The sequence below is a fragment of the Streptomyces sp. NPDC021115 genome, from assembly GCF_044333065.1.
Classification (GTDB): Bacteria; Actinomycetota; Actinomycetes; order Streptomycetales; family Streptomycetaceae; genus Streptomyces.
In genome coordinates this window covers 670,380-725,236 of record NZ_JBIRQF010000001.1, presented here as the reverse complement: position 1 = coordinate 725,236, position 54,857 = coordinate 670,380, and the positions used below count along the sequence as shown (strand labels likewise).

Sequence of the window (54,857 nt, the reverse complement as noted above, 5' to 3'; positions counted from 1 at the left end):
CGCCATGATCTTCCAGGACGCGCTGTCCGCGCTGAACCCGGTGCTCTCCGTCGGCTACCAGCTCGGCGAGATGTTCCGGGTCCACCAGGGGCTGTCCAAGAAGGACGCCAAGGCCAAGGCCATCGAGCTGATGGAGCGGGTCCGCATCCCGGCCGCCAAGGAGCGGGTGGGCGACTACCCGCACCAGTTCTCCGGCGGTATGCGCCAGCGCATCATGATCGCCATGGCGCTGGCCCTGGAGCCGGACCTGATCATCGCGGACGAGCCGACCACCGCGCTCGACGTGACCGTCCAGGCCCAGGTGATGGACCTGCTCGCGGAGTTGCAGCGCGAGTACAACATGGGCCTGATCCTGATCACCCATGACCTGGGCGTGGTCGCGGACGTCGCCGACAAGATCGCGGTGATGTACGCGGGCCGGATCGTGGAGACCGCCCCCGTGCACGAGCTGTACAAGCGTCCCGCCCACCCGTACACCAAGGGACTGCTCGACTCCATTCCGCGGCTGGACCACAAGGGCCAGGAGCTGTACGCGATCAAGGGGCTGCCGCCCAACCTGCTCAAGATCCCCACCGGTTGTGCCTTCAACCCGCGCTGCCCGAAGGCCCAGGACATCTGCACCACCGAGGTCCCGCCGCTGGCCGAGGTCACCGAGCAGGACGGCACCGCGCTGCCGGGCCGCGGCAGTGCGTGCCACTTCTGGAAGGAGACGATCCATGGCTGATATGGAGAAGAACGACAAGGCCACGGACGCCTCCGAAGCCGCCGACGTCACTCCCAACGTCTCCGAGGTGACGACGGTCGACGCCGCGAACGAGGACGAGGCCGTGGCCGCCCTCGACGCACATGTCGACCGCGGGGAGCCGATCCTCCAGGTGCGCAACCTGGTCAAGCACTTCCCGCTGACCCAGGGCATCCTGTTCAAGAAGCAGGTCGGCGCGGTCAAGGCGGTCGACGGCGTCTCCTTCGACCTCTACCAGGGCGAGACGCTCGGCATCGTCGGCGAGTCCGGCTGCGGCAAGTCCACCGTCGCCAAGCTGCTGATGACCCTGGAGACCGCCACCGCGGGCGAGGTGTTCTACAAGGGCCAGGACATCACCAAGCTGTCGGGCCGCGCCCTGCGGGCCGTCCGCCGCAACATCCAGATGGTGTTCCAGGACCCGTACACCTCGCTCAACCCCCGCATGACGGTGGGCGACATCATCGGCGAGCCGTACGAGATCCACCCCGAGGCCGCGCCCAAGGGCGACCGGCGGCGCAAGGTCCAGGAGCTGCTGGACGTCGTCGGCCTCAACCCCGAGTACATCAACCGCTATCCGCACCAGTTCTCCGGCGGCCAGCGCCAGCGCATCGGCATCGCCCGCGGCCTCGCGCTCAACCCGGAGATCATCATCTGCGACGAGCCGGTCTCGGCGCTGGACGTGTCGGTGCAGGCGCAGGTCATCAACCTGATGGAGAAGCTCCAGGACGAGTTCAACCTGTCCTACATCTTCATCGCCCACGACCTGTCCATCGTCCGCCACATCTCCGACCGGGTCGGCGTGATGTACCTGGGGAAGATGGCCGAGATCGGCACCGACGCCGAGATCTACGACCACCCGACGCATCCGTACACCCAGGCCCTGCTGTCCGCCGTGCCGGTGCCCGACCCGGAGTCGCGGGAGGGCCGGGAGCGGATCATCCTCACCGGCGATGTCCCCTCCCCGGCCAACCCGCCCTCCGGCTGCCGCTTCCGCACCCGCTGCTGGAAGGCCGAGGACAAGTGCGCCAAGGAGGTGCCGCTGCTCGCCATCCCGGAGCGCTTCGCCGGGACGGACTCGCTCGCGGCGCACGAGTCGGCGTGCCACTTCGCCGAGGAGAAGGACGTGGTGCACGCGTAACGGGCACTGCTCGCCGAAGGGCGCCCGGCCACTGGCCGGGCGCCCTTCGGCGTTTCCCGTTCGGCCCGCCGACCCGATGTTTTGAATCGATTAAAGATTCCGAACAGACGCTTGAAACGCGGGGAACGATAGGCCACAGTGGCATAGAAAGCGCTTGCCGAGCGCGGGACGTACCGCTCGGCTCGCGCTTTACCAACGGCGTTTTCCTGGTGCGTTTCCGCGTGCCACCGGGCCGCTGCCACGGACAGCGGTCACCGGCGTGCGCGCCGCCGGGACCCGGTGTGTGATGAGGGCCTAAGGCGGATCTTGGACCGGGTCCTCGGGAGGCGCCATGCGCGGAGCCCAGTGCGTCATGCGGATGCGGTGCGTGCTGTGCGCCCTCTGCGTGGCCGCCGTCCCGGCCGTCGCGGGCTGCGGCGGTGGCTCCGACTCGGCCGACGGCATCGTCCGTTCCTCCTGGGGCGATCCGCCGAACCCGCTGGAGCCCGCCAACACCAATGACGTCCAGGGCGGCAAGGTCCTGGACATGATCTTCCGGGGGCTCAAGCGGTACGACCCGGCGACCGGTGAGGCCAAGGACGCGCTCGCCGACCGGATCACCACCGACGACCAGCGCACGTACACCGTCACCATCAAGAAGGGGCGGCGGTTCGGCAATGGCGAGAAGGTCACCGCGAAGTCCTTCACCGACGCCTGGAACTACGGCGCCCTGCTCGACAACAAGCAGCGCAACGCCTACTTCTTCGAGTACATCGAGGGATACGACAAGGTCCACCCCGCCACCGGCCGCCCCACCGCGCGCACCCTCTCCGGGCTGCGCGTGACGGGGGAGCGGACCTTCACCGTCCGGCTCACCCAGAAGTTCTCCTCCTGGCCCAAGACGCTCGGCTACAACGCCTACGCGCCGCTGCCCCGGGCGTTCTTCACCGACCACGAGGCGTGGCTGAGGAAGCCCGTCGGCAACGGCCCGTACCAGGTGCGGTCGTACGACAAGGGCTCGGTCATGAAGCTGCGTGCCTGGGACGGCTATCAGGGCCCCGACAAGGCCCGTAACAAAGGCGTCGACCTCCGCGTCTACACCGACAGCAACACCGCCTACACCGATCTCCAGGCGGGCAATCTCGATCTGGTGGACGACGTCCCGGCCCAGCAGCTGAAGTTCGTCCGCTCCGACCTCGGCAACCGCTACATCAACCAGCCCGCCGGGATCATCCAGACCCTCACCTTCCCCATGTACGACCGGGCGTGGAGCGGGCCCGCGAAGGCGAAGCTGCGCCGCGGCATCTCCATGGCGATCAACCGCGCGCAGATCACCGACCGGATCTTCCGCGGCACCCGCACCCCCGCCACCGACTGGACCTCCCCGGTGCTGCGCCGCCAGGGCGGCTATCAGCCGGGGCTGTGCGGGGACGCCTGCGCCTACGATCCGGAGCGGGCGCGGAAGCTGATCCGGGAGGGCGGAGGGCTGCCCGGCGGCCGGATGACCATCACGTACAACGCGGACACCGGCTCCCACAAGGACTGGGTCGACGCCGTCTGCAACAGCGTCAACAACGTGCTGCGCAGCGACCGGGCGTGCGTCGGCAAGCCGGTCGGCACCTTCGCCGACTACCGCAACAAGATGGCCGGGAAGCGGATGACCGGCCCGTTCCGGGCGGGCTGGCAGATGGACTATCCGCTGATCCAGAACTTCCTCCAGCCGCTGTACTACACGGACGCCTCCTCCAACGACGGCCACTGGAGCGACACCGGCTTCGACCGGCTGGTGAACCAGGCCAACGCGGCGCCCGCCGACACGAAGACCATCACCGCCTTCCAGGACGCCGAGAAGATCCTCGCCCGGCAGATGCCCGCCATCCCGCTGTGGTACCAGAACGGCAGCGCGGGCTATGCCTCCCGGCTCAGCGATGTGGCGCTGAACCAGTTCAGCGTGCCCGTCTACCACCAGATCAGGGTCGGCTGAGCCATGGGCCGCTATGTGCTGCGGCGGCTGGCGCAGATGGTCCCGGTCTTCTTCGGCGCCACCTTCCTGATCTTCTTCATGGTCTACGCGCTCGGCGACCCGGTCGCCGCCCTGTTCGGCGACAAGGCCCCCGACCCCGCGACCGCGGCCCGCATCCGCAAGGACCTGTACCTCGACGAACCGCTGTGGAGCCAGTACGTCCACTACATGGGGCAGGTGTTCGGCGGCCACTTCGGCACCGCGTTCAACGGCCAGCCGGTCACCGAGCTGATGGCCGGGGCCTTCCCCGTCACCCTGCGGCTGACGATCGTCGCCGTCGTCTTCGAGATGGCGCTCGGCATCACCCTCGGCGTGCTCAGCGGACTGCGCCGCGGCCGGGGTCTGGACACCTCGGTGCTGCTGCTCACCCTGGTCGTGGTGTCCATCCCGACGTTCGTCAGCGGCACCGTGCTCCAGTACGTGTTCGGCGTGCGGTGGGGCTGGGCCCGGCCGTCCGTCGCCCCCGAGGCGCCGTTCACCGAACTGCTGCTGCCCGGCGTGGTGCTGGGGCTGGTGTCCCTCGCGTACACCACCCGGCTCACCCGCACCTCGCTCGTCGAGAACGCCCGCGCCGACTACGTGCGCACCGCCGTCGCCAAGGGGCTGCCGCGCCGCCGGATCGTCGTCCGGCATCTGCTGCGCACCTCGCTGATCCCGGTGGTGACCTTCATCGGCACCGATATCGGCGCGCTCATGGGCGGGGCCATCGTCACCGAGCGGATCTTCAACATCCATGGCGTGGGCTACCAGCTCTACCAGGGCATCCTGCGCCAGAACTCGCCGACCGTGGTCGGCTTCGTCACCATCCTGGTGATCGTCTTCCTGCTCGCCAATCTGCTCGTCGACCTCCTCTACGCCGTGCTCGACCCGAGGATCCGGTATGCCTGAGCCCTTCGAACCCCTTGAGTCTTGTGAAGCGGGATCCGACCAGCCTGTGGACCTCGCCGCCACCGGCACCGCGACCCTGGAGGGCGAGGGCGGGCCGCGGAGCCGACCCTGGCACCGCCGCCCCCTCCCGCGCCTGCGCTTCGGCCGCGCGGCGCGCCCTGCCGCCGAAGGCCCCGCGCCCGTCTCGCGCGGGCTGTGGTCCGACGCCTGGCACGATCTGCGCCGCAACCCCGTCTTCGTCGTCTCCGCGCTGGTCATCCTCTTCCTCGTCCTCATCGCGGTCTGGCCGCAGCTGATCGCGGACGGCAATCCGTACCAGGGCAACCTGGCCAAGGCGCAGGACGGCCCGGCCCCCGGCCACCCCTTCGGCTTCGACCTCCAGGGTCGGGACGTCTACACCCGCACCGTCTACGGCGCCCGCGCCTCCATCACCGTCGGCATCTGCGCCACCGCGGGCGCCGCCCTGCTCGGCAGCGTGCTGGGCGGGCTCGCCGGTTTCTTCGGCGGCTGGTGGGATTCCCTGCTCTCGCGGATCGCCGACGTCTTCTTCGGCATCCCGATCCTGCTCGGCGGGCTGGTCTTCCTGTCGGTGGTCACCAGCGGTTCGGTGTGGCCGGTGGTCGGCTTCATCGTGCTGCTGGGCTGGCCGCAGATCTCCCGTATCGCCCGCGGCTCGGTCGTCACCGTCAAACAGCAGGACTACGTGCTCGCGGCGCGCACCCTCGGGGCGGGCAACGGCCGGATGCTGCTGCGGCACATCGCGCCCAACGCCGTCGCCCCCGTGATCGTCGTCGCGACCATCGCGCTCGGCACGTACATCGCGCTGGAGGCGACCCTGTCGTTCCTCGGCGTGGGGCTGAAACCGCCCACCGTCTCCTGGGGCATCGACATCTCGTCCGCGTCCACCCAGATCCGCAACGCCCCGCACATGCTGCTGTGGCCGGCGGCGGCGCTCAGCATCACGGTGCTCGCGTTCATCATGCTCGGCGACGCGGTGCGCGACGCCCTCGACCCGAAGCTGCGTTAGCCGTGGCCCGGCTGCTGGACGTACGGGACCTGCGCGTCGCCTTCCGCACCCGCGACGGCGTCGCCGAGGCCGTCGGCGGGGTGAGCTACGCCGTCGACGCCGGGCGGACGCTGGCCGTGCTGGGCGAGTCGGGGTCGGGGAAGTCCGTGACCGCCCAGGCCATCATGGGCATCCTCGACACCCCACCCGCCTTCGTCACCGGCGGCAAGGTCTTCTTCCAGGGGCGCGATCTGCTCACCCTGAGCGGCGAGGAGCGCCGCCGCGTCCGCGGCGCCAAGATGTCGATGATCTTCCAGGACGCGCTGTCCGCCCTCAACCCGGTGATCCCCGTTGGCGCCCAGCTCGCCGAGATGTACCAGGTGCACCGCGGCATGTCGCGCAGGGACGCCCGGGCGCGGGCCGTCGAGCTGATGGACCGGGTCCGCATCCCGGCCGCGGCCGCGCGCGCCGGGGACTATCCGCACCAGTTCTCGGGCGGGATGCGCCAGCGCATCATGATCGCCATGGCGATCGCGCTCGAACCGGAGCTGATCATCGCCGACGAGCCGACCACCGCGCTCGACGTCACCGTCCAGGCCCAGGTCATGGATCTGCTGGCGGAGCTGCGCCGCGAGTACGCCATGGGGCTCATCCTCATCACCCACGACCTGGGCGTGGTCGCCGACGTCGCCGACAGCATCGCCGTGATGTACGCGGGCCGGATCGTGGAGACCGCGCCGGTGCGCGACCTGTACCGGCGCCCCGCCCACCCGTACACCCGCGGACTCCTCGACTCCATCCCGCGCGTGGACCACCGGGGCGGCGAGCTGTACGCGATCAAGGGGCTGCCGCCCAGCCCGCTCGCGGTCCCGGCGGGCTGCCCGTTCAACCCCCGCTGCCCGCGCGCCCGCGACATCTGCCGCACCGACCGGCCGCCGCTGTACGAGGTGACCGGCGCCGGGGCGGTCGGCGCCGGGGCCGACGGGCGGGCCAGCGCCTGCCACTTCTGGAAGGAGGAGCTGCATGGCCTCGACCCCCTCGACCCCCTCGGCACCGCCGGTACCGTCGGCCCCCTCGGCTGACCTCGCCCCGCCCGTCCTCGAAGTCCGCGGCCTCGCCAAGCTCTACCCGCTGACCCGGGGCGTCCTGCTCAAGCGGCAGACCGGGGCGGTCCGGGCGGTCGACACGGTCTCCTTCGACCTGCGGCGCGGCGAAACCCTCGGCGTCGTCGGCGAGTCCGGCTGCGGCAAGTCCACCCTGGCCCGGCTGCTGGTCGGCCTGGAGCGGCCCACCGCCGGTTCGATCCACTACCGCGGCGAGGACATCGCCCGCCTCTCCGGGCGCGCCCTGCGGGCCGTCCACCGCAACATCCAGATGGTCTTCCAGGACCCGTACACCTCGCTCAACCCCCGCATGACGGTCGGGGACATCGTGGGGGAGCCGTACGAGATCCACCCCGAGGCCGCCCCCAAGGGCGACCGCCGCCGCGCGGTCCAGGACCTGCTCGATGTCGTCGGCCTCGACCCCGAACACATCAACCGCTATCCGCACCAGTTCTCCGGCGGCCAGCGCCAGCGCATCGGCATCGCCCGCGGCCTCGCCCTGCGTCCCGAGGTCATCGTCGCGGACGAACCGGTCTCGGCCCTCGACGTCTCGGTGCAGGCCCAGGTGGTCAACCTGCTGGAACGCCTCCAGGACGAATTCGGCCTCGCGTACGTCTTCATCGCCCACGACCTGTCCGTCGTCCGGCACATCAGCGATCGCGTCGCCGTCATGTACCTGGGCCGCTTCGCCGAGACCGGCACCGGCCCCGAGATCTACGACCACCCGACCCACCCGTACACCCAGGCCCTGCTGTCCGCAGTCCCGGTCCCCGACCCCGAGGCCCGCGCCCACCGCGACCAGCGCATCCTCCTGACCGGCGACGTCCCCTCCCCGGCCGATCCCCCCACCGGCTGCCGCTTCCGCACCCGCTGCTGGAAGGCGAGCGAACGCTGCGCGACGGAGCCACCGGCGCTGGCGGTGCCACCGGGGCTGACGGGCGCGGCGGCGCACCCGTCGGCGTGCCACTTCGCGGAGGAGCGCGCCGTGGCCTGACGTCAGAAGAGGTCGAGGAGGTTCGACGCCTCGTCGACCGCCTCTCCCGGTCCACCACCCTTCCGTTCGTCGAACCGGTACACCGGGTGGGCAACCAGGCGCACATCGGGGGCGAACGCCTGCACGGCGGCGGCGAGCCGGGTGTGGTCGACCTTCCAGAAGCCGATGAACCAGCTGTTCCTGACGACCTCGTGCTCGACGTGCGGCGCGACGCTCGCGGCGAGAGCTGGCGAGATCTTCGCGTTGGGGCCGGGAAGGTGCGGCGCGTCCGGCCGGAGCTTCAGGCCGACGCGCCGGATCGGCCTCTCCATGAACTTCTTCGTGGCCCACAGGACGAGCGCCTCGATGTCCCGCCACGGCACGGTGGCGGTGAACTTGCGATACCGGGTCACGGGGCCGTGCAGGGTGACGCCATGCTCATCGGCCCGAAAGGCCACCAGCCGCTTCCAGCCGACGCCCGAGAAGAGCTGAAAGGGTGTGCGGGTGTAGTACTCCTGATAGACCGGAGGCGGAGGAAAAGCCATGGCACGACCCTATGATCTTCAGCGCGCCGTCGACTTCCGGCTTCTCTTCGCCCGCCGTCAGTCCGCCGAGGTCAGGCCGGTGCCGGGTGGGTTTCTGGTGCGGCACGACGGTTACGCGCGCTCGCACGAGCACAACCAGATCCACATCGACGGGCCCCTCGACCCGACGGAGCTTCCGGTCGCCGCCGAGACGGCCATGGCGGGGCTGCCGCATCGCCGGGTCACCGTCTACGACGACCGGCTCGGGCTCGCGTGCGCGCCCTCGATGACCCTCGCCGGGTACGAGCACGCGGTCGAGCTGGTGATGACGCACACCGGGCCCGTGCCGGAGGCGAAACGCGAGGTCGTGGAGCTGGACCTGGGGCCCGATCCGTACGGGCCGCTGTGGCGGGCGCTGGCGGACCAGCAGCGGCTGTGGATGCCGGACGCCGACGAGGAGACGGTACGTCAGCTGGTGGGGCGGCGGGCCGCCCGGCGGAACGGGGCCGAGGACGTGCGGTTCCTGGCCGTACACGACGAGGACGGCGAGGTCGCCTCCTGGGCCGACCTCTACATGGAGCCCGCCGACGGCATCGCCCAGATCGAGGAGGTGGCCACCGCCGAGCACGCACGGCGCCGCGGATACGCCGGCGCAGTGCTGTCCGGCGCCCTCCAGCACGCGTCGGCCGCCGGGTGCGCCCTGCGGTTCCTGGTGGCCGACGGCGAGGACTGGCCGCGCCAGTGGTACGCCCGCCGCGGCTTCACCATCGTGGGCCGCGCCCACGTGTTCTCGCGTTTCCGCTGACGGTGACGCCGCCGGTCAGCGGGTGGCGGCGAGGAGTCCGAGGGTGTCGATCACGCGGTTCGAGAAGCCCCACTCGTTGTCGTACCAGGCGACCACCTTGATGTGACGGCCGTCGACGCGGGTGAGGGCCGAGTCGAAGATGGCCGAGGCGGGGTTGCCCGTGATGTCGGACGACACGAGCGGGTCGTCCGAGTACTCCAGGACTCCGGCGAGCGGCCCCTCCGCCGCGGCGCGGTACGCCGCCAGCACGTCGTCGCGCGTCACGTCGCGGGCGACGGTCGTGTTGAGCTCGACGATCGAGCCCACCGGAACCGGCACGCGGATCGAGTCGCCCGACAGCTTGCCGTCGAGGTTCGGCAGCACGAGGCCGATCGCCTTGGCGGCGCCCGTCGTGGTCGGCACGATGTTGACACCGGCGGCGCGGGCGCGGCGGGCGTCGCGGTGCGGACCGTCCTGAAGGTTCTGCTCCTGCGTATAGGCGTGCACCGTCGTCATGAAGCCGTGCTCGATACCGGCGAGTTCGTCGAGGACCGCGGCGAGCGGGGCGAGCGCGTTGGTGGTGCAGGAGGCGTTCGAGACGACCGTGTGCAGCTCCGGGTCGTACGCGCCGGTGTTCACCCCGTAGGCGAGGGTGACATCGGCACCGTCCGACGGCGCGCTGACGAGGACCTTCTTCGCGCCCGCGTCGAGGTGGGCGCGGGCGGCCTTGGCCGAGGTGAAGCGGCCGGTGGACTCCAGCGCGACATCGACGCCGAGTTCGGCCCAGGGCAGCTGCGCCGGGTCGCGCTCGGCGAGCACCTTGATGCGACGGCCGTCCACGACGAGGGTGTCGCCGTCGACGGTCACCGGGCGGCCGAGCCGGCCGGCCGTGGAGTCGTAGGCGAGGAGCCGGGCGAGGGTGGCGGGCTCGGTGAGGTCGTTGACGGCGACGATCTCGAGGTCGGTGTCGCGTTCGAGCAGGGCGCGCAGCACGTTGCGTCCGATGCGGCCGAATCCGTTGATGGCGATACGAGTCATGCCACCAGGATTGGCTCGCGGCATCCGCCGTGACAGCGGCGAGATCGCCACCCTTCACAAGGATCGCGCCACGGGGCTATTCGCCCAGCGTGAAGGTGCGGCGGTACTCGCGCGGTGTGGTGCCGAGGATGCGCTGGAAGTGGAGCCGCAGATTGGCACCGGTGCCGAGGCCGACGTCGGTGGCGATCTGCTCGACGCTCCGCTCCGAACGTTCCAGCAGCTCACGGGCCACGTCGACACGGGCGCGCATGACCCACTGCATCGGCGTGTACCCGGTGTCCTCGGCGAAGCGCCGCGAGAACGTGCGCGGCGACACCGCCGCGTGCCGGGCGAGCGCCTCCAGAGTGAGGGGCTCGCCCAGCCGGTGCAGCGCCCACTCGCGGGTCGCCGCGAACCGCTCGCCCAGCGGCTCGGGCACGCTGCGCGGCACGTACTGCGCCTGACCGCCGCTGCGGTAGGGGGCCGCGACCAGTCGCCGGGCCGCGTGGTTCGACGCGGCCACCCCGAGGTCGCCGCGCAGGATGTGCAGGCACAGGTCGATTCCCGAGGCAGCGCCCGCCGACGTCAGCACGCTGCCCTCGTCGACGAACAGCACGTTCTCGTCGACCCGGACGAGGGGATGCTTCGCCGCGAGCGCCCGCGTGTAGTGCCAGTGGGTCGTGGCGCGTTTGCCGTCGAGCAGGCCCGTGGCGGCGAGCGCGAAGGCCCCCGTCGAGATGGCGGCGAGCCGCGCGCCCCGATCGTGGGCGCCGATCAGCGCGTCGACGACGGCTCCCGGCGGGTCGTCACGGTCCGGGAACCGGTAGCCGGGGATGAAGACGATGTCGGCCCACGCGAGCGCGTCGAGCCCCTGGGCGACGTGGTACGACAGGCCGTCGCCCCCGGTCACGAGCCCCGGCACCGCACCGCACACGTGCACCTCGTACGGCATGCTCGCCCGGGTCGTGAACACCTGCGCGGGAATGCCGACGTCGAGCGGCTTGGCGCCGTCGAGCACGAGGACGGCGACGCGACGCAGGCGGGATGCTGGCACGGGAACAGGCTACGTGGGGTCCGCTGCGAGACCGGCGGAGCGCACCCGCGGCGCATTAGTGGTCTGTTAGCAGAACGCCAACATGATCTTCGAAGCTGGTTGTCGTCCGGAAACGGGCGAGAGTACACAGCAACGGGAGAACACCAATGAGCACCGCCTCCATCACCAACCGCTTCCGCGGCCGCGCCGGCCGCCGTCTCGCCGCCGCGATCGCCGTCGCCGCGGCGTTGGGCCTGGGGAGCACGGCCTGCGGGCCCGACTCCGAGGCGGACGCCGGGTCGAAGAGCGACACCTCGGCCTCGGCCCAGTCCACGAGCGGCTCCTCCTCGGACGGCTCCGGCACGTCGAAGTCCGGGACCGACGGCGGCGGCAGCGAGGCCCCGTCCGAGGGCGGCGGCGTCGCCAACGCGGGCAACCACAAGCTGATCGTCGGCAAGCTGAAGTACCTGGCGCCCGGCAAGCTGACCGTCACGCCCGAGGACGGCGGTATGGAGCAGGCGTTCCTGGTCGCCAACGCCACGAAGATCCTCGGCGCGGCCGCGATCTGCACCGATGACCCCAACGGTGGCGCGAGCATCGGTGACGACGGCTACGGCACCGCGGACTGCACCGTGGACGAGCTGGAGAAGGCGGCCAAGACCAGCAGCGTGACCGTCCGCGTCTCCATGGACCGCAAGTCCGGCGGCGCCGAGACGGTCGAGGAGAAGTACCACCCGTAAGCCCCGCATCACCCCGCGCCCGGCGGCCTCCTCACCGGCCCGCCGGGCGCGCGGGCGCGCCACGCTTCGCCGTCCCACCTGTAGACGGGCAGGCCGTCGGCCGGGGTGGTGCGGAAGGGGCGTCGCTCGTCCGTGATCGTCGTGGTACCGGAGACGGTGCCGTCCGACCAGTCGAGCCGACCGGTCCAGGCGCACGTGCAGTGCCGTGTCGATACGTCGATGTCGAGCTCGACGGGAGAGGTGCCCGTCACCTTGTACGGGAACCTCAGGGGCTTCGTCCCTCCGTACCGGAGGCCGCAGCTTTGGCTGACCGGCCGGGGGTCGAGCACCGTACCCTTCATGGGCTTGGCGCGCTTGACGACGTTCACGGTGAAGCCCTTGAGGACGATGGTGCGGCCGCCCCGCGCGCTTACGCTGAGGCCGAGCCGGAGGGTGTTCGGTGCCGCGCCCCCGAAGGCGTACGGGTCCCGGTCCCAGCTCGTCCCGTCCCGGCTGGGGCGCCTCCCGGGTACGTAATCGTCCAGCCGGGCCGCCGGTACGGGGAAGACCCACCCGCCGTCGGTACCGCAACCGCTGTCGACGTGGGGCGTGACGTGCACCGCGACCAGCGGCCCCTCGCCGCTCGGGCTCGTCTCGGCCATGGGCCGCGAATCGTGCGGCTCCGTGCGGTCCGGAAACAACTTGTCGACCAAGGGAGCCGCCGCGTACCGGAACGCGGCCCCGACCAGGTCGTCTGTCCATGCGAACATGCCGCCGACCAGCCCCAGGGGCAGCAGCCACGCCAGCCACCCGGCCCAGTGCCGCCACCCTCTGCCAGGCATCATGGCGCCCCCGCCCGTATGTGACTGACCGTCAGGCAGATGCCCGCGGCGGTTCATCGTCAAACGGGGCGAGGCCGCCGTGCGTGGCTATGTTGTGAGGCGGTCGAACTCCCCGGCCTTGGCGGCGCGTATGAAGGTGGCCAGCCGGTGGGGGGTGGTGGTGAGCAGTTCGCCGGGGTCATCGCTTTCGCGGAGGTGTATCCCGGCCGGGGAGGTCGCGAGTTCGACGCAGGCGTTCTCCTCTCCGCCCCCCGAGAACGATGACTTTTGCCAGGTGAGTGATGCGGGCACTGGTTCACCTTTCAGATCTCGCACACGAGGCGGTGGATGAAGTCCCGGGACTCCTCGGCCGCAAGCGATGTGTCTCTCATGCGGTCGAGCAGCTTCCGATACCGCTTGAGCTGTGCTTGGGCATCCACGAGGATACTGCGGTGCTCTGAATCGAGCTGTACGGTGTCGAGTTCCCGTACCGCCCCTTCCAGGTAAGTGATCGACGTTCCCGCACCCGCGAAGCCGTTGGCCTCGAACGGGACCACCCGGACAGTGACGTTCCAGCGGTCCGACAGCTCAAGGATGTGCCGCAGTTGGGCCCGGGCCACCTTCCGTCCCCCGAATCGCATACGCAGCGCCGCCTCATGGACGATGGCCTCGTACTCCCGGGCGGGCTCTTCGGTGAGGATCGCACTCCGTCGCCGCCTGTGTTCCACTCGCACTTCGAGTGTGTCCGGCGGCAGGGGAGGCGTGGAGTAGGCGAAGATCGCACGCATGTGATCCTCGGTTTGGAACAGGCCGGGGATATGCGAGACGTGGTACGCGCGCAGGGCGGCGGCGTGGTGTTCCAGATCGGCCAAGTCAAGGAGCCCGGGTGCCAGTGCTCCGCGGTACTCCTCCCACCAGCCCTTCTTGCCGCGTACGGTGACCGCCATGGCGCACATGGCGTCGACGAGCGCTGCGTCGTCGCAGGAGTAGTGCGTCGCGAGCGTGCGCAGGCGTTCTTCGCTGACCCCGTAGCGGCCCGCTTCGAGGTTGCTGATCTGTGGGTGCCCGCCTCCCAGGAAGTCGCCGACCTCGCTTGCGGACATGCCCGCGGCCTCGCGCAGTCTGCGTAGCTCGGTGCCCAGGCGAACTTGACGTGCTGTGGGCCTACTTCTCGGCGGCATGGGGGCCTTCCCTCGTGGGCGTGGTGAGTCTTGTGTCCCACCGTTTCACGGTCCACATGGCGCATTACCTCTTTTCTGCAAACAGTTGCACCGGAGCACGCGTTGACTCTACCGTCTGTAGTGGCGCACGCAGCACAGCGTGACACTGCACATGGAGGTTCGGCATGTCCTTCTCCTGCGACCAGGAACTCCACGCGATGGTCAACGACTTCGCACCCCGGCTGTTCGCCGTGGTCCAGGAGTACGACACGGAAGACGGCGAGCGCGACGGGGAGATCGCGGCGTGGGGGCTGGCCCACCCCGACGGGCATACGGACGTCACCAGCGTCGAGGGCACACGCCGCCTCAGCCTCAAGTCGCCCGAGCGGGCGACCTGGTGGTTCAGCCGGGAGGCGGATGTCTCGGCCCGGCTGATCTGGTGCGACTCGGTCGTGGGCGGGCGGTAGTTAGGCCTTCCGTACCGGCTCGTTCGCGGAGAGCGCCGGGTCGAGGACGATGTCCTGGTCGCGGGCCTCGGTGGTGGGGGCCTCGGGGAAGTGGCAGGCGGACAGGTGGCCCTCGCGGTTGCCCTCGATGCGCAGCAGCGGGGGCTCCTGCTGGGCGCACAGGTCCTGGGCCTTCCAGCAGCGGGTGCGGAAGCGGCAGCCGGAGGGCGGGGCGATGGGGGAGGGGACGTCTCCGGCGAGGCGGATGCGTTCGCGGTGCTGGGTGCCGGGGGAGTCCTCGGCCATCATCACGGCCGCGTCCGGGACGGCGGACAGCAGGGCGTGGGTGTACGGGTGGCGGGGGCGGTGGTAGATGGAGTCGCGGTCGCCGACCTCGACGATCTTCCCCAGGTACATGACCGCGACGCGCTGTGAGAAGTGCCGTACGACGGCGAGGTCGTGGGCGATGAAGACGAACGCGATGCCCAGCTCGCGCTGTAGCCGCTGGAGCAGATTGACGACCTGGGCCTGGATCGAGACGTCGAGCGCCGAGACCGGCTCGTCGGCCACGATCAGCCGGGGTTCGAGGGCGAGGGCGCGGGCGACGCCGATGCGCTGGCGCTGGCCGCCGGAGAACTCGTGCGGGAAGCGGTTGTAGTGCTCGGGGTTGAGGCCGACGGTCTCCAGCAGTTCGCGCACCCGGGCCTCGTGGCCGCCGGGCGGGCGGATGCCGTTGATCTCCATCGGGCCGGAGATGATCGTGCCGACGGTCTGCCGGGGGTTCAGCGAGGAGTACGGGTCCTGGAAGATCATCTGGATCTCGGAGCGGACCGGGGCGAGTTGGGTGCGCGAGGCGTGAGTGATGTCCTGGCCGCGGTAGGCGATCCGCCCGGCGGTGGGTTCCAGCAGCCGGGTCAGCAGCCGCCCGGTGGTGGACTTGCCGCAGCCGGACTCGCCGACGAGGCCGAAGCTCTCGCCCGCGTGCACGGTCAGGTCGATGCCGTCGACGGCCTGGACGGCGCCCACCTTCCGCCGGAAGGGGAAGCCGCCCATGATCGGGAAGTGCTTGGTCAGCTTCTCGGCGACCAGCAGGGGTTCCGACTCGGTGCTCATCTGAACGGCGCTCCTTAGCCCAGCCTGGGTTTGATCTGCTCGGTGAAGAGGGTCCGCGTCCGCTCGGCGGTGAGGTGGCAGGCGGCGCCCCGGCCGTCCGGGAGCGCGGGCCGGGTCTCCCGGCAGCGTTCACCGTCGACCTGCGATACGTAGCCGCACCGCGGGTGGAAGGGGCAGCCGGGCGGTGGGGCGAGGAGACTCGGCGGGGCGCCGGGGATGGGGCTGAGCGGTTCGTCGACTGCGGAGGACAGCCGGGGCATGGAGCCCAGCAGCCCCCAGGTGTACGGATGTTGGGGCGCCCGCAGCACCTCGCGGACCGTACCGCGCTCGACGGCCCGGCCCGCGTACATCACCAGCAGGTCGTCGGCGGTGTTGGCGACCACGCCCAGATCGTGGGTGATCAGGATGATCGCGGAGCCGAACTCCTGCTGGAGGTCCTTCAGCAGATCCAGGATCTGGGCCTGGACGGTCACGTCGAGCGCGGTGGTCGGCTCGTCGGCGATCAGCAGATCGGGGTCGCAGACCAGCGACATGGCGATCATGGCGCGCTGCCGCATGCCGCCGGAGAACTGGTGCGGATAGTCGTCCACCCGCAGCCGGGGGTTGGGGATGCCGACCTTCTCCAGCATCTCGATGGCGCGCAGCCGGGCGTCCCGCTTGGAGGCGCCGGTGTGCTTGCGGTACGGCTCGGCGATCTGGCGGCCGACCGTGTAGTACGGCGAGAGGGCGGTCAGCGGATCCTGGAAGATCATCGCCATGGTGTTGCCGCGCAGCCGCTCCAGGGTGCGCTCGGGGGCGCCGGTCAGCTCCTGCCCGTCGAGGTGGATCGTGCCGGTGACCGTGGTGGTGCGCGGGTCGTGGAGGCCGAGCACGGTGAGGTTGGTGACGGACTTGCCGGAGCCGGACTCGCCGACGATGCCGAGCGTCCGGCCGCGTTCGAGGTCGAAGGAGAGGCCGTCCACGGCCTTCACGGTGCCGTCCTCGGTGGCGAAGCGGACGTGCAGGTCGCGTACGGAGAGGAAGGATTCGGTGGTCACTTCGGCGTCCTTCTAGGCGAGGCGTACGCGCGGGTCGATGACGGCGTAGGCGGCGTCCACCAGGATGTTGAACACGACGATGGCCGCGGCGCTGACCAGCATCACGCCCATCAGCATCGGCAGATCGGTCAGCTGGACGGACTCCACGGCGAGCCGCCCGATGCCGTGCAGGGTGAAGGTGTACTCGGTGACCATCGCCCCGCCGAAGAGCGAGCCGAGGTCGATGCCGAAGATGGTGACGATGGGGGCGATGGCACCCCGCCAGGCGTACCGGAAGAAGACCGTCCGGCTGGCCAGGCCCTTGGCCCTGGCCGTGCGGACGTGGTCCTCCTGGAGCTGTTCGACCATCTGGGAGCGGGTCATCCGGCTGTAGTTGGCCATGAAGATCATCGAGAGCACCAGCCAGGGCAGCAGCATGCCGCTGAACCACTTCGCCGGATTGTCGGTGAAGGGGTAGTAGGCGGGCTGGTCCATGATCCCCAGTCCGCTGACGAACCAGGCCAGGCACAGCACGCCGACGAAGTAGATCTGGAGCGAGGCGCCCAGCAGCGACAGCGAGCTGAAGAGCTTGTCGATCCAGGTGCCGCGCCGCCAGGCCGCGATCATCCCGATGCCGATCCCGCAGATCAGGAACACCGCGGCGCCGCCGAGCGCGAGCGAGAGGGTGGTGGGGAAGCGGTCGACGATGGTGCCCCACACCTGCTCCTGGCTGACGAAGGAGTAGCCGAAGCAGGGCGCGGAGCAGTGCCCGACCGCGAAGTCGCGCCCGGCGACGATCCCGACCATGAACTTCGCGTACTGCACCGGGACCGGCTCGTCCAGGCCGAGGTTCTTGTTGATCATCGCGAGCGAGGTGGGGTCGCAGCTCTTGCCGCAGGCGAGCCGGGCGGGCTCGGCGGGCAGGGCGAAGAAGAGGAAGAACGTGATCGCGCTGATCAGCAGGAGGATCACGATCGCGCCGAGGGACCGGCGGGCGAGGAATCTCAACATGGCGTCAGGGATCTTCCGGTCGGGGCGGGTACCGGCCGCGCCGCGGCGCCGGAGGTGCTGGCGCAGACGGCGCGGCCGGGCTCCTGATCGAGCTGGGACCAGCGGTTACTTGACGAAGACGGCCGTCGGGTCCACGGCCCCGTAGACCGGGTTCCACTTCGTCCCGCCGATGCCGGAGCCCCAGAGGGTGAACAGCCGGTTGTAGAAGGTGGGGACCGCCGGAACCTGATCGGTGAGGACCTTCTCGCTGAGCTTCATCCACTCCGTGGTGGCCTTGCCCAGATCGCCGACCTTGGCGACGCGGTCGATCTCCTTGTTGACCGCCGGGACGTTCAGATGGCTGTAGTTCGCCGAGTCGTCGTAGACGTTCTCTCCGCCGTACACCGGAGGGACGACGGTCGAGGCGGAGGGCCAGTCGGCGGACCAGGAGGACCGGTAGAGGTCGTACTTGTTGTCCACCTTCCCGATCTGGGTGTAGTAGGTGGTCTGGTCGATCTCCTTCTTCTGGACCTTGAATCCGGCCCGCTCCAGGGCCTGCTGGACGACGACCGAGGCGTCCTGGTGGGTGTCGCCGTTGCCGTACGCGTAGACCAGCTCGTAGCCCTCCTCGCCCGCCTCCTTCAGCAGCTCCTTGGCCTTCTTGGCGTTGCCGCCCGGGTACTTCTTCTTCTGGAACGGGTCGAAGTCCGGGTTGTAGCCCTTGAGCGTCGGGCCGACCAGACCGCCCGCGATCTCACCGGCCTTGGGGCCGCCGAACTGCTGGAGGTACTGACCGCTGGGGAAGGCCCAGGCGATCGCCTCGCGCACCTTCTTGTTCTTGACCCGGTCCGTATTGATCGAGACGACGTCCACATAGGGCTGGGTCTCGGTCATCGACCGGGCCATCGCGTCCTTGTTCTTGAGGACCGCCGAGATCTGCGAGGGATCGACGGCGTTGGTCCAGGACATGCCGTTCTTGTCGGCGCCCTTGTCGGCCACCAGCCGGCGTGTGGAGTCCACCCACTGATGGCCGAAGGAGACATCGAAGGTGTTCACGTACTGATGGCGTATCGGATCGGTCTTGGGGTCCCACTGATCGTTCTTGACGAACTGGATGCCCTTGCCCGGCTTGAAGTTCTTGATCTTGTACGGGCCGCTGGCCACCGGAGCCTTGTCGTACTTCTCCTTGGTGTCCTTCGCCGCCGGCACCGCACCGATGTTGGGCATCGCCACGGCGAACGGCACCTCGGCCCGCGGCTGGTCGAAGTGGAAGACGACCGTCTTCTCATCCGGGGTGTCAAGCACCGACTTCGGCAGGTGCTTGCCCTTGTACGGGCCGTCCGGCAGCGCCTTGCGGAACTTCTGGCCCGCACCCGAGAGCCACTGCTGGAGGTAGGTCGGGCCGCTGGTCTGATACGGCGCGTAGAGCCGCTCGACGGCGTGCCGGACGTCCTTGGAGGTGATCGGCGAGCCGTCCTCGAACTTCAGCCCGTCCTTGAGCGTGTACGTCCACGTCCGGCCGCCGTCGGAGGACTTGCCGGTGTCCGTCGCCAGATCGCCGACCAGCTTGACCTTCCCGGTCCTGGCGTCGATCTGGTAGTTCGTCAGCGTCCGGTTGTAGAGGGTCTGCATGATCAGCTCGTCGCTGACATAGATCTGGCCGGGGTCGAGGTGCTCGAACGCGTCGCGCTGGAGCACCGTCACCGTGCCGCCCTTCTTCGCGCCCGTCAGCTCCTTGGCGGGCCCGGTGGAGTCGGCGGCGCTGCCCAGGGTGATCCCCTGGGCCTTCATCTTCGGTTCCTCGGAGTCGTCTTTCCCCGTGCCGCCCCCGCTGCTGCACGCCGAGAGCGCCAGCGCGCCCGCTGCCAGGGCGACGGCGTAGGTACGTGCTCTGCGCCTGCTGTTCCACGTCATGGTGGTCGATGCACCTGCCTCTTGGGACGTCGTCGGACGGAAGTGTGGTGCTGGTCAACGCGTGGTCTTCGGGTCCATGGCGTCCCGGACCGAGTCCCCGAGCAGGTTGAAGGCGACGACGAAGATCACCATGGCGATGCCGGGGAAGAACATGTACGTGATGTCGCCCTCGTAGAAGTTGGCGCCCTTGGCGAACATCCGGCCCCAGTCGGGGGTCGGCTCGACCACCCCGACGCCGAGGAACGACAGGGCCGCCTCCGTCGTGACGAAGTTCGGCAGCATCAGGGTGGACTGCACGAGGATCGGGGTGCCCAGGTTGGGCAGCAGCTCCTTGCGGACGATCCGCCACGGCGAGGCCCCCGTCACCTTCGCTGCCTCGACGAACTCGCGCTCCCGCAGCGACAGCACCTGCCCGCGCAGCAGCCGCGCCAGCTGCATCCAGCCCAGCAGCCACAACACCGTGACCAGGGCCGTCACCCGGAAATAGGTCGGGGTCTCCTTCTGCGGGCTGACGAACAGGGCCGTGACCACCGGCATGAAGGCGACGAAGAACAGCTGCTGCGGAAAGGACAGCAGCAGATCGATCAGCCGCCCCAGGAAGTAGTCAGTGCGCCCGCCCAGATAGCCCGCGACGACGCCGATCACGATGCCGGTGACCGTGGACAGCAGCGTCGCGGCCAGCCCGATCAGCAGCGAGGTGCGGATGCCGTACACCAGCTGCGTCAGCACGTCCCGGCCGAGCTTGGGCTCGATGCCGAACCAGAACTCGCCGTCGATACCGCCGTTGGGCTTCATCGGATAGCCGGTGAGCGGATCCAGCAGCTCCGGCCGGTCGAGGCCGTACGTGGTGTACGGGTCCTTGCCGTACAGCGAGGCGATCACCGGGGCCAGCACGGCGACGGCGAAGAAGAACAGCACGACGCAGGCGGAGATCACGCCCGTACGGTCCCGCTTGAAGCGCCGCCACATCAGCCGGCGCGGGCTTAAGCCGGCGGGCTGCCCGCCCGGCCCGCCCGGTTCGCCCTCCGCGCCCGGCGCGGTCTTCCCGGCCACGGTGAGCCGGGCTGGACTCGTCATCGCGTACGCCCCCCATGGTGATCCGCCGCGTCGCACCAACCGTCAACTCGGTGTATCTACCCGCGTTGTGGGCGGGTTGAGCGGACTTTCGCAACGGATTCACAGCCGGGTCAAGGGGCGGGCAAGAGCGGATGTGCCCGACCCGGGAGTCTTGAGCGAACATTTGGCAGATCGAGGTTCGGGCGTGCTTGACAGTGATCGTCGTTGCCCGGAAGGCTTCCGTTTGGTCACGATCCGCGTACTTCTTCAGCTTTATTTGGGCTTCTTCGGGTCGCGACGGTTGGCCGGGGCGAGGGGTGGGGGAAACCTACGGCTATGGGGCAGGGACGCATACTCACACGCGGAGCGCGTGTTTTCGGCGCACTCGTCTGCGCGGTGCTCGGGATGATCTCGCTGGCGTGGATCGTCCGGGACCTGGACGAGGCGGACAAGGCGAGCCATCTGTGGTGGACATGGTCCGGAATGCCGTTCCGGGCCTCGGGGAGCCTCTTCGGCTCCTCGCTCTTCGACCTGGTCCTGCTCGTGCTCTGCGTCGCCGCCGGGATCGCCGCGCTGCGCTCACCGGCCGCCGCGGGGGCGCTCGGTGCCGTCGCGGCCGTCACCGTCCTCATGCGGCTGCCGAGCCTGTGGAACCTGGGCGCGGACTGGATGCAGGGCATTCCCGACGGCCTCGAGACCCGGGCCGTGCTGAGCGCCTGGGCCGGGGTGGTGCTCGGTGCGCTGCTGCTGGCCACCGTCGCCGCCGCCCGGCGGCCCGCCGACGCGTACCCGGCCGCGCCCGGCGCCCTGCCCGCCGACCAGCCGCCAGGGCGGCCGCGGCCGGGGGCCGCGGTGACGGGGGCGCTGCTGCTGGGGTCGCTGGGGGGCGTCCTCGGGGCCTGGCAGATCTACTGGGCGCAGAAGGCGGGCTGGGACATCTACAAGTACCAGCTGACCGGCAAGCACACCCTGGTCACGCTGCTCTCGCCGCCCGCCGCCTGGGAGGCATGGGCCCTCGTCGCGCTCTGCCTGGTCGCCGCGGGGGCCGCGCTGGCGCGGGCACCGCTGTCCCGGCCGCTGGGCATGGTGGCGGCGGTGCTGGTGCTGGCGGTCGCGGTGAGCGAGATCTCCCTCTACGGCAGGATGAAGTACATCGAGCACCTCGACGATCTGCCGACGGTCGGCGTGCTGACGGTGCTGACCGCGTTCTTCGAACTGCTCGTGGGGCTGGTGGCGCTGTGCGCGCTGGCGCTCCGCGGCGAGCCGGACGTCCCGCACCCGGCGTACGGGACGGGGAGCTACGGCGGGTACGGCGGCGCCGCATACGCACCGCCGCCCGCCGCACCGCCGCCCGCCGCGCCGCCGGGCTACGCCCCGCCCCCGCCCGCCGCGCCGCCCACGGTGCCGCCGCCTCCGCCGTCGCCGCCGCCGGGCTGGTGAGCCGGGGCACCGTCCGAGCCCGAGCCGTCAGAGCCCGAGCGACCGCTTGAGGAAGTCGACCTGGAGCAGGAGCAGGTTCTCGGCCACCTGCTCCTGCGGGGTCATATGGGTCACCCCGGACAGCGGCAGCACCTCATGCGGCCGCCCGGCCGCCAGCAGGGCGGAGGACAGCCGCAGCGAGTGGGCGACGACCACGTTGTCGTCCGCCAGCCCGTGGATGATCATCATCGGGCGGTGCGGGCCCTCCGCCGCGCCGGACAGCCCCTCGTCCGTCACCAGAGAGTTCGCCGCGTACACCGCGGGCTGCTCGTCGGGGTGGCCCAGATAGCGCTCGGTGTAGTGGGTGTCGTACAGCCGCCAGTCGGTGACCGGCGCGCCCACCACCGCCGCGTGGAAGACGTCCGGGCGGCGCAGCGCGGCGAGCCCGGCGAGATAGCCGCCGTAGGACCAGCCGCGGATGGCGACCCGGCCGAGGTCCAGCGGGAAGCGCCCGGCGAGCGCGGTCAGCGCCTCGACCTGGTCCTCCAGGGTGATCGCCGCGAGGTCGTCGCGGACGGCCTTCTCCCAGCCGGGGGAGCGCCCGGGGCTGCCGCGCCCGTCGGCGACGATCACCGCGAAGCCCTGGTCGGCGAACCACTGCGAGGTGACGTACGCGTTGTGGGCGGCGACCACGCGCTGGCCGTGCGGCCCGCCGTACGGGTCCATCAGGACCGGCAGCGGCCCGTCGCCCTCGGTGTACCCGGTGGGCAGGAGCACCGCGCAGGGGATGTCGTGCTTGCCCGCGAAGGTGAGCCGCGGGCGCGCGGTGATGACGGGCGTCTCGGCGTACGAGGCGATCTCGGCGACCGTCTCCGCGGCGCCGTGGTCCGCCGCCCGCAGCAGCTCCGCGCGGACCCCTGGCCGGTCGGTCCCGGCGTAGGTGAGCGCGATGAGCCGGTCGCCGCGCACCGCGGAGTGCACGGCGGGGAAGGGCCGCTTGCCGACCGGCTCCCAGCCGCCCTGGTCTCCGCTGCCGCGGAACCACGCGCGGTAAACGTCGATGCCGCCGGGCTGGTCGGGCAGCGCGGCCTCGGCACCGGGCGCGGCGGAGAACAGCACGCAGTCCTCGCCGACGGACAGCACCGCGCGCACCTGGAGGGCGCCGGAGGTGAGCTTGCGGTCGCCGACCATCAGGGCCCGGGCGCCGCCCTCGTCCGCGATCCGGACGAGCCGCCCGTCGGGGGTCCAGGCGGGCACGCCGGGGAAAAGATCCAGCCATACCGCGTCCTCGTCGGCGTGCACGGTGCTGGTCCGTCCGGTGCCGGTGTCCACGGCCAGGTAGAGCTGGCTGCGCTGGTCCCTGGCCTGGACGAGGAGCAGCGGCGGACCGTAGCCCGACCAGTGCACCCGGGCCAGGTAGGGATAGCGCTGCCGGTCCCACTCGACCTCCGTGCGGGAGCCGTCCAGGCCCAGCAGGACGAGCCGCACCTCGGCGTCGGCGGTGCCCGCGGCCGGGTAGGCGACCTCGGCGGGCGCCTCTCCTGGCCGGGCCGGGTCGGCGATCCACCAGCGGCGCACGGGGGCGTCGTCGGCGCGGGCGACCAGCACGGCGTCGCTCTCCGGTGACCACCAGAAGCCGCGCGTGCGGTCCATCTCCTCGGCCGCGATGAACTCCGCGAGGCCGTAGGTGACGGTATCGGCCTCCGGTTCGGCGAGCGCCCGGTCGTCCTCGCCGCCGGTGCCCGTGACGCGCAGCGCGCCGCCCGCCACGTACGCGACCCGGCGGCCGTCGGGGGAGGGGCGCGGGTCCACGACGGGGCCCGGCACGGTCAGCTCACGGGCCTCGCCGCCGGTCAGATCGGCGACGAACAGCCGCCCGGAGAGGGCGAAGGCCGCCGTTTCGACGGCCCGGTCCACCGCGTAGCCGACCACCCCGGCCGATCCCTCGCGGCTGCGCTCGCGGCGCGCCCGCTCCTCGGGGGACAGCTTCTCGTCCGCGCCGCCGAGCAGCGCCACCGGATCGGCGGCCGGGTACTCCCGCTGCCCGGCCACGTCGTACACCCACAGCAGGCCCGCCCGGTCGGTGCCGCCGCGGGACCGCAGGAAGACCACGCGGGAGTCGTCGGGGGCCACATGGAAGGCCCGGGGCGCTCCGAGCGTGAAGCGCTGGGTGCGCGCGTGCTGCCGAGGGAACGAGAGCTGTCCGGTCATAGGGCGAGCGTACGGGTCCCGAAGATCGCGAGGGGTCGTACCGACCGGTACACGCGTCCGGGGCGGTTGCCAGGGGCACGGTCCGGTCGTCCGGCGGTCAGAACAAGCCAGCTTCTCAGTGGGTGAGATGGCGGATAACCAGCGAGAACCCGCCCTGATCAAGCGCCAGTTGGTGCGATCAGGCATGCGCCCCTGTCATGCTCCCGTGCACCGACTCGTGCGCACGCGCCGATAGTTATGATCGATTGCGCATAGTGGGTAGGCCCCGTGTGGCATCAATATGTTGTCTGTCCGAGCGCGTGTTCCTGGAGGTGAGTCGCTGTGGCGCTCTCGATCTCGTTGTCTGTGCTGCTGCTGATCATCGTATTCATGCTCGTCAACAAGGCCGGGCTGAAAACCGCGCACGCGCTCATCTGTGTGCTGCTCGGCTTCTACCTCGCCAGCTCGTCGGTCGCACCGACCATCGACGACCTCACCACCAACGTGGCGAACATGATCGGCGATGTGAAGCTCTGAGCCACCGGGAGCCACCGGTACGGCACGGGCGGTGATCCACGGGGGCCCGGGCCCGCGGTCCGCGGGCACCGGTGGGCGAATCGTAGGCTGTGCGCATGACCGTTCCTCCCGCCCGTCGTCTGCTCCTGGTGCACGCGCATCCGGACGACGAGTCGATCAACAACGGCGCGACCATGGCCAAGTACGCGGCCGAGGGTGCCCATGTCACGCTGGTGACCTGCACCCTCGGTGAAGAAGGCGAGGTCATCCCGGCGGAGCTGGGCCATCTCGCCTCCGACCGCGACGACACCCTCGGCGCTCACCGGATCGGTGAACTCGCCGCGGCCATGAAGGCGTTGGGCGTCCGGGACCACCGCTTCCTGGGCGGTCCCGGCAGATACCGCGACTCGGGCATGATGGGCGCCCCGCAGAACGCCCGCCCCGACTGCTTCTGGCAGGCCGACCTCGACGAGGCGGCCTCCCACCTGGTGGCCGTGATCCGCGAGATCCGGCCGCAGGTCCTGGTGGCGTACGACGCCGACGGGGGCTACGGACACCCCGACCACATCCAGGCGCACCGCGTCGCCACGCGCGCGGCGGAGCTGGCCGCGGAGCCGGTCTACCGCCGTGACCTGGGCGATCCCCATGAGGTGGCCAAGGTCTACTGGAACTGCGTACCCCGCTCGGCCCTCGAAGAGGGCTTCGCGCGGCTGCGGGCCGCGGGCGGGGAGATCTCCTTCCCCGGCATCGCCACCGCCGATGACGTCCCCGGTGTGGTGGACGACGCGGAGGTCTCGGCGGTGATCGACGGCACCGCGTACGCGGACGCGAAGACCGCCGCGATGCGCGCGCACGCCACCCAGATCGCGGTGGACGGGCCCTTCTTCGCGCTCTCCAACGACCTGGGCCAGCCGCTGTTCGTCCACGAGCACTACCGGCTGGTCAAGGGCGAGCCGGGCGCGGGCCGCGAGGACGACCTGTTCGCGGGGGTGACGGCATGACGGCCGCCCGACTCGCGGGATACGCGCTGCTCGCCGCCCTGGGGGCGCTGGTGGCCATCGCGGGCGCGGTGGTCCAAGGGCTCTGGTTCCCCGGCGGGTTGCTGCTCGCGCTGCTCGGCGTCGCGGCCGTCTGTTACGGCGGCGTCAAGGCGACCGACCGGCGGCTGGGCGGGGGTCTGCCCGCGGGGGCGTGGACGCTGGTGGTGCTGCTGCTCACCAGCACCCGCCCCGAGGGGGACTTCCTCTTCAGCGCGGGCCTGGGATCGTACGTCTTCCTGCTGGGTGGCATGTTCATCGGTGTGATGTGCGCCACCCTGCCGGTGGTCTCGCAACCGGGCGCACTGGCCGCCCGACTTGGTAAGTGACGTGACGTTTTCAGCGTGACGTCCCCGGGACCCGGCGCGATGTTCCCGGGCCCCGGACGGTCCTTGGCCGACGGGCGAGGGACCTCACGGTGCGGCCATCGGGCGGCCGTCAAGTACGCGACCGCGGCGCCCAGTATGGTGGTGCGCGCCGCCGAGCCGCCCGCGCGAGGTCTGACGGGCGGCGGAGCTAACTGGGAGAACCTGCTTTGAGCCGTGAATCTGACAGTTCGTCCTCCGGGGCCCGGGGGGGTAGCGGCGGTGCCGCCTATCCGTCGGGCACCCCGCCGTACGGATCCCGCCTGTCCCCGTCGCCGGAGGCCCTTCAGGGCGGCGTCGGTGACGGTGAGGCGGATGCCGCGGCCAAGCCGGAGGATCCGAAGACCGAAACCACTCTGACGACGCGCATCCGGATCAACATCCCGGGTTCCCGGCCCATTCCGCCGGTCGTCATGCGCAAGGCCGTCTCCGAGGACGGCGTTCCCGGTCCCCGCTCCGGCGAGGACGACGGGGACGGCGCCGAGCACCCCGGAGCCCCGTCCCGGCCCGATGCCGTCCGCAGCCCGGAGCTGGGCGCGGCGGCGGCCGAGGGGCGCGCGGACGGCGCCAAGGACCGCGAGGGCCGCGAGAAGGGCGGGAAGGGCGGCGACAAGACCAGCGACTGGTTCGCGCCGGCGCGCCGCTCCAAGGGCTCCTCGACCACCCAGAGCACCCCGATGCCCCCGGCGCCGGAGACCACCCAGCAGTTCCCCGCGCCGAATCTGGGCGGCGGAACGCAGGCCGATCTGCCGTACTTCTCGGACCCCGGCGCCGGCCTCCCCGGCGAGCCCAGCGGCCCGACGACCGGCCCGGTCACCGGCGACATGCGGATGCCCGGCGCCCCGGCGCGGGACGAGGACCTGCTGGCGCCGCCAGGGCCTGGCGCGCCGACCGGCCCCGGCCTGCCCGACAGCTCGGGCGTGGGCCCGCTGAACGGCGCGGCCGGGCAGCCCCCGACCCCGCCCGGCGGCTCGCCGCTCGGCAGCCTGGGGGCCACCACGGGCGCGACGCCGATGGTGCAGCCCGGTCCCGGCGGTCGGCTGGGCGGTCCCGGCATGGACGCCGACTCCGCTCCGTCGCTCTTCCGCGACCCCGAGTTCACCGCGCCCAGCGGGCCGGACCAGGCGTCCAGCGACACCCTGGTCAGCGGCGTTCCCGTGGTCCCGCAGGCGGACGGCATCTCCGGCCCGCCCGCCGGGAAGGGCCAGGCCCCGCCCACCGGGAACACCGGCGACAGCGCCCCGCCGAGCAGCCCTGCGCCCAAGGCGGCCGCGGCGGGCAAGCCCAAGAAGAAGGGCCGCTCCAAGGTCGTCATGCTGGGCGCCCTGGTGGTGGTCGCGGCCGGTGTCGCGTACGCCGCGGGCCTGGTGATGAACCACGCGGACGTGCCCAACGGCACCACCGTCCTCGGCGTCGACATCGGCGGCTCCTCCAAACAGGTGGCCGTCGACAAGCTGGACACCGCGCTCGGCGGCCGCACCGGTGCCCCGCTGAAGGTGACCGTCGACGGCGACCAGAAGCAGATCAAACCGTCCGTCGCGGGTCTGGCCCTGGACACCGAGGCCACCGTGCGGAACGTCGCGGGCCGCGACTACAACCCGGTCACGGTCATCGGCTCGCTCTTCGGCGGCACCCACGAGGCCGAGCCCGCCGTGACGGTCGACGAGGAGAAGCTGCGGGACGCCCTGGGGCGGCTCGCGGGCAACTCGGGCACCGCGCGCGAGGGCACGATCACGTTCAAGCCGGGCAAGGCCACCCCCGTCTACGGCCGGGAGGGGCGGGGCCTGGACATCGACAAGGCCGTCACCGCCGTCTCCGACGCGTACCGGGAGCGGGCCGAGACCGGCAAGGACAAGGCGGTCGACCTGCCGGTCGTCGCCAAGCGGCCGACGATCAGCAAGGCCGAGGTGGACGCGAAGATGAAGTCCTTCGCCGAGCCCGCGATGTCCGGTCTGGTGACGATCAAGACGGATGACACGCACTCCATCCAGTTCGGTCCTGATCGCTCGCTGCCGCAGATCCTCTCCATGCGCCCGATCGGCGGCAAGCTCCAGCCGCACTTCGACCTGGCCGCGATCAAGAGGCTGTACGGCCAGACCTTCGACGGGGTGCTGATCGAGCGCGCGGACGGCAGCAAGAAGCCGGTCACCCCGCAGGAAGTCGCCATCTCCATGCGGACCGCGCTGCTGGGCAAGACGACCGCGGACCGCACCGCGGTGATCGACACCTCGCCCAACTAGAGGCGTCCGCCAGGCCCCGAGACGGCCCCCGCCCGGCACCCGGGCGGGGGCCGCCTCACGTCCCCGCCCATGACATCTGTCATCCCCAGGTCACGACCACAGACACTGCCGCAGGACCGCCCCGCTCGGCGAAGCTAGGGGCCATGACAGCGACCACCGCACCCTCCGCCACCGACGAGCGGGCCCGATCCGCGGCCGCTCCGCCGGTGGTCAGCTTCACCGGCGTCAACAAGAGCTACGGCAGCGTGCGCGCCGTGGCCGATCTCGACCTCCACCTCCATCCGGGCGAGACCGTCGCCCTGCTGGGCCCCAACGGCGCGGGCAAGTCCTCCACCCTCGACCTGCTGCTCGGTCTGCGCACCCCCGACAGCGGCCGTATCGAGGTCTTCGGGACCACCCCGCGGCAGGCCATCGCCCGCGGCCACATCGGCGCGATGCTCCAGAGCGGCTGCCTCATGGAGGAGGTCACGGTGCGCGAGCTGGTGCGGCTCGCCTGCGATCTGCACCCCCGGGGCTACCCGGTGGACGAGGTCCTGGAGCGGGCGGACATCACCGGCATCGCCGACCGCAAGGTCAACAAGCTCTCCGGCGGCCAGGAGCAGCGGGTGCGCTTCGCGTTCGCCACCGCGGGCGCCTCCGACCTGATCGTGCTGGACGAGCCGACGACCGGGATGGACGTCTCGGCCCGGCAGACCTTCTGGGGCACGATGCGCGAGCAGGCCCGGCAGGGCCGCACCATCCTGTTCGCGACCCACTACCTGGAAGAGGCCGACGAGATCGCCGACCGGGTGATCGTGCTGCACCGCGGCCGGGTGCTGGCGGACGGCTCGTCCGCCGAGATCAAGGCGATGGCCGGGGCCCGGCGGATCTCCTTCACCCTGGACGGCGCGCCCGACGAGGAGGCGCTGCGCGCCCTGCCCGCGCTGACCGGCCTCGACATATCGGGGCGTACGGTACGGATGCGGTCCGCCGACGCCGACGCGACCGTGCACGCGGTCTACGGACTGGGGCTCTACCCGCGCGACCTGGAGGTCGCCGGACTCGGCCTGGAGCAGGCGTTCCTCGCCATCACCGACGCGGCCACGACGCCCGAGGAGGCGTGACGATGACGACCCTGATCAAGCTGGAGATCGTCCGCGCACTGCGCAACCGGAAGTTCATGTTCTTCACGGTCATCTATCCGTCGGCGCTCTTCCTGATGATCGCGGGCAGCGCGGACAAGACCGACATCGCCCCGGGCACCCATCTGACGATGCCGCTCTACTACATGGTCGCCATGGCCTCCTTCGGCGCGCTGACCGCCGTCCTGATGGGCAACAGCGAGCGGATCGCCAAGGAACGCGAGGGCGGCTGGGTGCGTCAGCTGCGGCTCACCTCGCTGCCCGGACGCGGCTATGTGACGGCCAAGATCGCCGCGGCCGCGGTCGCCACCCTGCCCTCCATCGTGATCGTCTTCATCGTGGCGGCCGCCGTCAAGGGCGTACGGCTGGACGCCGCCTGGGAGTGGTTCGCGCTGACCGGCGCGATCTGGGCGGGCTCGCTCGTCTTCGCGGCCCTGGGCGTGGCCATCGGCTATCTCGCCACCGGCGACGCGGTGCGCCCCCTGACGATGATCATCTACTTCGGGCTCTCGATCCTCGGCGGCCTGTGGATGCCGACCGCCTCCTATCCGCAGTGGCTCCGGAACATCGGCGACTGGCTGCCCACCCACGCCTACGCCGCCCTCGGCCAGGCCATCGAGCTGGGCAACGCCCCGCACGCCAAGGACGTGGCCCTGCTCGCCGGGTATCTGGTCCTCTTCGGGGGCGCGGCGGCCTGGCTGTACCGGAAGGACACCCGCACGGCATGAAGCGGCCGACTTGGTGGCGTGACGCGGCGGACTACGAAGAGGACGGGCACGTTCCGGCCATCGGCCAGAGCCCCGACAACCGCCGGCAGGCCCTGATCAAGCTGATGTGGATCGGGATCTGGATGGCCTACCTGGGCGCGCCGGTGAGCGACCTCGCGGACGGCCACCACACCGCGCCCGCCACCATGTTCGGGGTGCTCGGCCTGCTGGTCTTCGTCACCATCTATCTGCTGCTGGTCTTCCGGAACACCAGCCGGACCCTGGACCGGACGGTCATCAACCGGGCGCTCGGCACGATCTGCGTGCTCGCCGCCGTCCTCACCGTCACCCTGGGCGACGCCTGGCTGGTGCTCGCCGTCTACGTCTCGGTCGCCTTCGGGGCGGTGCTGCCGACCCGGCTCGCCCGGTGGGCGATCCCGCTGAACACCGTCGCCATGGTGGGCGCCGGGCTGCTGGTCCGCGGCTCGGACGACCTGATGTCCGCCCTCGTCGTCCCGTCCCTGCTCGGCGGGTTCGCGATGAGCGCGGTGCGGCAGATGGTCCGTACGACCCGGGCGCTGCGCGAGGCCCGCGCCACCGTCGCCCAGCTCGCCGCCAACGAGGAGCGGCTGCGGCTCGCCCGCGATCTCCACGACCTGCTGGGCCACTCGCTCTCCCTGATCACGCTCAAGAGCGAACTTGCCGGGCGGATGCTGCCCGGCAAGCCCGAACAGGCCGCGCAACAGGTCGCCGACATCGAACGGGTCAGCCGGCAGGCCCTGGTCGACGTGCGGGAGGCGGTCAGCGGCTTCCGCCGCCCCACCCTGGAGGCCGAGCTGGCCGGGGCCCGCACCGCGCTCGCCGCAGCGGGCATCACCGCCGACCTCCACCGCGCCGGGGTCCACCACCCGGACCTCCCGCCCGACCAGGAGGGCGCGCTGGCCTGGGCGCTGCGCGAGGCCGTCACCAACGTGGTCCGGCACAGCGGGGCGCGCCGCTGTGCCGTGAGCCTCAGCGAGGTGGGCGACGACCTGTGCCTGACCGTCGCTGACGACGGCCGCGGCATCACCGGCCCGCACGGCAACGGGCTGACCGGCCTCGCCGAACGGCTCCAGCTGGCCGACGGCCGCCTGGAGACCGGCCCGGGCGACCACGGCGGCTTCACCCTCCGCGCCCTGGCCCCGCTCTCCCGCGGCATCGCGCACCTTCCCGCGGAGCCCGCCCCCGAGCCCTGACCGGCCGCCGCCCGATACGCTGCCCGGGTGATCCGGGTATTGCTCGCCGAGGACCAGTCGATGGTGCGGGAGGCGCTGGCCGCGCTGCTCGGTCTGGAGGACGAGATCGAGGTCGTCGCCCAGGTGGCCCGCGGCGACGAGGTCGTGGACGCGGCCCGGGCCCATCGGCCCGATGTCGCGCTGCTGGACATCGAGATGCCGGGGATGACCGGCATCGAGGCCGCCGCCGCGCTGCACGCGGCCGAGCCCGGGGTGCGGATCGTGATCCTCACGACCTTCGGCCGCCCCGGCTATCTGCGCCGCGCCATGGAGTCCGGCGCCGACGCCTTCCTGGTCAAGGACGCCCCCGCGGCCCAGCTCGCGGACGCCATACGGAGGGTGCTGTGCGGCGAGCGGGTCATCGATCCGACCCTGGCCGCGGCGGCGCTGGTGGACGGGGCCAGCCCGCTGACCGCGCGGGAACGCGAGGTGCTGGGCGCCTCCGCCGACGGCTCGACCAACGCCGAGCTGGCCCGGGCGCTGGGCCTGTCGCAGGGCACGGTCCGCAACTACCTCTCCACGGCCATCCAGAAGACCGCCGCCCGCAACCGGGCCGAGGCGGTCCGCATCGCCCGCGACAAGGGCTGGCTCTAGGGGGTGTCTTGTCGGTCAGGCGGGAGCCCGGCATGATCGGCAGGACACCCCCTAGGGGATGTCAGTTGAGGCGCGCCCGGGCCGCGTGCGCCTGGCGCCGTACGGCCTGCGCCGCCTCCGGCTCCATCACGGCCACGACCTCCGCGTACTCCTCCAGTTCCCGCGCCCCGGTGAGGAAGTCGCCGCGCTCGACCAGCAGCTGCGCCCGCTCGTAGCGCAGCCGCGCGGGATGGCTGGGCAGCAGCAGCGACAGCTCGACGGCCCACAGCTGCGCGTCGGTGCGCTCGGGGCGGGCGGCGGCCCAGGCGCGGATGTTGTTGAGGATGCGCAGCACGATGTCCAGCGGATCGGCCGGGCCCAGCACCGACGGGTCCGGCGGCGTCCCGGTGCTGCCCGACACCAGGCGCTCCGCGTCCCGGCCGGACAGCCGCTTGCCGCCGTCGAACGGGTCGGCCAGCACATGGTCCCCGTACGGATCGCCGAAGCCGACCACGAAGTGGCCCGGCAGCGCGACCCCGTACACCGGCGCGCCCGCCCGCCGCCCGACCTCCATCCACACCAGCGACAGCAGGATCGGCAGCCCGCGGCGGCGCCGCAGCACCCGGTGCAGCAGCGAGGAGTCCAGCCGCCGGTAGTCGGCCGCCGAGCCCCCGAAGCCGTACCGCTCACCGAGGACCCGGGCGAGGGCGTCGGCCCAGGCGGCGGGGGAGCCGGGGGAGAACGGCACCTCACCGGCCAGCCGGTCGAGTTCGATCTGCGCCTCGTCGATCCCGGCCTCGTCCAGCCCGTCGTCGCCCTCCATGCCCACCAGCAGGCACAGCAGGGCCAGGTCGGGGCGTTCCTCGCGGGCGGCCTCGGCGAATCTGCGGCGTCGTGGCGTCTCGTTCATGCGGTGCCGGTGCCGGGCGCGCGCCAGTGGTGGTAGCTGTGGTGGAGGGTGAACCCCAGGCCGTCGTAGAGGGCGTGGGCGCCGCCGTTGTCCGTCTCGACCTGGAGGTACGCGGCCGAGGCGCCCTCGTCCAGCGCCCGGCGGGCCAGCGCGGTCATCACGGCCCGGGCCAGCCCCTGCCGCCGCCTGTCCGGGGCGGTCTCCACCGCCGCGAACCCGGCCCAGCGGCCGTCCACCACGCAGCGCCCGATCGCGGCCGGGGCGGCGTCCTCCGTTGCGCCCGTTGCGCCGCGTATCGTCGCGAACCACACCGACGGGCCGCCGGAGAGCACCGAAAGCGCCTCGGGGGTGGGCCGGGCGGAGCGCTGGTAGCGGGCCAGCCAGTCGTCGCCGATCTCCCGGGAGAGCGTCACCGCCGAGACGTCCGCGTCGCTGTCGGCGATCGGGGCCAGGGCCGCGATGCGCACCTGCGCGGAGACCTCCCGGGTCCAGCCGCGGGTCTCCAGTTCCGCGGCCAGCGTCTCCTGGGTGCCCTCGGCGCCCGTGCTGACCTGCACGTACGCGGGCAGCCCACGTTCGGCGTACCAGTCGGTCACCCGGCGCAGCGCCTCGTCGAGACCGCACCCGGGGTCGCCGAGCGGCAGTACGGAGTTGGCGCGGCGGGTGAAGCCGCCGGACGCGCGCAGCTCCCACTCGCCCAGCCGCTCGCTCTCCACCGGCGGCCAGCCGCGGGCGGCGACCCGGTCCAGCTCGCGCGCGTTCGCCGCCGGGCCCCGGCGGCGCGCCGGAGCGGCGGGCACGACCTTGCCCGCGACCAGCGACGACTCCTCGATCGTCACGGATTCACCGGTGCGGCGCGTGATGTGCAGCACACCGCCGGTCCAGGATGTGAGAACCCCGACCACGTCGGTAAACTTCCCGCCCTCGCCCCGGTCGCCGGTCAGCAGCCGCACCGACACGCGTTTTCGCACGTCATCCGGGGTGATTCGGACCTCAAGCCGTCCGCCGGTGGTGAAATCCACTGCTCTGCCAACCCCTCATGTGCGTCCAGTGCCCCGGAACGGAGATACTAGGTGCGGGCATCGACGACGCCGCGCTCCCGCGCGATACAGCCCTAAGAGGAGGAACGACAGCGTGACCTACGTCATCGCGCAGCCTTGTGTCGACCTGAAGGACAAGGCATGCATCGAGGAGTGCCCCGTCGACTGTATCTACGAGGGCCAGCGGTCCTTGTACATCCACCCGGACGAATGCGTCGACTGCGGGGCCTGTGAGCCGGTATGCCCGGTCGAGGCGATCTTCTACGAGGACGACACTCCGGAGGAGTGGAAGGACTACTACAAGGCGAACGTCGAGTTCTTCGACGAGCTCGGTTCGCCCGGCGGTGCGAGCAAGCTCGGCCTGATCGAGCGCGACCACCCGTTCATCGCCGCGCTTCCGCCGCAGGAGCACGACGAGTGACCCTGCCCGGGAAGTAGACCCGGCGCGGCCTTCGGTCCCGTATGGCATGTGGCCTGCGGGACCGGGCTTTTTTCCGGGCTGTTGAAAGAGTCCGGGCTGTTGGAAGAGAAAGAAAGCGAGCCACCCCGTGCCACCCGTCTCCGCCCGTCTCCCGGTCTTCCCCTGGGACCGGCTCGAACCGTACAAGGCGACCGCGACCGCCCATCCGGACGGCATCGTCGACCTCTCGGTGGGCACCCCCGTCGACCCGGTTCCCGAGCTGATCCGCACCGCGCTGGCCGGTGCCGCGGACAGCCCCGGCTATCCGACGGTCTGGGGCACCCCCGCGCTGCGGGACGCGCTGACCGGCTGGGTCGAGCGGCGGCTGGGCGCGGAGGGCGTCGCCCACACCCAGGTGCTGCCGGTGATCGGCTCGAAGGAGCTGGTGGCCTCGCTGCCGGCGCAGCTCGGGCTCGGCCCCGGCGACGAGGTCGCCTTCCCGCGGCTCGCCTACCCGACGTACGAGGTGGGCGCGCGGCTCGCGGGCGCCGAGCCGGTGCCGTACGACGAGCCTACGGAGCTGGACCCGGCGGGGCTGAAGCTGCTGTGGCTGAACTCCCCGTCCAACCCCACCGGCCGGGTGCTCTCCAAGGACGAGCTGCGGGCCGCCGTCGAGTGGGCGCGGGCCCATGGGGTGCTGCTGGTCAGTGACGAGTGCTACCTGGAGCTGGGCTGGGAGGCGGACCCGATGTCGGTCCTGCACCCGGACATCTCCGGCGGGCGCTTCGACGGGCTGGTCGCCGTCCACTCGCTGTCCAAGCGGTCCAACCTGGCGGGCTACCGGGCGGCGTTCCTCGCCGGTGACGAGAGCGTGCTCGGCGAACTGCTGAAGATCCGCAAGCACGCCGGGATGATCGTGCCCGCGCCGGTGCAGGCCGCGACGGTCGCCGCGCTCGGCGACGACAAGCACGTCGCGGAGCAGCGCGAGCGCTACGAGGCGCGGCGGGCCGCGCTGCGCGGCGCGCTGGAGGGGTACGGCTTCCGCGTCGAGCACAGCGAGGCGTCCCTGTACCTGTGGGCGACGCGGGACGAGCCGTGCTGGGACACCGTGGGCGCGCTGGCCGAGCTGGGCATCCTGGTGGCGCCCGGCGAGTTCTACGGCCCGGCGGGCGGGGCGTACGTCCGCGTCGCGTTCACCGCGACGGACGAGCGCGTGGCGGCGGCGGTGCGCCGTCTGACCGCCTGACCCGTACGAACGGGAGGTGCCCCCGGCCGCTTACGGCGGCCGGGGGCCTTCTGAGTTTTCAGCCCAGCAGCGGGAGGCCCTTCATCGAGGGCAGGCCCTTGAGCGGGAGGTCGTCGGTCGGCTGCGGGGCAGTGGGCGCGGTCTGCTGCGGCGCCGGAGCGGGCGCCGGGGCGGCGGCCGGGGCCGGGAGCGGCGCCGGGGCGGGGCGGGCCGGGCTGCCCTTGGCGTGGACGCCCTTGCCCTTGGCCAGGCCCTTGCTCAAGGCCGCCTTGCCCTTGGCGTGCAGGCCGCCCTTGGCCTTCGCGTGGGCGCCGCCCTTGCCCTTCGCCTTGGCCGGGGTGGCCTTCTCCGCCGTGGCCGCCGGGGCGGACTTGACGGGCGCGGCGGGCTTGGCCGGAGTGGCCTGCGCCGGGGCGGCCTTGGCCGGGAGAATCTCCTTGACGGTCCGTCCGGCCTGCTGCGAGGCGGCGTCGGCCAGCTCACCGACGGAGGAGGGGTCCAGCGCGCTCAGCCCGCCCAGCTTGGGGGTGTGCGGCAGGGCCGGATCCACCGCACTCGCGGCGCCGGCGGCAGCGACCACGGGGGTCGCGCTCGCTGCGACCAGCAGGGCGGTCCGAGCGATCCGACGCGTGAGAGGGAGGGACATGATTCTCCTTTGACGGGGGGACATATGGCGTGAAGTGTCCAGCGATCGGACGCAGTGAATATCGCGTGAGCCGCGCGAAGGTTGCGGTACGCCAAGGTAAAGAATTGATAATGCGTCGCATTATCCGTTTACGCGCACAACGTGCGCCCAGAGCGCATGCCCAACACCCCGTCAACCGTGCTGAGCTGCGGCGATCTATATCGCTATCGCATGAGAGAGAGTCGTATGTCCGACCCGGAACTCTTGTCGGACGTGCGCCAGCCGTCCCCTGAATTCCGTGCGTTCCATATGTGCGTGCCGTAAGAGACCCGTTCGATGTGCAACTCGTCCGAGTGAGCCACCGCCCAATAGGCCAGCTCCCAGCCGCGCTCCGTGACGCCGCCCCGGGCCGAGCCGTCCGCCACCGGGACCAGCACCTCGCGCGGGACCGCCGCGTGCCTGCCGCCGCCCTGACCCGCCGTGTCCAGCCGTGGCCGGGCCTCAGGACCGAACTCCCGCTTCAGCGCGGCCCGGACGCGCGCCGGGTCGCCCGCCTTGCCGTCGTCCGGCGGGCCAGGGCAGCTGAAGGCGGCCGCCGAGCGCCCGGTGAGGGTGGCCGTCAGCACCACGGCTTCCGTCTCGTGCTTCGCGTACGCCTGCGGGAATCCGCTGTACTGCACCCGCTGCGCGGCCACCGTGAGCGGCAGCCGCGAGTAGCCGGGCACCTTCACCAGGTGGTCGTAGAACTTCCCGGCCGCGTACACCGGGTCCTGGATCTGCCGTGCCGTGCCCCAGCCCTGCGAGGGGCGCTGCTGGAACAGGCCGAGTGAATCCCGGTCGCCGTGGGTGATGTTGCGCAGCCCCGACTCCTGGAGCGCGGTGGCGAGCGCGATGGTGACGGCCCGTTCGGGGAGCCCGCGGGAGGCGGCCACGGCCTCGATCGTGGCCGCGTTCACGGCCTGTTCGGGGTCGAGCGTCACATCGCCGCCCTCGGCCCGCGCGACGCAGCGCGGCGGCCCGCTGCCACCGGTCAGCAGAAGCGCCGCTACGTACGCGGCGAGCCCCAGCAGGACGGCACACGCGACCGCGGCACGGAGCAGGCGGGGACGGCTGGAGAAGACGGACCGGGGCACGCCGCCCACGTTACTGGGTGGCCCGGACACCGGTGCGCCACAGGGGCGCGGGGTGGGCAAGGCCACGCACCGGGGGCGGGGTGGAGTCCGGGAGCGGGTGGCCGAAACGGAACGGCTAGGGTCGCGGGTATGGCACACCCAGCACTCGACCTGTCCCTGGACGCGGCCCGGCTCACCGCCCGGCTCGTCGACTTCCCCTCGGTCAGCGGCGACGAGAAGGAACTCGCCGACGCCGTCGAGCAGGCGCTGCGCGCCCTGCCGCACCTGACCGTCGACCGGGACGGGGACGCGGTGGTCGCGCGCACGAACCTGGGGCGTGCCGAGCGGGTCGTGCTGGCCGGACACCTCGACACCGTGCCGATCGCCGACAACGTGCCGTCCCGGCTGGACGAGGACGGCACGCTGTGGGGCTGCGGCACCTCCGACATGAAGTCCGGCGTCGCCGTGCAGCTGCGCATCGCCGCGACCGTGCCCGAGCCCAACCGCGACCTCACCTTCGTCTTCTACGACCACGAGGAGGTCGCCGCCGAGCTGAACGGCCTGAAGCGGCTGGCCGAGCACCACCCCGAGTGGCTGGCCGCCGACTTCGCGGTGCTGCTGGAGGGCACCGAGGGCAAGGTCGAGGGCGGCTGCCAGGGCACGCTCCGGGTGCGGGTGACCACGAGCGGGCACCGCGCCCACTCCGCGCGCGGCTGGCTCGGCGAGAACGCCATCCACAAGGCCGCCCCGATCCTCGACCGGCTGGCCGCGTACGAGCCCCGGCACGCGGACATCGACGGCCTCACCTACCGCGAGGGACTGAACGCGGTGGGGATCGAGGGCGGCATCGCGGGCAACGTCATCCCCGACGCCTGTGCCGTGACCGTGAACTTCCGCTTCGCCCCTGACCGTTCGGAGGCCGAGGCGCTGGCCCACGTCCGCGAGGTGTTCGACGGCTTCGAGGTGACCGTCACCGACACCGCGCCGGGCGCCCTGCCCGGGCTGTCCCACCCCTCTGCCGCCGCCTTCGTGGCGGCGATCGGCGGCGAGGCGGCCCCCAAGTTCGGCTGGACCGATGTCGCCCGTTTCTCGGCGCTCGGCGTGCCCGCGGTGAATTACGGGCCCGGCGACCCCAAGCTGGCCCACACCCGCGAGGAGCACGTGGACACCGCGCTGATCCTGGAGGCCGAGGAGCGGCTGCGGGTCTGGCTCACCAGCTGAGCCGAACGACGCCGTCCGCTTCTTCGCGGATCAGATTCGCAGATCAGAGAACAGATGAGCGTGGCGCGGATTTCGGCAATTCGCCGCCCGGTGGGCCTACGCTGAATCACAGATCTTTGGCAGATCTTGGCGAAGGGAGCACACAGATGGGCAACGCCGAGGAAGAGCGAGCGCTGCACGAGCAGCGTCTGGGCCCGGTCGTGCGCCGTCGCCACCAGATGCGGCCCGGCACGACAGACCAGCGGCTGCTGGACACTCAGGGGGCCACCCACTGGGTGCACGAGGACCCGTTCCGGGTGATGCGCATCCAGTCGGAGTTCGTCGAGGGCTTCGGCACCCTGGCGGAACTCGGCCGGGCGGTGAGCGTGTTCGGCTCCGCCCGTACGCCCGAGGGGTCACCGGAGTACGAGGCCGGGGTGAAGATCGGGCGGGCCCTGGCCGAGGCCGGGTTCGGGGTGATCACCGGCGGCGGGCCCGGAGCGATGGAGGCGGCGAACCGCGGCGCGGTCGAGGCGGGCGGCGTCTCCGTCGGCCTCGGTATCGAGCTGCCGTACGAGCAGGGGCTGAACCCGTACGTCGACATCGGCGTGAACTTCCGCTACTTCTTTGTCCGAAAAACAATGTTTGTGAAGTATGCCCAGGGGTTCGTGGTGCTGCCCGGCGGGCTCGGCACCCTCGACGAGTGCTTCGAGGCGCTGACCCTGGTGCAGACGAAGAAGGTGACCCAGTTCCCGATCGTCCTCTTCGGCAGCTCCTACTGGGGCGGTCTGGTCGACTGGCTGGAGAACACCCTGATCGCCCAGGGCAAGGCGTCCCCGCAGGACCTGGAGCTGTTCCACCTCACCGACGACATCGACGAGGTGGTCGACCTGGTCACCAAGGAATCCGGCTGACCGACCGCCCCTGCAGGGGGCCCTCGCGGGACCTCAGGCCAGGCCCCGGCGGGCGACCGCCGGGGGCCGGTGGCCCGCGATGGACGACACCATGTCCAGCACCTGACGGGTTTCGGCCACCTCGTGCACCCGGTAGACCTGGGCGCCGAGCCAGGCGGAGACCGCGGTCGTCGCGAGCGTGCCGATCACCCGCTCCTTGACCGGGCGGTCCAGCGTCTCGCCCACGAAGTCCTTGTTGGACAGCGAGACCAGCACCGGCCAGCCGGTCTCCTTGAGCTCCCCGAGCCGCCGGGTGGCCTCCAGCGAGTGGCGGGTGTTCTTCCCGAAGTCATGGCCCGGATCGATCATGATCCCGTCGCGCCGGACGCCCAGTTCGACGGCGCGCTCCGCGAGCCCCAGGGTGACCCGCAGGATGTCCGCGACCACGTCGTCGTAGCCGATCCGGTGCGGCCGGGTGCGCGGCTCGGCGCCGCCCGCGTGGGTGCAGACCAGACCGGCGCCGTACCGGGCGGCGACCTCGGCCAGCTTGGGGTCGACCCCGCCCCACGCGTCGTTGAGCACGTCCGCGCCCGCCGCGCAGACCGCCTCGCCGACCTCGTGCCGCCAGGTGTCCACGCTGATCACCACGTCCGGATGGCGCCGCCGGACCTCGGCCACGAAGCCGACCGTGCGCCGCGCCTCCTCCTCGGCGTCCACCTCGTCCCCGGGACCGGCCTTCACCCCGCCGATGTCGATGATCGCGGCGCCGTCCGCGACGGCCTGCTCGACGCGGGTGAGCGCGGGCTCGTCGCGGAAGGTCGCACCCTGGTCGTAGAAGGAGTCCGGAGTCCGGTTGACGATCGCCATGATCACTCGCTCGTTCTCGTCGAACTCGCGTCGGCCCAGCCGCAGCATGCGTACTTCCTCTCAGGTGTCCGGCAGCGACGATAACTGTCCGTGGGGCATGGCACGATCGGGTCAGACCGTTGACGGGGCCGATGGCGCGCGTGACGTCGTCGCCGGGCCGTACTGACCGAGGAGAACGATCACCGTGTTCCTGTTCTTGCTGATCACGCTGGTCGTCGTGGTCGGCGCAGTCACCCTCGCCGTCGTCGGCGGCGGCGACGGGGGCCAGCTGTCCGAGGCGCCGCCCGACCGGCTGGACGACCCGCTGCCCGCCGACCGCCCGCTGGAGCGGGAGGACGTCGAGGCGCTGCGGCTGCCGATGACGCTGCGCGGTTACCGGATGGCCGACGTCGACGATGTGCTGGGGCGGCTCGGCGCCGAGCTGGCCGAGCGGGACGCCCGGATCGCCGAGCTGGAGGAGGCCCTGGCGGGCGCGCGGACCCCGGGGTTCGGGGACGGCAAGGCGGTCGAGGGCCAGGGGGACTACCCGCCGGAGTACCCGGCGGACTTCGAGGGGAGCGGATCGTGAGTGTTCAGGGCGCGGTCGTCGGAGCGGACGGCCTGGCGCGCTGTCCGTGGGGGCTGGAGTCGGAGTCCCTGGCGGACTACCGGGTGTACCACGACACGGAGTGGGGCCGTCCGGTCCGTGGCGATGACGCGCTGTACGAGCGGATCTGCCTGGAGGCGTTCCAGTCCGGGCTGTCCTGGCTGACGATCCTGCGCCGCCGGGAGGGGTTCCGGGCGGCCTTCGCCGACTTCCGGATCAAGGCGGTCGCGGAGTTCACCGAGGCCGATGAGCAGCGGCTGCTCGCCGACCCCGGCATCATCCGCAACAAGGCCAAGATCGCGGCCACGATCAACAACGCGCGGGTGGCGGCGGAGCTGGCCGAAGGCGAGCTGGACGAGCTGATCTGGTCCCATGCCCCCGACCCCGCCACCCGCCCGGCCCCGCACACCTTCGGCGACGTCCCGGCGATCACCCCGGAGTCCACGGCGCTCAGCCGAGAGCTGAAGAAGCGCGGGTTCCGCTTTGTCGGACCCACCACGGCCTACGCCCTGATGCAGGCCTGCGGCCTGGTCAACGACCACCTGGCCGACTGCCACGTCCGCGACCGCGTCTGACGCTCTAGCGCTCTGATTGCGCCCGGGCCCCGGCGCATTGCGGGGCCCGGTGCGTCGTCGCAGGTCAGCGGCCGGTGAACCGCGGCTGCTGCTTCTGTACGAAGGCGTCCACCGCGGTGCGGTGGTCCTCCGAGGCGCCCGCCCGGCGCTGGAGTTCGTCCTCCTTGGTCAGGGAGTCGGTGAGGCTGTGGCAGGACGCGTAGGCGAGCGATTCCTTGATCGCCGCGTAGGCCGCGGTCGGGCCCTCGGCCAGCCGCCGGGCGACCTCGGCCGCCTCGGCGGGCAGGTCGGCGGCGGGCACGACCCGGTTGGCGATGCCCAGCTCCAGCGCCTCCGCCGCGCTCACTCCGCGGGGGAAGAGCAGCAGGTCGGCGGCGCGGCCGTGGCCGATCAGGCGCTGGAGCGTCCAGGAGACGCCGGAGTCGGCGGTCAGCGCGACGCCCGCGAACGAGGTGTTGAACGAGGCGGTGTCGGCCACGATCCGGTAGTCGGCGGCGAAGGCGAACCCCGCCCCGGCCCCGGCCGCGACCCCGTTCACCGCCGCGACCACCGGCTTCGGCATCCCGGCGATCGCGGTCACGATCGGGTTGTAGTGCAGCGAGACGGTGCTCATCGTCGAGCCCTCGGCCCGGTCCCCCCGGTCCTGCGCCTCGCGGTCGGCGGCCAGCAGTCCGATGTGCTCCTTGAGGTCCTGCCCGACGCAGAACGCGCGCCCGGTGCCGGTGAGCAGGACGGCCCGGACCGCCGGATCCTCGGCGGCCTGGAGCAGCGCGTCCCGCAGCGCCGCCTTGGTGTCGATGTTGAGCGCGTTCATGGCGTCGGGGCGATTCAGGGTGATCGTCGCGAGCCCGTCGGCCTGCTCGTAGAGCACGGTGTCGGTCATGGGCGGCCCTCCCGTGGGCAGATGTTCGGTCGAGGCGGGCGTACGTTATCGCGATCGCCTCCCCGAATTGAGTGGTTTTGGGGGAGCGCCTTGCACGGGGGTTGCCGACCGATGTTGGTCATCGGGTCATGCCATGCGGGATAATGACAGAGAAGCAACGTGTTCGATGCCGGTGACGCCTGGGTTGTCGGCTGCGATGAGCTGGTTTCAGGAAGGGGAACGAGCATGGCGGCCATGAAGCCGCGGACGGGCGACGGCCCGCTCGAGGTGACCAAGGAGGGGCGGGGCATCGTCATGCGCGTTCCGCTCGAAGGCGGCGGTCGGCTCGTCGTCGAGTTGACACCCGACGAGGCCGACGCGCTCGGCGATGCACTGAAGAAGGTTGTCGGCTGAGCCACCGGCCCCACCATCACCCGAGTCCCGCCCCGGCGTCCGGTACGAGGTACCGGACGCCGGGGCGGGGCTGTGTACGGGGTTCGTGAGGCGCTGTCCCGGCCCGCGGGTCTCAGCCGGCGGGTCTCAGCCGCCGCGGTTGACCGCGCACAGCAGGCCGTCCCCGACCGGGAGCAGCGAGGACTGGAGCACGGTGGACTCGCGCACGGTGCGCAGCAGCTCACGCAGCCGCAGCACCTCGGCGGGCTGGGCGGCGGAGTCCACGGTCCGCCCGTTGGCGAAGACCCCCTCGAAGCAGACCAGACCGCCCGGCCGCAGCAGCCGCAGCGCCTCCTCCAGGTAGTCCAGGCACTCCAGCCGGTCACCGTCGCAGAAGACCAGGTCGTAGCCGCCGTCGGCGAGCCGGGGGAGGACGTCCAGGGCGCGGCCGGGGATGAAGCGGGCGCGGTTCCCGGCGAAGCCGGCGGCCCGGAACGCCTGCCGGGCGAACTGCTGCATCTCGGGTTCGGTGTCGACGGTGGTCAGCACGCCGTCGGGGCGCATGCCGTGCAGCAGATGGATTCCGGAGACGCCGGTCCCGGTGCCGATCTCGGCGACGGCCTTGGCATCCGCGGCGGCGGCGAGCAGGCGCAGCGCGGCGCCGGTGCCCGCGGACACCGAGCGCAGCCCTGCCTCCCGGGCCCGGTCACGGGCCCAGTGAAGGGCTTCGTCCTCGGCGACGAACGCGTCGGCGAAAGCCCAGCTCGTCTGCCGGTTGCCGGTAATGACCCTCTCCTGTCCCCGTAGTTGGCGCAACGGTGACTGTATCCGCTGCGCACGGGAACCCGCAGATGGGACCAGGCGTTGTAGAGGGGTAGGGGGGACCGTATGGATCACGACCAAATGCAGGTCAAAAATACTTATCCGGAGCTAACGGGCGAGGTGGATATGGTAGGGGCTCTACTGGACACCACCAGAGCCGACAGGGGAGGTGCGGCTGCGGCCGGTGACCGGAGAGTGCTGAGGCGCTTTCGCAGGTCAGCGGGCGAGCCGAAATCCGTGACCGACACCGCTGACCGTTCCCGTTCCGCCGACTCTTCCACCACCGCGACCTTTGCCACTACCGCGTCGTTCGGTGCGGAGGGGGATACCCCGGCGTGGACGCCTCCCACCTGGGAGGAGATCGTCAGCACGCACAGTGCACGGGTCTACCGCCTCGCGTACCGGCTCACCGGTAACCAGCACGACGCCGAGGACCTCACCCAGGAGGTGTTCGTCCGCGTCTTCCGCTCGCTGTCGACGTACACCCCGGGCACGTTCGAGGGCTGGCTGCACCGCATCACCACCAATCTCTTCCTCGACATGGTCCGCCGTCGTCAGCGCATCCGCTTCGACGCCCTCGCCGAGGACGCGGCCGAGCGGCTCCCCAGCCGTGAGCCCTCCCCCCAGCAGCACTTCAACGACACCCACTTCGACGCCGACGTGCAGCAGGCGCTCGACACCCTCGCGCCGGAGTTCCGCGCGGCCGTCGTGCTCTGTGACATCGAGGGGCTGTCGTACGAGGAGATCGCCGCGACGCTCGGCGTCAAGCTGGGCACCGTGCGCAGCCGGATCCACCGTGGCCGCTCCCATCTGCGCAAGGCGCTCCAGCACCGGGCCCCGGCGGGGTCGCGCGCCGAGCAGCAGCGCGAGGTCGCCGCGGTGGTGCCGCGGGTCTCCGGGCCCCGGCTGAGTGGGGAGGTCGGGATCGCGTGACCCGATCAGGCGGTCCGTCCCCCGCCGAGCAGCATCTCGGCGACCGCCTTGCGGCTCTGGTCGACGGTGAACTCGGGCATGACGCGCGTGAGCGCGTCCTCGCACACCTGGCGACGTGCTGTAAGTGCAAGGCGGAGGCCGACGCGCAGCGGCGGCTGAAGAGCGTATTCGCCGAGACGGCGCCCCCGGCGCCGTCCGAGGGCTTCCTGGCCCGTCTCCAGGGGCTCCCGGCCATCGGCGACGAAGGCCCGGGCGGTCCGGGCAGCGGTTCCCCCTTCGCGGACCCGGGCATCCTCGGCGGCGCCCGCGGCGTACGGGAGGACGCGCGGGAGGTGCGCGCGTCGGAGCGCAGACGGGAGCAGACGTTCGCGTATCTGCCCGCGGTGGCACCTGTGGACCCGGTCGCCGCCGTCTCCGCGCACCGGGAGCGCGGCTTCCGCATCCATGAGGTCGAGCGCCCCGCGCCCCGCCGCCGCTTCGCCTTCGCGGCCGCGGGCGCGGTGTCCCTGGCCGCCTTCGCGCTCGGCGCCGCCCTGCCGCTGGAGGCGGCGGTCGACCCCGGTCCCCGGACCGACGGCCCGGACACCACGGTCACCCCGGTCGACGTCGACCCGGTCGGCACCGGCGCCCGCGAGCGGACCGGCCGCGACGTGGGGCTGCTGGCCACCGCGGAGACGCGGCCCGCCGGGCTGCCCTCCCCGGGGCTGCTCTCCCCGGGGCTGCTCTCCCCGAGCACGACCCCGAGCCACCCGGCGCTGAGCCCCTCAGGCGCCGCCGTGAACCCGCTGATACAGCCGGTCCTGTCGGTCACGGACCTGCTGCGGGCCCCGACCTCCACCCCGGCGGCGCCCGCGCCGACCCAGCTGGAGGGCCCGACCCAGCCCGCGTCGAGCACTCCCTACCTCGGCTTCAGCGCACCCCCTCCCTAGCCGGGTGCCGTCAAACCGGGGATTCCGCGCAATATCGCTCACACGTCCGGTCGTTCCCCTCGTTCCGCGCACGCGGGCCCGGACGGACTGATTGAATCGCTTTCGGGCAGCCCTGCCCTGTCGGGGGCATCCCCGATGGCGGCCGCGGGCGAGCCGAAGAGTCGCGGTGACGTACGACCCGGGCGGCGCGGTTGGCGTCCGCTTGCGGGAACTTGGGGAGATCATGGACGAGCGGAAGGCCCCCGGGCCCAAGCCGAAGTGGTGGAGCCGTCCGGTCGCACGGCCCGGCGACCGGCAGCCGGACGAGGCGGCGGAGACCGGCGCTGAGCCATCGGCGGAGACGGCGGCGCAGCCGTCGGCCGAGCGGGCGGAGCCGTCCTGGCCCGAGCCCGAGCGGCCGTCCGCCGCCGGGGAGGGCCCCGAGGCGGTGGACCGGGCCCGTGGGGGCGCCACGCGGCCGCTGCACGACCCCGATCCGTACAGCACCCCGCCCTACGGCGGCCCCGGGCCCTGGGCCCCGGCCCCGCCCGTCCAGCACCCGGGCGCGACCCCGGCGCACGGCACCCACCTCCCGCCCGGCGCCGTCCCACAGCCCGCCCCGCACTCCGCCCCGCAGCAGGGGGCTCCACCGCCCGCGGCTCCCCAGCCCGGCCTGATGACCCCGGCGCACGGCACCCCGCTGCCGCCCGGCGGCCACGGGGCGCCGCCCGTTCCGCACCCCGAGCTGCCACTCCCCGCCGAGGGCACCCCGGTCCCGGCCCAGTGGCAGGGCTACGACCCGTGGACCGTGCCCCCGCAGCCCGCCGAGCGCAAGGTGGTCTCCCGCCGCCGCGCGTTCGTCGCCGTCCTGCTGATCGCGCTGATCGCGGGGTGCCTGGGCGGCGGGATCGGCGCGTACGTCGAGCGGGACCGGGCCTCAGGGGGCGTCGACGTGAAGCTTCCCCAGGCCCCGCTGGAGAAGGGCACCCGGTCCCCGGGCAGCGTCGCGGGCATCGCCTCCAGCGCGCTGCCGGGCGTGGTGACCATCCATGTCAGCGGCAGCTCCGAGGAGGGCACCGGCACCGGGTTCGTCCTCGACAAGCAGGGCCACATCCTCACCAACAACCACGTGGTGGCGCCCGCGGGCTCCGACGGCGACATATCGGTGACCTTCAACGGCGGCCAGACCGCCCGCGCCGAGCTGGTCGGCCGGGACTCCGGGTACGACCTGGCGGTCATCCGGGTCAAGGGCGTCTCCGGGCTGAGCCCGCTGCCGCTCGGCAACTCCGACTCCGTCCGGGTCGGCGACCCGGTGGTGGCGATCGGCGCCCCGTTCGACCTGGCGGGCACGGTCACCTCCGGGATCATCAGCGCCAAGGAGCGCCCGATCACCGCGGGCGGCGAGAAGGAGGACGGCAGCGACATCTCGTACGTCGACGCGCTCCAGACCGACGCCCCGATCAACCCGGGCAACTCCGGCGGCCCGCTGGTCGACAACAAGGCGCGGGTCATCGGGATCAACAGCGCGATCAGGGCCGCCGACGACGGCGCCGAGCTGGGCGGCCAGGGCGGCTCCATCGGTCTGGGCTTCGCGATCCCGATCAACCAGGGCAAGCGGGTCGCCGAGGAGCTGATCAATACGGGCAAGGCCACCCACCCCGTGATCGGCGTCACGCTCAACATGGAGTACACGGGCGACGGCGCCCGGGTGAACAGCAAGGGCGCCGACGGCCCGCCGGTCACCCCGGGCGGCCCCGGCGACAAGGCGGGGATCGAGGCCGGTGACGTGATCACCGAGGTGGACGGCGTCCGGGTGCACAGCGGCCAGGAGCTGATCGTCAAGATCCGCAGCCATCGCCCCGGCGACCGGCTGAAGCTGACCCTCAAGCGGGACGGCGAGGAGCGCGGCGTGGCGCTGACGCTGGGCTCGGCGAGCAGCGAGGGCTAGACGGCGACTGGAGGGCGGCTGGACGAGGGCTGGACGACGGCGGGACGGCTGGGAGGCCCCCCGGAGGCGCCCGATGTTGGCCCGGCCGTCTCCCGCGGCGCACCCGCCGACAGGTACGGTGTTGAGTGGCCCACTCAGGGTTTTGGACGTCTTCGAGGAGCTGCAAGGTGTTGGACATAGGACCTCTCGAGCTTGTCGCGCTCGTTGTCCTTGCGGTGCTCATCTTCGGCCCGGACAAGCTTCCGAAGGTCATCCGGGACGTGTCGCAGTTCATCCGCAAGATCCGGGAGTTCTCCGACAGCGCCAAGGAGGACATCCGCTCCGAGCTGGGGCCCGAGTTCAAGGACTTCGAATTCGAGGACCTGAACCCCAAGACATTCGTGCGCAAGCATGTGCTCGACAACGATGAGCTGGGTCTCAAGGAGATCCAGAACGGGTTCGACCTCCGCAAGGAGATGGCCGAGGTCGCCGACTCCGTGAACGGCCGGGAGAGTGACGTCGCACACGGCTCTTCAGGGGGCTCCGGCGCCACTCCGCCGTCCCTGTCCAAGGGCGATTCCGGCACCCCTGACCTGCTGCGCAAGCGTGATGACCAGCCTCGTGAGGACCGTCCGCCTTTCGACTCCGACGCCACTTGATCCCCCCGTATGCCCGGGCTGGTTGACCCGTATGGCTATCCTCCCTTTGTCCGGGGTGAGGTCGCCCGAAGGGGGGCGGGCCGCCCACGACGAAGGGCAACGAGGAGGCTCCGCGCACATGGGCACGACGAGTCGGCTAGGGGTGCAAGGGGTGACGGGTACGGCGCAGGGCATGCCCGCCGAGGCTCGGCGGAGCGTCGACGGCTACCTGATGGCCGCCTTCCCCTGGTACGGCCTTGATGAGGCGTTCACCGGGCCGCGCTGGCTCATGGAAGTGGGTGCGGCCGCCGACGGCCGGGTCGAGTACGGCTCGACCGGGCACGGCGAGGAGCCGTCGCTGCGCGTCGAGACCGCCATGGACCAGCAGCGCTTCACGGTGGTGGTGACGGTCGGCGGCCGCCCCGTACGGGACAGCGCGGACGGCACCGGAAAGCTGGAGGCCACCACGGTCTCCTCGGCCGCCTGGCTGGCGGGCGCGGGCCTGCTGTCATGCACCTGGCCCACCCGCATGGAGCGGGGGCTGCGCCAGGACTGGCTGGACCAGCAGACCGCGATCGCCTGGGAGCTGGCGGACGCCCTGGACGGCGACGAGTGGTCGCAGATGTCGCTGCCGGTGGACGGCGTGCCGACCGACTTCCACTACCGCGAGTCGGAGTACGGCTGGGTGCTGGCCGGGTCGGCGGGCGAGAGCGTGCACATCGGGGCGTACGGGCGCGGGATGAGCGCCTATGGGCTCGGCTTCTCGGTGATCAAGGACATCACCGGCTACGACGCGTAGGACGCGCACCTACGGCAAGGGCGGCCCCGCGAGGAGGCCGCCCTTGCCGTGTGCGTCTGCCGTACGCGCCCGGTAAACGCTCAGAACTTGTTGCGCGGCGTGACGCCCAGCGACATGCCGGCGAGGCCCCGCTGCCGTCCGCCGATCTTGCCCGCGATCGCCCGCAGGGCGCTGCCCGCGGGGGAGTCGGGGTCGGACAGCACGACCGGCTTGCCGTCGTCACCGCCCTCGCGCAGCCGTACGTCGATCGGGATGGCGCCCAGCACCGGCACCGTCGTCCCGGTGGTCCGGGACAGCCCTTCGGCGACCGTCTGCCCGCCGCCGGTGCCGAAGACGTCGACCATCTCGTCGCAGTGCGGGCAGGGCAGCCCGGACATGTTCTCCACCACGCCGACGATCTTCTGATGGGTCTGGACGGCGATCGAGCCCGCCCGCTCGGCCACCTCGGCGGCGGCCTGCTGCGGCGTCGTCACCACCAGGATCTCGGCGCCCGGCACCAGCTGGGCGACGGAGATCGCGATGTCGCCGGTGCCCGGCGGCAGGTCCAGCAGCAGGACGTCGAGGTCGCCCCAGTAGACGTCGGCCAGGAACTGCTGGAGGGCGCGGTGCAGCATCGGTCCGCGCCACACCACCGGGGCGTTGCCCGGGGTGAACATCCCGATCGAGATCACCTTCACGCCGTGCGCCGACGGCGGCATGATCATGTCCTCGACCTGGGTCGGCCGCCCGTCGGCGCCCAGCATGCGCGGCACCGAGTGGCCGTAGATGTCGGCGTCCACGACGCCGACCTTGAGCCCGTCGTCGGCCATCGCGGCGGCCAGGTTGACCGTCACCGAGGACTTGCCGACGCCGCCCTTGCCGGAGGCCACCGCGTACACCCGGGTCAGCGAGCCGGGCTGGGCGAAGGGCACCTCGCGCTCGGCCTGGCCGCCGCGCAGCGAGGCGGCCAGCTCGCGCCGCTGCTCGTCGCTCATCACGTCCAGCTCGACGGTGACCCCGGTCACGCCTTCGACCTGGGCGACTGCGTCCCGTACCCGGTTGGTGATCGTCTCCCGCATGGGACAGCCGGAGACCGTGAGGTACACCACCACCGCGACCGTGCCGTCCGACGCGATCTCGACGGATTTGACCATGCCGAGGTCGGTGATCGGCTTGTGGATCTCCGGGTCGTTGACCGTGGCGAGCGCGGTGCGCACCGCGTCTTCGCTCGGTGCCGGGACAGTGTCGGTAGCCATATGGAGATGGTACGGCGCCGGGGGTACGCGTCGGTAAGCCCGTCAGCGGTCGCGTTCCTCACGCGACGGCGCGGGCGGCGGCTGCCGGGCGTCCAGCTCCCGTACCAGCGCCTCGAACTCGGAGCGGATCCAGTCCCGCGTCGCGACCTCGCCGAGCCCGGCGCGCAGCGACGCGATCTCCCGGGTCAGGAACTCGGTGTCGGCGATGGACCGCTCGTCCCGCGCCCGGTCCTGTTCGAGGTTGACGCGGTCGCGGTCGGCCTGCCGGTACTGGGCGAGCAGGATCAGCGGGGCCGAGTACGACGCCTGGAGCGACAGCATCAGCGTCAGGAAGATGAACGGGAACGGGTCGAACCGCAGCGGGCGCGGGCCCAGGGTGTTCCAGGCCAGCCAGGCGACGACGAAGACCGTCATCCAGGCGATGAAGCGGCCGGTGCCCAGGAAGCGGGCGATCAGCTCCGACGCCCGGCCGAACGCCTCCGGGTCCCAGCGCGGCAGCGGACTGCGGCGGCGCTCCCTGGGCCGGTCGAGACGGCCGGCGTCCCGGCCTCCCTCACCGTCCATCGCCCGCCTCCGGCATCGGCACCCCGCCGTGCAGCTCGCGCTCCCGCCAGCCGGGCGGCAGCAGATGGTCGAGGACGTCGTCCACGGTCACCACGCCCAGCAGCGACCCGCCCTCGTCCATGACCGGCGCCGCCACCAGGTTGTACGTCGCCAGATGGGCGGCGACCACGGAGAGCGGGGTGTCCGGCGGTAGCGGCCGCAGATCGGTGTCCACGGCCGCGCCGACGAGGGTGAACGGCGGGTCGCGCAGCAGCCGTTGGAAGTGGATGGTGCCCAGATAACGCCCGGTGGGCGTCTCGTCGGGCGGGCGGCACACGTACACCTGCGCGGCGAGCGCCGGGGTGAGGTCCTGGATGCGCACCCGTGCGAGCGCCTCCGCGACCGTGGCGTCCGGCCGCAGCACGATCGGCTCGGTCGTCATCAGCCCGCCCGCCGAGCCCTCCTCGTACGACATCAGCCGCCGCATGTCGGCCGCGTCCCTGGGCCGCATCAGGTCCAGCAGCCGCTCCTTGTCCCGCTCGGGCAGCTCCGACAGCAGGTCGGCCGCGTCGTCCGGGTCCATCGCCTCCAGCACGTCGGCCGCGCGCTCCTCCTCGAGCTTGCCGAGGATCTCCACCTGGTCGTCGTCGGGCAGCTCCTCCAGGACGTCCGCGAGCCGTTCGTCGTCCAGCGCCGCCGCGACCTCGCCGCGCCGCTTGGCGGACAGGTGGTGCAGCACGTTGGCCAGGTCGGCGGGGCGCAGCTGCTCGAAGGTGGCCAGCAGGTTCTCCGCGCCCTGCCCGTGCTCCTCCAGCGAGAATCCGGTGACGGCCGACCAGTCCACGGTCAGCGTCTCGCCGCGGCGGCGCAGCGCACCGCTCTTGCCGCGGCGTACGAAGACCTTGTCGATCTCCCATTCGCGGCGCGCGGGCAGCTGGGCCATCGCCACGTCCAGCACCGTGACCTGCTCGTCGGACTCCACCATGCGCACCGTGCGGTCCAGCAGTTCGCCCAGCACCAGCGTCTCGGTGGGGCGCTGCTCGAAGCGCCGCATGTTGACCACGCCTGTGGTGATGACCTGGCCCGACTCCACGCTGGTCACCCGCGTCATGGGCAGGAAGATGCGGCGGCGCGTGACCACTTCGACGACCAGCCCGAGCACCCGCGGCGGCCGCCCCGCCAGCCGCAGCATCGCCACCAGGTCGCGGACCCGCCCGACCTGGTCGCCGTTCGGGTCGAAGACGGCGACGCCGGCCAGATGCGAGACATAGATCCGTGAGGCGCCAGCGGGCATGTCATGCGCCTCCTTCTCGCTCCGCTTTCGTCCGTCATCACCGGGTTCAGGCTAGCCTGCCCCGTTCTGCCCTGCCGCCGGACGAACGGTCTCCGGCACCCCGCGCACGCCTCCCCACGGCACCGGTACGCTGCCGTACTGCACCGGACCGGCATCAGGAGGCAGAGCGGACGTGCGCATCCGGAACACGGCTCTCGTCGCGGTGATGTGCGCGGGCTTGGCCGCGACGCTCACCGCATGCGGCGGCGGCGAAGGGGAGACGGACCCCGACGCGGGAACCAACGGCGTGGGCAAGCTCCCCGCCAGCAAGATCGAGAGCAAGGCCCGGACGGCGGCCGGTACCGCGGACGCGGTCCATCTGTCCGGCAGCCTCGTCTCCAAGGGCCGCACCTACAAGGTCGACCTGAAGCTGAAGGGCGACGGCGGCACCGGCGTCGTCTCCACCAAGGGCACCCGGTACGAACTGCTGCGGGTCGGCGAGGAGCTGTACCTCAAGGCGGACGCGGGCTTCTGGGCACACCAGGGCGCCAGCGGCGGACACGACGGCGACGCGGCCGCCGCGGGCAAGCTCGAAGACAAGTACGTGAAGGTGCCGTCGGGAGACCCCTCCTACAAGCGCCTCAGCGGCTTCACCGACAAGAGCGTCATGCTCGACGGCCTGCTCGGCCTCCACGGCACGGTCACCACGGGTGACCGCGGCGAGATCGGCGGCACCCGCACGATCCGCATCCGCGGCGGCCAGGGCAACGGCGGCTCCCTCGACGTCTCCCTGGAGGGCCGCCCCTACCCGCTGCGCCTCCAGCGCGCCGGGGGCGCGGGCGTGATCCGCCTGGAGAACTGGAACCAGGACTTCAAACTGGCCGCCCCGACGAAGGACCACATCGTCGACTACGGCCAGCAGATCCCGACGGGAACGTAGTCCCGGCGGGGGTGTGGGGGCGGAGCCCCCCACCACGCGGCGGAGCCGCGGCGCTCAGCGCCGCGCCCGCTTGCCGCGCACCAGCAGCTTCGGCAATCCCGCCGGGATCGGCCGCCGCGTCACGGCGGCAGACGGCAACGGCACCGCCGCCAGCGACCCGGCCCCCGCCGCCACCAACCCCGCGTCGAAGACCGGCTCCAGCCGCAGCACCCGGCACTCCCGGGCCCACCGCTCCGTGATGGAATCCGCGTCCGCGGCGTTCAGCCGCTTGCCCTTCAGCTCGCCGACGGCGGCCGTCCACGCCTCGCCGCCCGGGGCGAGTTCGACCACGCGCGCGGGCCAGCCGACCAGCCGTCCGCCCTTGTCCTTGCTGCGCACGGTCACCGTCGCGGTGCCGCCGTCCACGAGCCCGAGCCCGGTCAGCGGCTGTTCGTCGGGGCCGTCGCCGACGAGGCAGACGGCACCCTCGTGCCAGATGTGCCACAGCGCGCGGGCGGGTCCCTCGGCGCCCTGGACCCAGACCAGGGCGGACTTCTTGGCCGCCTCCTCGACCAGGGCACGGTCGAGCGGATCCATGGCGTCCGTAGGCGTCGTAGGCGTCGGCGTCTGCGTCATGCGAACAGCCTAGGACAGCGCGGCGGATCCCCTCCGCCCGTCCCACCCACCGAAAGGACAGTTCCACAGGCGCCGTACGGACCTTACGCTGAGCCCGTGCCCACCACACGCTCCACCCGCTCGGCCCGCACCGCCACCCCCACCACCGCCCTCACGACCGCACCGCACCCGGCCCTGGACGTCACCCTGCTCGCCGTCGCCGTCGCCGGGGTGTCGCTGTCCGCCCCGCTGGCCGCCGCGACCGCGGCCCCCGCCCTCGCCGTCGCGTTCTGGCGCAACGCCATGGCGGTCGGGGTGCTCACCCCGCTCGCCGCGTGGCGGCACCGGGGCGAGCTGCGCGGGATGGGGCGCCGGGCGACGGCGCTCTCGGCCGCCGCGGGGGTGCTGCTCGCGGTGCACTTCGGAACCTGGCTGCCGAGCCTGCACATGACCTCCGTGGCCTCCTCCACCGCGCTGGTGACCACGACGCCGATCTGGACCGCGCTGCTGCTGCGGCTGCGCGGCCACCGCCCGCCCCGGGCGGCGCTCCTCGGCACGGTGCTGGCGTTCCTCGGTGTGGTGATCCTCACCGGGGTCGACCTGTCCGCCTCCCCGCGGGCGCTCGCGGGCGACGCGCTCGCCCTGGTGGGCGGCATGGCGGGGGCCGGGTACGTGGTGCTGGGGGCGGAGGTGCGCCGGGGGCTGAGCACGACCGCGTACACGTACGTCTGCTACTCCACGACCAGCCTGTGCCTGCTGCTGACCTGCCTGGTCGCGGGCGCGCGGCTGCACGGCTACAGCGGGGACACCTGGCTGCGCCTGGTGCTGCTGATGGTCACCGCGCAACTGCTGGGGCACACGCTGATCAACCGGGTGGTGAAGGGCCTGGGCCCGTCCGTGACGTCGACGGCGATCCTGCTGGAGACGCCGGGTGCGGCCCTGATCGCGGCGGTGTGGCTGGGCCAGCGCCCGCCGGTGGCCGCCTACCCGGCGCTCGCGGTGATCCTCGGCGGGCTGGCGCTCGTCGTGCTGGCGGACCGCAAGCGCCCGGAACCCACTCCGGAGCCGTAGAGCCCTACAGCCAGCCGTTCCGCTTGAACCCACGGTGGATCGTGACGCAGATCCCCACCGTGACGGCCAGCACCATCGGGTAGCCGAACCTCCAGTGCAGCTCCGGCATGTAGTCGAAGTTCATGCCGTAGATCCCGGCGATCATCGTCGGGACGGCGCAGATCGCAGCCCAGGAGGTGATCTTGCGCATGTCCTCGTTCTGGGCCACGGTCGCCTGTGCCAGGTTGGCCTGGAGGATCGAGTTCAGCAGGTCGTCGAAGCCGAGCACCTGCTCGTTGACCCGGGCCAGATGGTCCGCGACGTCCCGGAAGTACTTCTGGATGTCCGGGTCCACCAGGCGCATCGGGCGCTCGCTCAGCAGCTGCATCGGCCGCAGCAGCGGCGAGACGGCCCGCTTGAACTCCAGCACCTCCCGCTTGAGCTGGTAGATCCGGCCCGCGTCGCCGCCGCGCCGGGAGGTGGCCTGCGAGAAGACCTCGATCTCGACCTCGTCGATGTCGTCCTGGACGGCGTCGGCGACCGCGAGATAGCCGTCCACGACCTGGTCGGCGATGGCGTGCAGGACCGCAGAGGGGCCC

Annotated in this window: 57 protein-coding genes (2 of these 57 cut by a window edge); 33 read left to right on the top strand and 24 right to left on the bottom strand. The window is 71.8% G+C overall.

All coding sequences use genetic code 11. The annotated features are described in order from the left end of the window. From ACH4TL_RS03295 to ACH4TL_RS03265, 7 genes are all read left to right on the top strand, one after another. Positions 1-724: the 3' portion of an ABC transporter ATP-binding protein gene (locus tag ACH4TL_RS03295; RefSeq protein WP_398312937.1), read on the top strand. 332 nt of this gene lie to the left of the window's left edge; only the last 724 of its 1,056 coding nucleotides appear in the window; the start codon falls outside the window, past its left edge; its stop codon occupies positions 722-724. Beyond that, positions 717-1,880 (top strand): ABC transporter ATP-binding protein, encoded by a 1,164-nt coding sequence (locus ACH4TL_RS03290; RefSeq protein WP_398312940.1) that lies wholly within the window; start codon positions 717-719, stop codon positions 1,878-1,880. Before ACH4TL_RS03295 ends, ACH4TL_RS03290 begins: the two co-directional genes overlap by 8 nt. Before the next feature lie 331 nt (positions 1,881-2,211). Then, positions 2,212-3,843: an ABC transporter substrate-binding protein gene (locus ACH4TL_RS03285; RefSeq protein ID WP_398312942.1), complete on the top strand. Its 1,632-nt coding sequence runs from the start codon at positions 2,212-2,214 to the stop codon at positions 3,841-3,843. A gap of 3 nt (positions 3,844-3,846) precedes the next feature. Further along, complete coding sequence (locus tag ACH4TL_RS03280) at positions 3,847-4,770, top strand: ABC transporter permease (protein WP_398312945.1); 924 nt, start codon at positions 3,847-3,849, stop codon at positions 4,768-4,770. Then, complete coding sequence (locus ACH4TL_RS03275) at positions 4,763-5,797, top strand: ABC transporter permease (protein WP_398312948.1); 1,035 nt, start codon at positions 4,763-4,765, stop codon at positions 5,795-5,797. Before ACH4TL_RS03280 ends, ACH4TL_RS03275 begins: the two co-directional genes overlap by 8 nt. A gap of 2 nt (positions 5,798-5,799) precedes the next feature. After that, the gene (locus ACH4TL_RS03270) at positions 5,800-6,858 is read left to right on the top strand and encodes an ABC transporter ATP-binding protein (RefSeq protein WP_398312951.1); all 1,059 of its coding nucleotides are present in this window, start codon (positions 5,800-5,802) and stop codon (positions 6,856-6,858) included. Continuing rightward, entirely contained in the window at positions 6,800-7,873 is a 1,074-nt protein-coding gene (locus ACH4TL_RS03265; RefSeq protein WP_398312954.1) for an ABC transporter ATP-binding protein, read from the top strand. Before ACH4TL_RS03270 ends, ACH4TL_RS03265 begins: the two co-directional genes overlap by 59 nt. 2 nt (positions 7,874-7,875) lie before the next feature. Here the strand turns inward: ACH4TL_RS03265 and ACH4TL_RS03260 are convergent, their stop codons facing one another. Further along, positions 7,876-8,397, bottom strand: a complete 522-nt coding sequence (locus tag ACH4TL_RS03260) for a hypothetical protein (protein WP_398312957.1) — start codon at positions 8,395-8,397, stop codon at positions 7,876-7,878. Between ACH4TL_RS03260 and ACH4TL_RS03255 the strand changes: the two genes are divergently transcribed. Next, complete coding sequence (locus ACH4TL_RS03255) at positions 8,396-9,181, top strand: GNAT family N-acetyltransferase (RefSeq protein ID WP_398312960.1); 786 nt, start codon at positions 8,396-8,398, stop codon at positions 9,179-9,181. The genes ACH4TL_RS03260 and ACH4TL_RS03255 overlap by 2 nt on opposite strands. A 15-nt stretch (positions 9,182-9,196) precedes the next feature. Here the strand turns inward: ACH4TL_RS03255 and gap are convergent, their stop codons facing one another. Together gap and ACH4TL_RS03245 are read right to left on the bottom strand one after the other, a co-directional pair. Beyond that, a complete protein-coding gene (gene gap / locus ACH4TL_RS03250) occupies positions 9,197-10,198 on the bottom strand; it encodes a type I glyceraldehyde-3-phosphate dehydrogenase (protein ID WP_398312963.1) in 1,002 nt (333 codons plus the stop codon). Positions 10,199-10,274: 76 nt separating this feature from the next. After that, the gene (locus tag ACH4TL_RS03245) at positions 10,275-11,231 is read right to left on the bottom strand and encodes a GlxA family transcriptional regulator (RefSeq protein WP_398312966.1); all 957 of its coding nucleotides are present in this window, start codon (positions 11,229-11,231) and stop codon (positions 10,275-10,277) included. 146 nt (positions 11,232-11,377) lie between these two features. On the opposite strand from ACH4TL_RS03245, the gene ACH4TL_RS03240 reads away from it, so the two are divergent. Continuing rightward, positions 11,378-11,950 (top strand): hypothetical protein, encoded by a 573-nt coding sequence (locus ACH4TL_RS03240; protein WP_398312969.1) that lies wholly within the window; start codon positions 11,378-11,380, stop codon positions 11,948-11,950. Positions 11,951-11,958: 8 nt separating this feature from the next. Here the strand turns inward: ACH4TL_RS03240 and ACH4TL_RS03235 are convergent, their stop codons facing one another. The 3 genes from ACH4TL_RS03235 to ACH4TL_RS03225 form a co-directional block, all read right to left on the bottom strand. Next, positions 11,959-12,774, bottom strand: a complete 816-nt coding sequence (locus tag ACH4TL_RS03235) for a hypothetical protein (RefSeq protein ID WP_398312972.1) — start codon at positions 12,772-12,774, stop codon at positions 11,959-11,961. 84 nt (positions 12,775-12,858) lie between these two features. Continuing rightward, entirely contained in the window at positions 12,859-13,062 is a 204-nt protein-coding gene (locus ACH4TL_RS03230; RefSeq protein ID WP_398312975.1) for a DUF397 domain-containing protein, read from the bottom strand. An 11-nt stretch (positions 13,063-13,073) separates the two neighbouring features. Next, entirely contained in the window at positions 13,074-13,931 is an 858-nt protein-coding gene (locus ACH4TL_RS03225) for a helix-turn-helix domain-containing protein (protein WP_398312978.1), read from the bottom strand. Positions 13,932-14,095: 164 nt separating this feature from the next. Between ACH4TL_RS03225 and ACH4TL_RS03220 the strand changes: the two genes are divergently transcribed. Beyond that, a complete protein-coding gene (locus ACH4TL_RS03220) occupies positions 14,096-14,377 on the top strand; it encodes a hypothetical protein (RefSeq protein ID WP_398312981.1) in 282 nt (93 codons plus the stop codon). On the opposite strand, the gene ACH4TL_RS03215 is transcribed toward ACH4TL_RS03220, so the two are convergent. From ACH4TL_RS03215 to ACH4TL_RS03195, 5 genes are all read right to left on the bottom strand, one after another. Further along, a complete protein-coding gene (locus ACH4TL_RS03215; protein ID WP_398312984.1) occupies positions 14,378-15,469 on the bottom strand; it encodes an ABC transporter ATP-binding protein in 1,092 nt (363 codons plus the stop codon). 14 nt (positions 15,470-15,483) lie between these two features. Further along, positions 15,484-16,506, bottom strand: a complete 1,023-nt coding sequence (locus ACH4TL_RS03210) for an ABC transporter ATP-binding protein (RefSeq protein WP_398312987.1) — start codon at positions 16,504-16,506, stop codon at positions 15,484-15,486. Positions 16,507-16,518: 12 nt separating this feature from the next. Next, a complete protein-coding gene (locus ACH4TL_RS03205) occupies positions 16,519-17,496 on the bottom strand; it encodes an ABC transporter permease (RefSeq protein WP_398312990.1) in 978 nt (325 codons plus the stop codon). A gap of 105 nt (positions 17,497-17,601) precedes the next feature. Next, the gene (locus ACH4TL_RS03200) at positions 17,602-19,389 is read right to left on the bottom strand and encodes an ABC transporter substrate-binding protein (RefSeq protein ID WP_398312992.1); all 1,788 of its coding nucleotides are present in this window, start codon (positions 19,387-19,389) and stop codon (positions 17,602-17,604) included. Between the two features lie 54 nt (positions 19,390-19,443). Then, the gene (locus ACH4TL_RS03195; RefSeq protein ID WP_398312994.1) at positions 19,444-20,466 is read right to left on the bottom strand and encodes an ABC transporter permease; all 1,023 of its coding nucleotides are present in this window, start codon (positions 20,464-20,466) and stop codon (positions 19,444-19,446) included. A 384-nt stretch (positions 20,467-20,850) separates the two neighbouring features. Between ACH4TL_RS03195 and ACH4TL_RS03190 the strand changes: the two genes are divergently transcribed. Beyond that, complete coding sequence (locus tag ACH4TL_RS03190; protein WP_398312996.1) at positions 20,851-21,885, top strand: hypothetical protein; 1,035 nt, start codon at positions 20,851-20,853, stop codon at positions 21,883-21,885. A gap of 27 nt (positions 21,886-21,912) precedes the next feature. Here ACH4TL_RS03190 and ACH4TL_RS03185 read toward each other — a convergent pair whose 3' ends face one another. Further along, positions 21,913-24,075 carry an alpha/beta fold hydrolase gene (locus tag ACH4TL_RS03185; protein WP_398312998.1) on the bottom strand — a complete coding sequence of 721 codons (2,163 nt, stop codon included), beginning with the start codon at positions 24,073-24,075 and terminating at the stop codon, positions 21,913-21,915. A gap of 321 nt (positions 24,076-24,396) precedes the next feature. Between ACH4TL_RS03185 and ACH4TL_RS03180 the strand changes: the two genes are divergently transcribed. The 8 genes from ACH4TL_RS03180 (at position 24,397) to ACH4TL_RS03145 (ending at position 31,908) form a co-directional block, all read left to right on the top strand. Then, on the top strand, positions 24,397-24,591 hold the full coding sequence (locus ACH4TL_RS03180; RefSeq protein WP_055548098.1) for a hypothetical protein: 195 nt from the start codon (positions 24,397-24,399) through the stop codon (positions 24,589-24,591). Positions 24,592-24,686: 95 nt separating this feature from the next. After that, entirely contained in the window at positions 24,687-25,571 is an 885-nt protein-coding gene (gene mshB, locus ACH4TL_RS03175) for an N-acetyl-1-D-myo-inositol-2-amino-2-deoxy-alpha-D-glucopyranoside deacetylase (RefSeq protein ID WP_398313000.1), read from the top strand. Next, the gene (locus tag ACH4TL_RS03170) at positions 25,568-25,936 is read left to right on the top strand and encodes a DUF6113 family protein (RefSeq protein ID WP_398313002.1); all 369 of its coding nucleotides are present in this window, start codon (positions 25,568-25,570) and stop codon (positions 25,934-25,936) included. The genes mshB and ACH4TL_RS03170 overlap by 4 nt, the downstream gene beginning before the upstream one ends. A 206-nt stretch (positions 25,937-26,142) precedes the next feature. Beyond that, positions 26,143-28,212: a peptidoglycan binding domain-containing protein gene (locus tag ACH4TL_RS03165; RefSeq protein ID WP_398313004.1), complete on the top strand. Its 2,070-nt coding sequence runs from the start codon at positions 26,143-26,145 to the stop codon at positions 28,210-28,212. Positions 28,213-28,355: 143 nt separating this feature from the next. Next, positions 28,356-29,315: an ABC transporter ATP-binding protein gene (locus ACH4TL_RS03160; protein ID WP_398313006.1), complete on the top strand. Its 960-nt coding sequence runs from the start codon at positions 28,356-28,358 to the stop codon at positions 29,313-29,315. 2 nt (positions 29,316-29,317) lie between these two features. Beyond that, complete coding sequence (locus ACH4TL_RS03155; RefSeq protein WP_398313008.1) at positions 29,318-30,061, top strand: ABC transporter permease; 744 nt, start codon at positions 29,318-29,320, stop codon at positions 30,059-30,061. Then, complete coding sequence (locus ACH4TL_RS03150) at positions 30,058-31,275, top strand: sensor histidine kinase (protein ID WP_398313009.1); 1,218 nt, start codon at positions 30,058-30,060, stop codon at positions 31,273-31,275. The genes ACH4TL_RS03155 and ACH4TL_RS03150 overlap by 4 nt, the downstream gene beginning before the upstream one ends. A gap of 60 nt (positions 31,276-31,335) precedes the next feature. After that, the gene (locus ACH4TL_RS03145) at positions 31,336-31,908 is read left to right on the top strand and encodes a DNA-binding response regulator (protein WP_398313698.1); all 573 of its coding nucleotides are present in this window, start codon (positions 31,336-31,338) and stop codon (positions 31,906-31,908) included. A gap of 61 nt (positions 31,909-31,969) precedes the next feature. Here ACH4TL_RS03145 and ACH4TL_RS03140 read toward each other — a convergent pair whose 3' ends face one another. Together ACH4TL_RS03140 and ACH4TL_RS03135 are read right to left on the bottom strand one after the other, a co-directional pair. Continuing rightward, a complete protein-coding gene (locus ACH4TL_RS03140) occupies positions 31,970-32,797 on the bottom strand; it encodes a transglutaminase-like domain-containing protein (RefSeq protein WP_398313011.1) in 828 nt (275 codons plus the stop codon). Beyond that, positions 32,794-33,819 (bottom strand): GNAT family N-acetyltransferase, encoded by a 1,026-nt coding sequence (locus ACH4TL_RS03135; protein WP_398313013.1) that lies wholly within the window; start codon positions 33,817-33,819, stop codon positions 32,794-32,796. Before ACH4TL_RS03135 ends, ACH4TL_RS03140 begins: the two co-directional genes overlap by 4 nt. A 112-nt stretch (positions 33,820-33,931) precedes the next feature. On the opposite strand from ACH4TL_RS03135, the gene fdxA reads away from it, so the two are divergent. Both fdxA and dapC read left to right on the top strand, forming a co-directional pair. Continuing rightward, positions 33,932-34,258, top strand: coding sequence for a ferredoxin (fdxA, locus tag ACH4TL_RS03130; protein WP_014054705.1), 327 nt, complete (start codon positions 33,932-33,934; stop codon positions 34,256-34,258). A 127-nt stretch (positions 34,259-34,385) separates the two neighbouring features. Continuing rightward, complete coding sequence (gene dapC / locus ACH4TL_RS03125; protein WP_398313015.1) at positions 34,386-35,483, top strand: succinyldiaminopimelate transaminase; 1,098 nt, start codon at positions 34,386-34,388, stop codon at positions 35,481-35,483. Between the two features lie 58 nt (positions 35,484-35,541). Here the strand turns inward: dapC and ACH4TL_RS03120 are convergent, their stop codons facing one another. After that, the gene (locus ACH4TL_RS03120) at positions 35,542-36,129 is read right to left on the bottom strand and encodes an ATP-binding protein (RefSeq protein WP_398313017.1); all 588 of its coding nucleotides are present in this window, start codon (positions 36,127-36,129) and stop codon (positions 35,542-35,544) included. A gap of 203 nt (positions 36,130-36,332) precedes the next feature. After that, positions 36,333-37,250, bottom strand: a complete 918-nt coding sequence (locus tag ACH4TL_RS03115) for a hypothetical protein (RefSeq protein WP_398313019.1) — start codon at positions 37,248-37,250, stop codon at positions 36,333-36,335. Between the two features lie 120 nt (positions 37,251-37,370). On the opposite strand from ACH4TL_RS03115, the gene dapE reads away from it, so the two are divergent. Then, a complete protein-coding gene (gene dapE, locus ACH4TL_RS03110; protein ID WP_398313021.1) occupies positions 37,371-38,441 on the top strand; it encodes a succinyl-diaminopimelate desuccinylase in 1,071 nt (356 codons plus the stop codon). A 146-nt stretch (positions 38,442-38,587) separates the two neighbouring features. Further along, on the top strand, positions 38,588-39,334 hold the full coding sequence (locus ACH4TL_RS03105; protein ID WP_398313023.1) for a TIGR00730 family Rossman fold protein: 747 nt from the start codon (positions 38,588-38,590) through the stop codon (positions 39,332-39,334). 33 nt (positions 39,335-39,367) lie between these two features. On the opposite strand, the gene folP is transcribed toward ACH4TL_RS03105, so the two are convergent. After that, a complete protein-coding gene (folP, locus tag ACH4TL_RS03100; protein WP_398313025.1) occupies positions 39,368-40,228 on the bottom strand; it encodes a dihydropteroate synthase in 861 nt (286 codons plus the stop codon). A 130-nt stretch (positions 40,229-40,358) separates the two neighbouring features. On the opposite strand from folP, the gene ACH4TL_RS03095 reads away from it, so the two are divergent. Together ACH4TL_RS03095 and ACH4TL_RS03090 are read left to right on the top strand one after the other, a co-directional pair. Then, entirely contained in the window at positions 40,359-40,748 is a 390-nt protein-coding gene (locus ACH4TL_RS03095; RefSeq protein ID WP_398313700.1) for a DivIVA domain-containing protein, read from the top strand. After that, positions 40,745-41,341, top strand: coding sequence for a DNA-3-methyladenine glycosylase I (locus tag ACH4TL_RS03090; RefSeq protein WP_398313027.1), 597 nt, complete (start codon positions 40,745-40,747; stop codon positions 41,339-41,341). Before ACH4TL_RS03095 ends, ACH4TL_RS03090 begins: the two co-directional genes overlap by 4 nt. A gap of 64 nt (positions 41,342-41,405) precedes the next feature. On the opposite strand, the gene ACH4TL_RS03085 is transcribed toward ACH4TL_RS03090, so the two are convergent. Then, entirely contained in the window at positions 41,406-42,224 is an 819-nt protein-coding gene (locus tag ACH4TL_RS03085; RefSeq protein ID WP_398313029.1) for an enoyl-CoA hydratase-related protein, read from the bottom strand. Positions 42,225-42,449: 225 nt separating this feature from the next. On the opposite strand from ACH4TL_RS03085, the gene ACH4TL_RS03080 reads away from it, so the two are divergent. Then, positions 42,450-42,617 carry a DUF3117 domain-containing protein gene (locus ACH4TL_RS03080; RefSeq protein WP_003966491.1) on the top strand — a complete coding sequence of 56 codons (168 nt, stop codon included), beginning with the start codon at positions 42,450-42,452 and terminating at the stop codon, positions 42,615-42,617. Positions 42,618-42,743: 126 nt separating this feature from the next. Here the strand turns inward: ACH4TL_RS03080 and ACH4TL_RS03075 are convergent, their stop codons facing one another. Then, a complete protein-coding gene (locus tag ACH4TL_RS03075; protein ID WP_055548063.1) occupies positions 42,744-43,412 on the bottom strand; it encodes an O-methyltransferase in 669 nt (222 codons plus the stop codon). Positions 43,413-43,544: 132 nt separating this feature from the next. Between ACH4TL_RS03075 and sigE the strand changes: the two genes are divergently transcribed. The 5 genes from sigE to ACH4TL_RS03050 all read left to right on the top strand — a co-directional run bounded on the left by sigE (position 43,545) and on the right by ACH4TL_RS03050 (position 48,623). Next, positions 43,545-44,351: an RNA polymerase sigma factor SigE gene (sigE, locus tag ACH4TL_RS03070; RefSeq protein ID WP_398313031.1), complete on the top strand. Its 807-nt coding sequence runs from the start codon at positions 43,545-43,547 to the stop codon at positions 44,349-44,351. Further along, positions 44,348-45,280, top strand: a complete 933-nt coding sequence (locus ACH4TL_RS03065; protein ID WP_398313033.1) for an anti-sigma factor family protein — start codon at positions 44,348-44,350, stop codon at positions 45,278-45,280. The genes sigE and ACH4TL_RS03065 overlap by 4 nt, the downstream gene beginning before the upstream one ends. A gap of 223 nt (positions 45,281-45,503) precedes the next feature. Further along, positions 45,504-47,207, top strand: coding sequence for a trypsin-like peptidase domain-containing protein (locus tag ACH4TL_RS03060; RefSeq protein ID WP_398313035.1), 1,704 nt, complete (start codon positions 45,504-45,506; stop codon positions 47,205-47,207). 167 nt (positions 47,208-47,374) lie between these two features. Further along, on the top strand, positions 47,375-47,845 hold the full coding sequence (locus ACH4TL_RS03055; RefSeq protein ID WP_398313037.1) for a sec-independent translocase: 471 nt from the start codon (positions 47,375-47,377) through the stop codon (positions 47,843-47,845). A gap of 118 nt (positions 47,846-47,963) precedes the next feature. Next, positions 47,964-48,623 carry a hypothetical protein gene (locus ACH4TL_RS03050; RefSeq protein ID WP_398313039.1) on the top strand — a complete coding sequence of 220 codons (660 nt, stop codon included), beginning with the start codon at positions 47,964-47,966 and terminating at the stop codon, positions 48,621-48,623. An 80-nt stretch (positions 48,624-48,703) separates the two neighbouring features. On the opposite strand, the gene ACH4TL_RS03045 is transcribed toward ACH4TL_RS03050, so the two are convergent. Genes ACH4TL_RS03045 through ACH4TL_RS03035 form a run of 3 tightly spaced genes read right to left on the bottom strand, consistent with a single transcriptional unit; the run spans position 48,704 to position 51,695 of the window. Beyond that, on the bottom strand, positions 48,704-49,858 hold the full coding sequence (locus ACH4TL_RS03045) for an Mrp/NBP35 family ATP-binding protein (RefSeq protein ID WP_398313041.1): 1,155 nt from the start codon (positions 49,856-49,858) through the stop codon (positions 48,704-48,706). A gap of 42 nt (positions 49,859-49,900) precedes the next feature. Beyond that, on the bottom strand, positions 49,901-50,422 hold the full coding sequence (locus ACH4TL_RS03040; RefSeq protein ID WP_398313043.1) for a DUF1003 domain-containing protein: 522 nt from the start codon (positions 50,420-50,422) through the stop codon (positions 49,901-49,903). Continuing rightward, positions 50,412-51,695, bottom strand: a complete 1,284-nt coding sequence (locus ACH4TL_RS03035) for a magnesium transporter MgtE N-terminal domain-containing protein (protein WP_398313045.1) — start codon at positions 51,693-51,695, stop codon at positions 50,412-50,414. Before ACH4TL_RS03035 ends, ACH4TL_RS03040 begins: the two co-directional genes overlap by 11 nt. 172 nt (positions 51,696-51,867) lie before the next feature. Between ACH4TL_RS03035 and ACH4TL_RS03030 the strand changes: the two genes are divergently transcribed. Then, a complete protein-coding gene (locus ACH4TL_RS03030; protein WP_398313047.1) occupies positions 51,868-52,614 on the top strand; it encodes a hypothetical protein in 747 nt (248 codons plus the stop codon). A 54-nt stretch (positions 52,615-52,668) separates the two neighbouring features. Here the strand turns inward: ACH4TL_RS03030 and ACH4TL_RS03025 are convergent, their stop codons facing one another. Next, positions 52,669-53,229: a hypothetical protein gene (locus ACH4TL_RS03025; RefSeq protein WP_398313049.1), complete on the bottom strand. Its 561-nt coding sequence runs from the start codon at positions 53,227-53,229 to the stop codon at positions 52,669-52,671. 96 nt (positions 53,230-53,325) lie between these two features. On the opposite strand from ACH4TL_RS03025, the gene ACH4TL_RS03020 reads away from it, so the two are divergent. Beyond that, positions 53,326-54,279 (top strand): DMT family transporter, encoded by a 954-nt coding sequence (locus ACH4TL_RS03020; RefSeq protein WP_398313051.1) that lies wholly within the window; start codon positions 53,326-53,328, stop codon positions 54,277-54,279. 4 nt (positions 54,280-54,283) lie between these two features. On the opposite strand, the gene ACH4TL_RS03015 is transcribed toward ACH4TL_RS03020, so the two are convergent. Continuing rightward, positions 54,284-54,857 carry the 3' portion of a magnesium and cobalt transport protein CorA gene (locus ACH4TL_RS03015; RefSeq protein ID WP_398313053.1) on the bottom strand. The gene runs 527 nt beyond the window's last position, so 574 of the gene's 1,101 nt are visible here — the last part of the coding sequence; its start codon lies off the right edge, out of view — the gene reads right to left on this strand; it ends in the stop codon at positions 54,284-54,286.

Bases quoted from the DNA above. Each gene is read 5' to 3' on its own strand.
- ACH4TL_RS03050 (WP_398313039.1), top strand. From the start codon at position 47,964: ATGGGCACGACGAGTCGGCTAGGGGTGCAAGGGGTGACGGGTACGGCG.
- ACH4TL_RS03280 (WP_398312945.1), top strand. From the start codon at position 3,847: ATGGGCCGCTATGTGCTGCGGCGGCTGGCGCAGATGGTCCCGGTCTTC.
- sigE (WP_398313031.1), top strand. From the start codon at position 43,545: ATGGTAGGGGCTCTACTGGACACCACCAGAGCCGACAGGGGAGGTGCG.
- ACH4TL_RS03025 (WP_398313049.1), bottom strand. From the start codon at position 53,229: ATGACGCAGACGCCGACGCCTACGACGCCTACGGACGCCATGGATCCG.
- ACH4TL_RS03190 (WP_398312996.1), top strand. From the start codon at position 20,851: ATGATCTCGCTGGCGTGGATCGTCCGGGACCTGGACGAGGCGGACAAG.
- ACH4TL_RS03220 (WP_398312981.1), top strand. From the start codon at position 14,096: ATGTCCTTCTCCTGCGACCAGGAACTCCACGCGATGGTCAACGACTTC.
- ACH4TL_RS03205 (WP_398312990.1), bottom strand. From the start codon at position 17,496: ATGTTGAGATTCCTCGCCCGCCGGTCCCTCGGCGCGATCGTGATCCTC.
- ACH4TL_RS03285 (WP_398312942.1), top strand. From the start codon at position 2,212: ATGCGCGGAGCCCAGTGCGTCATGCGGATGCGGTGCGTGCTGTGCGCC.
- ACH4TL_RS03045 (WP_398313041.1), bottom strand. From the start codon at position 49,858: ATGGCTACCGACACTGTCCCGGCACCGAGCGAAGACGCGGTGCGCACC.
- ACH4TL_RS03195 (WP_398312994.1), bottom strand. From the start codon at position 20,466: ATGACGAGTCCAGCCCGGCTCACCGTGGCCGGGAAGACCGCGCCGGGC.
- ACH4TL_RS03035 (WP_398313045.1), bottom strand. From the start codon at position 51,695: ATGCCCGCTGGCGCCTCACGGATCTATGTCTCGCATCTGGCCGGCGTC.
- ACH4TL_RS03160 (WP_398313006.1), top strand. From the start codon at position 28,356: ATGACAGCGACCACCGCACCCTCCGCCACCGACGAGCGGGCCCGATCC.
- ACH4TL_RS03170 (WP_398313002.1), top strand. From the start codon at position 25,568: ATGACGGCCGCCCGACTCGCGGGATACGCGCTGCTCGCCGCCCTGGGG.
- ACH4TL_RS03290 (WP_398312940.1), top strand. From the start codon at position 717: ATGGCTGATATGGAGAAGAACGACAAGGCCACGGACGCCTCCGAAGCC.
- ACH4TL_RS03150 (WP_398313009.1), top strand. From the start codon at position 30,058: ATGAAGCGGCCGACTTGGTGGCGTGACGCGGCGGACTACGAAGAGGAC.
- ACH4TL_RS03255 (WP_398312960.1), top strand. From the start codon at position 8,396: ATGGCACGACCCTATGATCTTCAGCGCGCCGTCGACTTCCGGCTTCTC.
- ACH4TL_RS03225 (WP_398312978.1), bottom strand. From the start codon at position 13,931: ATGCCGCCGAGAAGTAGGCCCACAGCACGTCAAGTTCGCCTGGGCACC.
- ACH4TL_RS03260 (WP_398312957.1), bottom strand. From the start codon at position 8,397: ATGGCTTTTCCTCCGCCTCCGGTCTATCAGGAGTACTACACCCGCACA.
- ACH4TL_RS03185 (WP_398312998.1), bottom strand. From the start codon at position 24,075: ATGACCGGACAGCTCTCGTTCCCTCGGCAGCACGCGCGCACCCAGCGC.
- ACH4TL_RS03140 (WP_398313011.1), bottom strand. From the start codon at position 32,797: ATGAACGAGACGCCACGACGCCGCAGATTCGCCGAGGCCGCCCGCGAG.
- ACH4TL_RS03060 (WP_398313035.1), top strand. From the start codon at position 45,504: ATGGACGAGCGGAAGGCCCCCGGGCCCAAGCCGAAGTGGTGGAGCCGT.
- ACH4TL_RS03105 (WP_398313023.1), top strand. From the start codon at position 38,588: ATGGGCAACGCCGAGGAAGAGCGAGCGCTGCACGAGCAGCGTCTGGGC.
- ACH4TL_RS03155 (WP_398313008.1), top strand. From the start codon at position 29,318: ATGACGACCCTGATCAAGCTGGAGATCGTCCGCGCACTGCGCAACCGG.
- ACH4TL_RS03080 (WP_003966491.1), top strand. From the start codon at position 42,450: ATGGCGGCCATGAAGCCGCGGACGGGCGACGGCCCGCTCGAGGTGACC.
- dapE (WP_398313021.1), top strand. From the start codon at position 37,371: ATGGCACACCCAGCACTCGACCTGTCCCTGGACGCGGCCCGGCTCACC.
- ACH4TL_RS03145 (WP_398313698.1), top strand. From the start codon at position 31,336: ATGGTGCGGGAGGCGCTGGCCGCGCTGCTCGGTCTGGAGGACGAGATC.
- ACH4TL_RS03085 (WP_398313029.1), bottom strand. From the start codon at position 42,224: ATGACCGACACCGTGCTCTACGAGCAGGCCGACGGGCTCGCGACGATC.
- ACH4TL_RS03235 (WP_398312972.1), bottom strand. From the start codon at position 12,774: ATGATGCCTGGCAGAGGGTGGCGGCACTGGGCCGGGTGGCTGGCGTGG.
- ACH4TL_RS03275 (WP_398312948.1), top strand. From the start codon at position 4,763: ATGCCTGAGCCCTTCGAACCCCTTGAGTCTTGTGAAGCGGGATCCGAC.
- ACH4TL_RS03120 (WP_398313017.1), bottom strand. From the start codon at position 36,129: ATGTCCCTCCCTCTCACGCGTCGGATCGCTCGGACCGCCCTGCTGGTC.
- ACH4TL_RS03200 (WP_398312992.1), bottom strand. From the start codon at position 19,389: ATGACGTGGAACAGCAGGCGCAGAGCACGTACCTACGCCGTCGCCCTG.
- mshB (WP_398313000.1), top strand. From the start codon at position 24,687: ATGACCGTTCCTCCCGCCCGTCGTCTGCTCCTGGTGCACGCGCATCCG.
- ACH4TL_RS03040 (WP_398313043.1), bottom strand. From the start codon at position 50,422: ATGGACGGTGAGGGAGGCCGGGACGCCGGCCGTCTCGACCGGCCCAGG.
- ACH4TL_RS03240 (WP_398312969.1), top strand. From the start codon at position 11,378: ATGAGCACCGCCTCCATCACCAACCGCTTCCGCGGCCGCGCCGGCCGC.
- folP (WP_398313025.1), bottom strand. From the start codon at position 40,228: ATGCTGCGGCTGGGCCGACGCGAGTTCGACGAGAACGAGCGAGTGATC.
- ACH4TL_RS03215 (WP_398312984.1), bottom strand. From the start codon at position 15,469: ATGAGCACCGAGTCGGAACCCCTGCTGGTCGCCGAGAAGCTGACCAAG.
- gap (WP_398312963.1), bottom strand. From the start codon at position 10,198: ATGACTCGTATCGCCATCAACGGATTCGGCCGCATCGGACGCAACGTG.
- ACH4TL_RS03265 (WP_398312954.1), top strand. From the start codon at position 6,800: ATGGCCTCGACCCCCTCGACCCCCTCGGCACCGCCGGTACCGTCGGCC.